This is a genomic window from Delftia sp. S65, assembly GCF_016516495.1.
Taxonomy (GTDB): Bacteria; Pseudomonadota; Gammaproteobacteria; order Burkholderiales; family Burkholderiaceae_C; genus Comamonas; species Comamonas acidovorans.
Window position 1 is genome coordinate 1 of record NZ_JACVUR010000048.1, and the last position, 45,586, is coordinate 45,586.

Below are 45,586 nucleotides of genomic sequence, written 5' to 3' on the forward strand. Positions count from 1 at the left end.
CCGGCCTGTCACGCCGGGGGTCGCGGGTTCGAGTCCCGTCCACTCCGCCAGATTCCTTGTGCAAACCCAGCGTCTGCACAGACAAGAAGCCACCGCAAGGTGGCTTTTTTGTTTCTGCCGCGCACAGCTCGCCTGCATGGCTGCCTCGCTTGGTGGCAGGCAAGCATGTGCGAAAAGCGGGCTTTGCCACAGATTTTTTAAGGGCAAACCCGGAACTTTGCCTCAACATTCGTAACAATAGATGGTGTCCCGATCACGGGACATTCACTTTCACTGCTCCCGCCTTCGTCTCGCCCCATGCGCCTTGCGCCATCGTTCCTGTTTTCCTTGCTGATGCTGTTGTCCATCTTCTGTGGACAGGTGGCGGCGTCGGCATCGTCCGATGGACTGGAAAGCGATGGCTTGCTGGCGCACCACCCCATCGTGACCATCGATGAGGAATTCCTCGAAGAGCTCGCGGAAGTCGAGGAAGACGACGAGACGGAGTTTGCCGAGCTGACGGCACACGGCGGCAATACCCGCCAGCTGCTGGCCCTGCTGGCCTGCGGCGAGGACCGCTCCGCCGAGATGTATTGGCCGCCCGAGCCCATCGCCGTGCAGGTGGTGTCGCTGTGGGCCCCGCCTTCGACCTATTCCCAGGCGCACCTGTCGCCCGCTCCGGGCCAGCTGCTGCGCCCTCCAAGACCTTCCCTGCTCGGCTGACCGCATATTGCGGCGCAGGCATGCCCTGCGCCCCTTGTCGGCTGACGCATCCCACTGCCTGATCACTGCTCGTGCGCGCCTTGCTGGCGTGCATGCCATGCCGTCGTCCGCGCGCTGACTGCGCACGGCCCGGCCATGCCCGTTCCCGCGTTGTCCGCAGGGGAGGGCCCATCTCTTACTCAACCCCTCGACTGTCGTTTCGCGGCAGATGCATGCCATGGTGAATCCAACGGTATTGGCGGGAATGGCCCCCGCTCGTTTTCCATCCTTTTCGCGCAAGGCCTTGCAAGGCGCGATCTGCAGCCTGCTGGTGGGCTGGGGGGCCGGTGCCTCGGCACAGGCATCCCAGCCTCCCATGACCCAGGCGGCACCCGCCGCGGCTGCAGCTGCCGAGGCCGCAGCGGCCCGCGCACCGGTCACGCCTAAGGCCGCATCGACAGCTTCAACGGCTTCCGCGGCTTCGGCCGCCGCACAGCGCCTGCCCCAGCTGAGCCTGAACGAGGTCGTTCGCGCCGTGCTGGACCACAACCCCGATCTGCGCGCTGTCGAGCAGTCGCGGACCACGGCGCGCGCAGGCGTGGTCAGCGCCTCGGCGCTGCCCAATCCCAAGCTTGAATGGAACCAGGGCCGCAACAGCGCCCGCGTGCCCGGCGCGGCGGCCGGCACGGTGCAGGGCTGGGCCGTGGCGTTGCCCATCGAGAACCCCGCCGTGCGCGGTGCGCGCGTGGAGGCCGCCAGGGCAGGCGAGCAGGGGTCGGTGCACTTCGTGGCGACCACGCGCAATGCGCTGGTGGCCCAGGTGCGGCTGCGCGCCTACGAAATGGTGCTGCGCGAGGCGGAGGTCGAGGCTGCCAAGGAGGCGGTGCGCCTTCTGGAGCAGGCCCATGAGCGCGTCCGCGTCCGCGTGGACAGCGGCGAGGCGGCCCGCTACGAAATCATCAAGGCCGATGCCGAAATCATCCAGGCGCGCCAGCAGGAGCAGACCGCAAGGCTGCGCGCCGAGCAGGCGCAGCTGTCGCTGGGCCGCCTGGCCGCAGGCCAGCTGCCCGTGCGCTTCCGCCTGGATGTGTCGCTGGAGGACCCGCTGCGCATCGAGGACATGGGCGAGATCGATCCCATGGAGCATCCCGAACTGCGCCAGCTCAAGGCGGAGGTCGAGCGTGCCCAGGCGCGGCTTGACGGTGCCAAGGCCTCGCGCTGGCCGGGCGTGGAGCTGCGCTACGGCCAGACGCGCGAGCCCGACGTGCGCCTGAACACGGTGGGCGTGAGCATCCAGATCCCCTTGCTCGACCAGCACCGCGGCCCCATCGACGAGGCGGCCTCCGAGCTGGAGCGCGCGCGTCTGCAGCTGGAAGGCCGGCAGATCGAGCTGCGCCAGCAGACGCTGCAGGCCTGGAAGGAGCTGGAGATGGCGCGACTGCGCACCCAGGCACTGAGCCAGGGTTCGGTGCGCGAGGCCGAGTCGGCCCTGCGCGTGGCCGAGGCCGCCTACCGCTTCGGCGAGCGCGGCATTCTCGATGTGCTCGATGCGCAGCGCGTGCTGCGCTCCATCCGTGCAGACCTGCTCGATGCGCGCTACCAGCTGCAGGCGGCGCGCATACAGCTCGAATACCTCGCGGGCCGCTACGACGATCCGTCTGCGCTGTGAAGCGCGCCGTCCCTGCCTCACACCCGAAATCAGAAACGAACATGTCCTTGAATATGCATCCGAAACCCATCGCCGCCCGCGCAGGCAGCAGCACCTTGGTGAACTCCCTGGCCCTGGCCGGCCTGCTGGCCGCAACGCTGGCGCTGAGCGCCTGCGGCAAGAACGAAGAGGCCGAAGCCAAGGCGGCGCCCGCAGCGGCCGCTGCCCAGGAGCAGGACCCGATGGAGGTCCGTGTGACCGCCGAGATGGCACCCAACTTCGCCGTCAAGCCCGTGGCGCAGGCGCAGATCGCGCTGCTGCAGGAGGTGTCCGGCCGCATCGAGGCCAATGAGCGCCAGGTCACCCGCATTGGCGCGGCCGCCACGGGGCGCGTGACCGAGGTGCTGGTCGAAGTGGGCGACCGCGTGCGCGCGGGCCAGGTGCTGGCCCGCGTGGCCAGCCCCGAGCTGACCACCGCCCAACTGGCCTATCTGCGTGCGCACTCCGCCGCCACGCTGGCCGAGCGCGGCGTGGAGCGCGCACGCCAGCTGATCGCCGCTGACGTCATCGGCTCGGCCGAGCTGCAGCGCCGCGAGTCCGAGCTGTCGATTGCCCGCGCCGAGCAGCGCGCTGCCGGCGACCAGTTGCGCCTGATCGGCATTCCCGACAGCGCCATCGCCCAGCTGCGCGACAAGGGCACGCTGCAGTCGCATGCGGCCGTGCTGTCCACAGGGGCCGGCGTGGTGATCGAGCGCAAGGTCAGCTCCGGCCAGGTGACCCAGCCCGGCGATCCGCTGTTCACCGTGGCCGACCTGAGCAGTGTCTGGGTGGTGGGCGCGATTCCCGAGCAGATGGCCAGCGGCGTGCGTGCCGGCCAGGCCGTGGAGATCGCCGTGCCCGCCCTGGGCGAGCGCGTGCTGTCCGGCCAGATCGTGCATGTGGGCGACACCGTGACGCCCGAGACCCGCACCGTCACCATCCGCACCCAGGTGGACAACACCGAGCGCGACCTCAAGCCCCAGATGCTGGCCACCATGCGCATCCAGGGCGAGGTGCGCCAGCTGCTGGCCGTGCCGGCCGAGGCCGTGGTGCGCGAGAACGACCGCGACCATGTCTTCGTCAAGAAGGGCGAGAACCACTACCGCCTCACGCCCGTCGAGCTGGGCACCGCCAGCGGCGGCATGCGCCCCGTGAACAAGGGCGTGGCCGATGGCACGGTCATCGTGACCACGGGCGCCTTCCACCTGAACAACGAGCGCAAGCGCGCAGAGCTGGAGTAAGCCCATGATCGCTTCCATGATCCGGGCCGCACTGAGCCAGCGACTCATCGTGATCGTGCTCTCGCTGGTGCTGTGCGGCTTTGGCCTGCGCGCCGCCATGAATCTGTCGGTGGATGCCTTTCCTGACGTGACCAACGTCCAGGTCCAGGTCGCTACCGAGGCGCCAGGCCGCTCGCCCGAGGAAATCGAGCGCTTCGTGACCGTGCCGCTGGAAATCGCCATGACCGGCATGCCGGGCCTGGTGGAGATGCGCTCGCTCAACAAGAGCGGCCTGTCCATCATCACCCTGGTCTTCACCGATACCACCGACGTGTACTTTGCGCGCCAGCTCGTCACCGAGCGGCTGATGGAGGTCACGCCGCGCATGCCCGAAGGCATCATCCCCGTGCTGGGGCCGGTGTCCACGGGCCTGGGCGAGGTCTACCAGTACACGCTGGACCATCCCGACGACGGCAAGCGGGCCCTCACGCCCGAGGAGCTGACCGAGCGCCGCACCATCCAGGACTGGGTGGCGCGCCCGCTGCTGCGCTCCATTCCCGGCGTGGCCGAAATCAATTCGCAGGGCGGCTACGTCAAGCAGTATCAGGTGGAGGTCGACCCCGGCCGGCTGCGCCACTACGGCCTGTCCGTGCGCCATGTGGTCCAGGCCATCGCGGACAACAACGCCAACGCCAGCGGCGGCATCCTGCCCCAGGTGACCGAGCAGTACCTGATCCGCGCCGTGGGCCTGATCCAGTCGCTGGAGGACATCGGCAACATCGTCCTCAAGCAGGATGGCGGCGTGCCGGTCTTCGTGCGCGATGTGGCCGAGGTCCAGCTGGGCCAGGAAGTGCGCCAGGGCGCCATCATCAAGGGCGGCTATACCGAAGGCGTCTCCGGCATCGTGCTGATGATGCGCGGCGGCAATGCCAAGGAAGTCGTCACCCGCGTGAAGGAGCGCGTGCAGGAGATCAACTCCAAGGGCATGCTGCCCGGCGGCCTGCAGATCGTTCCCTACTACGACCGAACCGACCTGGTCGACTCGGCGCTGTGGACCGTGGGCAAGGTGCTGATCGAGGGCATCCTGCTCGTGGTCGTGGTGCTCTTCGTCTTCCTGGGTGACGTGCGCTCCAGCCTGATCGTGGTGGCCACGCTGATCATCACGCCGCTGACCACCTTCATCATGATGAACCGCTGGGGCATCTCGGCCAACCTCATGTCGCTGGGAGGGCTGGCGATCGCCATCGGCCTCATGGTCGATGCCACCGTGGTGGTGGTGGAGAACGTGTTCCACAAGCTCGGCCAGGCCGGCGACAGCATGGGCGCCCGCGTGCGCACCGTGCTCTCGGCCACCACCGAGGTGGCCACGCCCACCATCTTCGGCATCGCCATCATCATCCTGGTGTTCCTGCCGCTGATGACGCTGCAGGGCATCGAAGGCAAGATGTTCGGCCCCCTGGCGCTGACCATCGCGATCTCGCTGGCGGTCTCGCTGGCCGTGTCGCTGTTTCTGTCGCCCGTGCTGTGCTCGTACTTCCTCAAGGGCGGCGCGGACCATGACACGCGCCTGATCGCCTTCCTCAAGCGCCACTACCTGCGCCTGCTGGACCTGGCCACCGCACGCAACCGCGCCACGCTGGCCGTGGCCGTGGCGCTGCTGCTGGGCTCGCTGGGACTGTTCCCGCTGCTGGGCAAGTCCTTCATGCCCACCATGAAGGAGGGCGCGCTGACGCCGCAGATCAACCGCGTGCCCAGCATCTCGCTGGACGAGTCCATCCGCATGGAAATGGCGGCGATGAAGGCCGTGGCCGAGGTGCCCGGCGTGCTCAGCGTGGTCTCCAAGCTCGGACGCGGTGAATCGCCGGCCGATCCCGCAGGCCCCAACGAGTCCGACCCCATCGTGCTGCTGGACCCCGAGTCCGACCGCACCCAGGACGAGATCGACGAAGACATCCGCCAGCGCCTGTCCTCGATCCCGGGCGTGCAGATCGTGCTGTCCCAGCCGATCTCCGAGCGCGTGGATGAAATGGTCACGGGCGTGCGCTCGCAACTGGCCATCAAGGTCTTCGGCGACGAGCTGGACGATCTGCGCGATGTCTCCGAACAGGTGGCCCGCATCCTCAAGAGCGTGCCGGGCAGCACCGACATCCGTGTCGAGCGGCTGTCAGGCCAGCAGGCGCTGACGGTGGATATCGACCGCAAGGCCATTGCCCGCCACGGCCTGAACGTCACCGACGTGCAGGGCGTGATCGAGTCGGCCATCGGCGGCAAGGACGTGACCACGGTCTACGAGGGCGAGCGCCGCTACAACGTGGTCGTGCGCTTCCCCGAGCCCTTCCGTGGCTCGCCCCAGGCTGTCGGCGCCACCTTGCTGACCACCAGCACCGGCGCGCAGGTTCCGCTCAACAGCGTGGCCCGCATCGAACTGGTGGACGGACCCGCGCAGATCAGCCGCGAAGGCGGCAAGCGGCGCGTGGTGGTGGGCGCCAACGTGGAAGGGCGCGACCTGGGCGGCTTCGTGACCGAAGTGCAGCAGCGCATCGACAAGGAAGTGCAACTGCCCGACGGCTACTACTTCAAGTACGGCGGCCAGTTCGAGAACATGGAGCGCGCCATGGGCACGCTGCAGGTGATCGTGCCGCTGACCATCGTGGCCATCTTCTTCCTGCTGTTCGTTCTGTTCAATTCGGTCAAGCTGGCCGGGCTGATCATCCTGGTGCTGCCTTTCGCCTCCATCGGGGGACTAATAGGCCTGTTCGTCACGGGCGAATACGTGAGCGTGCCGGCATCGGTGGGCTTCATTGCGCTGTGGGGCATTGCGGTGCTCAACGGCGTGGTGCTGGTCAGCTGCATCCGCAAGCTGCGCGAGGATGGAATGGACGTGGCCGAGGCCGTGCGCGAAGGCTGCGTGCAGCGCTTCCGCCCCGTGATGATGACGGCCACCGTCGCGCTGCTGGGCCTGGTGCCCTTCCTGTTCGCCACCGGCCCCGGCTCGGAGGTGCAACGCCCGCTGGCCATCGTCGTGATCGGTGGCCTGATCTCGTCCACCCTGCTTACGCTGGTGGTGTTGCCGACCCTGTACCGCTGGTTTGACGAAAAACCGCTGGAAGCCTGATGAAGGAGACACTGCAATGACCATGAAGGAAATCCGGGCCATCGTGCGCCCCAGCCGCCTGGAGCGCCTGCGCGACGCGCTGCGTGCCATTCCCAACTTCCCCGGCGTGACGCTGTTCCGTGCCGAGGGCTTCACGGCCCCGGCCGCCATCGACAAGCGCAGCGTGAAGGAGGAGTTGACCGACTTCTCCGACAAGATCATGGTCTGCGTGCTGGCCGAGGCCTCCATGGTCGAGCCCATCCGTGCGGCCATCACCACGGCCTGCCATTCGGGCCAGGTCGGCGACGGCCTGGTCTGGGTGGTGGACATCGCCGAGATCCACCGCATACGCGATGGGCAAAGCCTGGCCTGACCCGGGCTTGAGCAGGGCGCCGGAATGCAGGGCGACATAAAAAAGTCATGCATTCCGGAATTGCCCCAAAAACGCTGTGCTACAATTTTTGAATCGCAGCAACGAAGCAGTGCAACGTTGCAGCAAGGGGGTATAGCTCAGCTGGGAGAGCGCTTGCATGGCATGCAAGAGGTCATCGGTTCGATCCCGTTTACCTCCACCAAAATTGAGACTTGGGTATTTACGCAAGTTCTAGGATTGACCCTATCGTCTAGAGGCCTAGGACATCACCCTTTCACGGTGAGTACCGGGGTTCGAATCCCCGTAGGGTCGCCAAGTTTGCAGCACTTGGCTCGAAAGAGCGCAAAAGCTGTCTGCCAGGAGTGGTAGTTCAGTTGGTTAGAATACCGGCCTGTCACGCCGGGGGTCGCGGGTTCGAGTCCCGTCCACTCCGCCAGATTCCTTGTGCAAACCTAGCGTCTGCACAGACAAGAAGCCACCGCAAGGTGGCTTTTTTTCGTCTGCAGGTTGCAGCAGCAGGCCGCGCTCCGTTCGCTTTTCCTGCCTGCGCACCCAGCCCTTCTGCGCCCCCGCGCTGCGCTTGGGGCATCACCAGTCCGTCATGATCCAGGCCCATCATCCATGGCGAGGGAAAGCCATGGGGACGGGAATCCATAGGCACCGGCTGCCGATTTTTCAATGCCGATAGCCGTGTCTTCGTTTGCCTTGGCGGGACGTCTTCCAGACAGGTACGAGATGCCGATCCAGACCCGGTTTTGTCGCCGGAGCTGTTAATGCTTCTCATTTCATGTTCTGGAAAACGTTAAAGGAGCACCACTGCATGCCTTGGTCCCGGTTCAAGTTTCAGCACGTCTGCAAGGCCGCACAGCCCTTGCCGATCCTGTTCCAGGACGCATGGGCCCGGCGAGGTCGGCCGCCGCCATGAAGCCGCCATGAAGCCGGTATGAGGCCGATCTAAGGCCCGACTCCCCAAGTCACGCCGATGCGCATCGGCGTTCACTGATGCCCTGCGGTCAGCGGTTGTGCCGCCGCTTTCCGCCTGTGCCGAGCCCCGTTCCCGTCTTTTTGCACGGGCGGCGCGCCGGCAGTCCATCGACCTGCGGTCGACATTTCCCCTTGACGTTCTTGCCTAGCTTGCGAGAGGAACTGCATCGTGTCCTTGAATCACACACATTCTTCGCTGGAAGAGGTTTTCATTGCTTCGCGTGGACAGTTGGTGAGGGTCGCGCGAAGAATTCTCAGGAATCCTGAACTGGCCGACGACGCCGTGCAGGACACCTATCTGCGCGTTGCCGAAATGCGCAGCGATGCCGAGATCGCCAAGCCCGCCGCCTACTGGACGCGCGCCGTCTGCAACATGGCTCTGGACTACCTGCGCCGCCAGGAGCGCGAGAACAGCTACCGCACCCACGGCGTGGATGTGGAGACGCTGGAGATACCGGACAGCCGCTCGCCCGAGCGCCTTTTGTTCGAGTCCCAGGCCATACGCCTGATCGACCAGGCCCTGGACGAGGTGCCGCCCAAGACCCGCGAGACCTTCGAGCTGTACCGCATCAAGGGCCTCACCCAGCGCCAGATCGCCGAGCACATGGAGTGCGCGCTGGGCCTGGTGAACGCCAGGATTGCCGACGCCTGCAAGGCCATCCATGTCCACCGCTCGCTGCTGGACCACCATTGAACGGTGCAGCCCGGCGCACGACCCGGAACCGGCGCGCACGCGGCGTGAACAGTTTCGGGTTCGGAACGTCATGTTCAACAGAGGCGCAGTGCCGGGTCGCCGCGATCCGGTACTGGCCTCACCGATGTTCAACCGCATAAAGGACGCCTGCATGTCTACAAGCTGCTTCGACCGCGAAGACGAAACCTTCATCGTTCTGGTCAACCACGAGGAACAGTATTCCATCTGGCCGCACTGGAAGGCCGTGCCCGGCGGCTGGACCGCCGTGGAGGGCGTGAAGGGCGACAAGAAAACCGTGCTTGAGTACGTGGACGCCACCTGGACCGACATGCGGCCCAAGTCGCTGCGCGTGTGGATGCAGCAGCAGGAGCAGGCGGGTGCCGGCGCCGCGCTGCAAAGCGATACCGATACCGTGATCGAAACCGCAGCGGGCTGACGCGCATGCACGCGCCGCTGACCCTGCTGTGCCTGCCGTGCGCAGGCGCCAGCGCCACCATGTACCTGCGCTGGCGCAGGCTGCTGCCCCACTGGATCCGCATTGCGCCGGTGGAGCTGCCGGGGCGGGGCAGCCGGCTGGGCGAGCCTGCGGTCGAGGACTTCGGGCAACTGGTCTCGCTGCTGTGCGCCGAGCAGCGCCAGGCCATGCGCGGCCGCTTTGCGCTGCTGGGCCACAGCATGGGCGCGCTGCTGGCCTTCGGCATGGCGCGGCAATTGCGCGAGCAGGGCAGGGAGCTGCCGCTGGCCCTGGTTGCCTCGGGCAGCCCGGCACCGGCCTGCCGCGATCCCGAGCGCTTTGCGGGCAAGGGCGACGATGCGGCGCTGATTGCCGATCTGCGCAGGCAGGGCGGCACGCCCGAAGAGGTGTTTGGCAGCCCCGAGCTCATGCGCATCACGCTGGATGTGCTGGGGTCCGACTACCGCGTCTGCGAGAGCTTCGGCCATGTGCCCGCTGCGGGCCTGCCGCTGCCGGTGCACGTCTTTGCGGGGCGGCAGGACGACATCGAGGCGCCCCGCGTCCAGGCCTGGTCGCAGGAGGCCGCCGGGGCCTTCACGCTGGACTGGTTCGAGGGCGGGCATTTCTTCATCAAGCAGCGCGAAGGCGATGTGCTGGCCGTGCTGGCGCAGCGCCTGGCCGGGTCCCAGTCACTCCAGGGAGGCATCCATGCAGCTCGTGTCCGTGCGTGAGGCCATGAGCCAGGGCATCGAGGTCTTCAGGCTGGACCTGGACCTGTCGGCCGAACTGAGCGACAGCCTGCCGCACCTGACCCCCGAGGAGCGCGGTCGCGCCGCGCGCTTCGTGCGGGCCGCCGACCGGCTGCGCTTCGCACAGACGCGCGCTGCCACGCGGCGGCTGCTGGGGCGCAGGCTGGGCTGCTGCCCGGCCGATGTGCCGCTGGTGGTCGGCGTCCACGGCAAGCCCTTTGTCGACGAGGACCCGCTGCGGGCACCGCTCTTCAATGTCTCGCATTCGGGCGGCCATGCGCTGATCGCGCTGGCCGATCCCGGTGGCGTGCTGCACCTGGGCGTGGACATCGAGCAGCACAAGCCCGACCTCGATGCCGAGGTCATGCTCGACGCCGTCTGCACCGACCAGGAACGCGCCAGCGTGCGCCGTGCGCCTGATCGGCTGGCGGCCTTCTACCAGCGCTGGGTGGGCAAGGAAGCCGTGCTCAAGGCCATCGGCATCGGCGTGGCCGACCACCTGCGCTCCATAGGCATCAGCCCGGGAGGGGACGGACGGCTGGCCATCGCCTGCGCGGTCCCCGACTGGAATGGTTTTCAAGCGATGGCGCTGCCAGCGCCGCCGGGCTACGCGGCAGCTCTTGCGTGGCGCACCAAGGAATCGACATGAACGAAACCCTCCAGCGCTTCGAGCGCAAGGCCCCCGCGGGCTCGCTGCTTCCCCAGCTCATCACGCCCGCCCAGCCGGGCCAGGACCTGCTGGCCGCGCTGCCGCCGCTGCGCCGCGACATCGACGAAGCCCTGCTGACCACGGGCGGCGTGCTGCTGCGCGGCTTTGGCGTGCCCGATGTGGAGACCTTCCAGCGCTTCGCCTCGGCCTTCGGCCATCCGCTGCTCAAGTACGAATTCGCCTCCACGCCGCGCAGCGCGGTCGAGGCCTCCAGCGGCGCGGGCGTCTACACCTCCACCGAATACCCGGCCCACCAGAGCATTCCGCTGCACAACGAGCAGGCCTACACGCGCGAGTGGCCCATGAAGATCTGGTTCCACTGCGTCACCGCCTCGCCCGAGGGCGGCGAGACGCCGATTGCCGACAGCCGTGCGGTCTACCGCCGCATTCCGGCGCGCATTCGCGAGCTGTTCGAGCCCGGCATCCTCTACGTGCGCAACTTCGGCGAGATGGACGTGCCCTGGCAGAAGGTCTTCAACACCGAAAGCCGCGCCGAGGTCGAGGCGTTCTGCCGCCATGCGCGCATGGACTGGGAGTGGAAGGAAGACGACGGCCTGCGCACGCGCCAGCTGTGCCAGGCCATGGAGAGCCACCCCGTCACGGGCGAGATGGTCTGGTTCAACCAGGCCCACCTGTTCCACATCTCGGCGCGCGAGCCCGAGGAGCGCGAGGTGCTGGAGGAGGTCTACGGCATCGAGAACCTGCCGCGCAACACCTTCTTCGCCGACGGCTCCACCATCGGCGACGACATCTTCGCCGAGGTGCGCGCCGCGCTGGATGCCGAGACCGTCAGCTTCCCCTGGGAGCAGGGCGACGTGCTGATGCTGGACAACATGCTCGTGGCCCATGCGCGCTCGCCCTTCAAGGGGCCGCGCAAGGTCATCGTCGCCATGGCCGAGCCGCGCAGCAATCTGGACCGTTTCTGAGAACCCGGGAGGCAGCTGACATGCTGAGTGGACAAAGTGCAATCGCGGCAGCAGGCCAGGCGCCGGCCAGCCTGGTCGAGCATCTGAGGGGGCTGGCGCAGCAGCGGCCCGACGACATCTGGCTCACCGTGGCCGCCGTGCAGGACGGCCGCGTGGTCGAGCGCAGCCACAGCTATGGCGAGTTCGACCGCCACGTGCGCGCGCTGGCCGCCCGGCTGCAGCAGCTGTGCCCCGTGGGCGCGCGCGCCCTGGTGATGATGGACAACGACGAGCACTACGCCGCCAGCATGCTGGCCTGCTTCTACGCGGGCGTGATCGCCGTGCCGGTGCCGCCGCTGGAATCGCTGCGCGTGCAGCACCTGGAGCGGCTGCTGGGCATCGTGGGCGACGCGGACGCGGCCTGCGTGATCAGCACGGCCGAAGTGATGCAGGCCCTGCCCGGTGCCGATGCGCGCTTTGCAGGCATTGCCGCCGTGGCCGCCGACCAGGTGGACCTGGCCGATGCCGAGGCCTGGCGGCCCCATGCGCCGGCTGCCGACGACATCGCCTTCCTGCAATACACCTCGGGCTCCACCTCGGCGCCCAAGGGCGTGATGGTCAGCCACGGCAACCTCATCGCCAACGAGGCCGCCATCCAGCAGCGCATGGACATCGGCGCGGGCGACCGCTTCATGTCCTGGGCGCCGCTCTACCACGACATGGGCCTGATCGGCGGCCTGCTGCAGCCGCTGTACAGCGGCCTGCCGCTGGTGCTGACCTCGCCGCGCCTCTTTCTGGAAAGCCCCGTGCGCTGGCTGGAGCTGATCTCGCGCCACCGCGCCACCATCAGCGGCGGCCCCGACTTCGCCTACCGCATGTGCCTGGAGCGCATCAAGCCGTCGCAACTGGCGCAGCTGGACCTGTCGAGCTGGCGGCTGGCCTACACGGGTGCCGAACCCGTGCGTGCCGACACCGTCACGGCCTTCGCGCAGCGCTTTGCCGCCTGCGGCCTGCGGCCCGACGCGGCCTATGCCTGCTACGGCCTGGCCGAAGCCACCCTGTTCATCACCGGCGGCAGTTGCGGCGCAGGCGCCACGATCACGTCCTTCGATACCGAGGCCCTGGGCCAGGGCCGGGCCGAGGAAAGCTCCGGCGCCTCGCAGACCACCCCGCTCGTGGGCTGCGGCCCCGCCGTTCCCGGCCATGCCGTGGCCATCGTCGATCCGCACAGCCTGCAGGTGCTGGAGCCCGGGCGCGTGGGCGAGATCTGGGCGCACGGCCCCAGCATCAGCCAGGGCTACTGGGGCAAGCCGCAGCAAACGCAGCAGGCCTTTGTCGAGCATGCAGGCCGGCGCTGGCTGCGCACGGGCGACCTGGGCTTCGTGCATGCTGGGCAGGTCCATGTGGCGGGCCGCATCAAGGACCTGATCATCGTGCGCGGGCACAACCTCTACCCGCAGGACATCGAGCGCGTGGTCGAGGCCGAAGTCGAAGCCGTGCGCAAGGGACGCGTGGCCGCGTTTGCGGTGGAAGGGCCGTCGGGCGAGGGCATAGGCGTGGCCGCCGAGATTTCGCGCGGTTTGCAAAAGCTGGTGCGGAGGGAGACGCTGGTCGACGCACTGGCTGCCGCCGTGGCCACGGCCTTTGGCGAGGCGCCTGCCGTCGTGGTCCTGCTGGAGCCCGGCGCGCTGCCGCGCACATCGAGCGGCAAGCTCCAGCGCCAGGCCTGCAAGAAGGGCTGGGCGCAGCGCAGCCTGGAGGCCTATGCGGTCTGGGAGAACGGCGCCTTTGTGGACGCAACGGCGGACTCTGTGGCAAATGACGGTGCAGACCCAGCCGTCCCACTGCGCGATGCGACCGAGACTGCGCTGGCCATGCTCTGGTGCGAAGTGCTGCGCCGTGCCGAGCTGCCTGCGGGCGATCCGCAGTTCTTCCTGCTGGGCGGCAACTCCCTCTCGGCCGTGCAACTGGCTGCACGCGTGTCGCAGCAGTGGGGCGTGGACTTTGCGCCAGGCCTGCTCTTTGACCGGCCCCGGCTTTCGGCGTGCGCGGCTGCATTGCGCGAACTGCAGGCGGCAGGACCCGGAACTGGCATCCCTCGTCCTGGCCCTGTGGCGCGCGGCCCCGGTGCAAGCCAGCCCCTGTCCCACGCCCAGCAGCGGCAGTGGTTTCTCTGGCACCTGGATCCTGCGGGCACGGCCTACCACGTGGCGGTGGAGCTGCGGCTGGGCGGCACGCTGGATGCGCAACGGCTGCACACGGCCCTGGAGCGCCTGGTGGCACGCCACGATGCGCTGCGCACCGTGTTCCTGCCTGCCGCCGACGGGTCGGCCCGGCAGCATGTGCTGGATAGCGGCGGCCTGGAGTTCCAATGGCTGGACCTGGACCAAGAGCCGCAGCGTGCCCATGAAGAGGCACGCCGCCTGCACGCCAGGCCCTTCGACCTGGGCAAGGGCCCGCTGCTGCGTGCGCTGCTGATGCGGCTTGGGCCGGATGACCACCGTCTGGTGCTGGTCATGCACCACATCGTGTGCGACGGCGTATCCCTGCAGAACCTGCTGGACGAGCTTGCGCAGCAATACCTCCATCTGGGTGATGCGGCGGCGGCCGCCGAGCCCGCTGCCCCCGCATTGCAATACGCCGACTACGCAGCCTGGCATGCGGCCTGGCTGGATGGCGGCGTGCGCGAGCGGCAACTGGCCTACTGGCGCGGGCAACTGGGCAGCGAGCATCCCGTGCTGGCCTTGCCCAGCGACCGGCCGCGCGCAGCCGTGGCCCGCTACTCGGCTGCCCGGCATGGCTTCGCGCTGCCTGCGCCGCTGGTGGACGCGTTGCGCGCGCGTGCCGCCGAAGCCGGCGCCAGCCTGTTCATGGTGCTGCTGGCAGGCTGGCAGGCCGTGCTGCACCGCCATACGGGCCAGCAGGTGCAGCGCCTGGGCGTGCCCGTGGCGGGCCGCCAGCATGCGGGCACGCAGGGCCTGATCGGGTTCTTCGTCAACACCCTGGTGCTGCAGGCCGAGGTCGATGGCCGCACCCCGCTAGCCCAGGTGCTCAATGCGGCCAGGCGCGCCACGCTGCAGGCCCAGGAGCACCAGGACCTGCCTTTCGAGCAACTGGTGGAAGACCTGCAGCCCCAGCGCAGCCTGGCGCATCCACCGCTGTTCCAGCTGATGTTCAACCATGTGCATGAGGACTTGCGCGGCTTCGAGCGCATGACGGGCTGCATGGCCGAAGCGGCTTCCGTGCCCGGAGGCACGGCGCAGTTCGAGCTGTCGCTGGAAGTGCGTGAACGCGCAGGCGGCGCCGTGCGCGTGGGCATGGACTATGCGGCCGAGCTTTTCCTGCCCGCCACCATGGAGCGCCTGGGCCAGCACTATCTGCGCATGCTCGAGGCCCTGGCCCATCACCCCGAGGCGACTGTGGGCGAGGTGGATCTGCTGTCGGAGGAAGAACGTGCCGAGCTGGTGGCCTGGCAGTCTGGGCAGAGCGGCCATGCCGTCCCCGAGCTGGTCCATGCCGCATTCGAGCAGCAGGCGCGCCGCAACCCGCAGGCCACGGCCCTGGTCTTTGGAGAAGACTCCTGGAGCTATGGCGAACTCAATGCGCGTGCCAACCGCCTGGCCCACCATCTGATCGCGCACGGTGTGCGGCCCGAGGTCCAGGTCGGCATTGCCATGGAGCGTTCGCTGGAAATGGTGGTCTGCCTGCTGGCCATCCTGAAGGCCGGCGGCGCCTATGTGCCCATGGACCCCGAGCACCCGGCCGAACGCCTGCGCTATATGGCCGACGACAGCGGCATCGGCGTGCTGCTGACGCTGTCGGGCCTGGTCGCAAGGCTGCCGCTCGCGCTGCAGCCGCTGTGCCTGGCGGTGGACGCCATCGATCCGGCCTCCCTGCCGGCCCATGACCCGGGCGTCGCGCTGCACGGCGAGAACCTGGTCTACGTCATCTACACCTCGGGCTCCACCGGCCGGCCCAAGGGCGCGGGCAATCGCCACCGCGCGCTGTGCAACCGCCTGGCCTGGGGCCAGCAGCACCAGCCGCTGGCCGCGCAGGACACCGTGCTGCAGAAGACACCGTTCAGCTTCGATATCTCGTTCTGGGAGTTCTTCTGGCCGCTGTCCACAGGCGCCCGGCTGGCGCTGGCTGGGCCCGGGGAGCACCGCGATCCTGCGCGCATCGCGGCCCTGGTCGAACGCCACGCCGTCAGCTGCATCCACTTCGTGCCGTCCATGCTGCAGGCCTTTCTGTCCAGCGGCCATGCTCCGTCCTGCACCGGGCTGAAGCACATCGTCTGCAGCGGCGAGGCCCTGCCGGCCGAGCTGCGCGACCGCGCATTGGCCCTGTTGCCGGGCGCGCGCCTGCTCAACCTCTACGGGCCGACCGAAGCCGCCATCGAGGTCACCTACCACGACTGCCGCGAGCCCGGACCGCAGGCCGTGCCCATCGGGCGGCCGCTGGGCAACGTGCAGGTGCATATCGTCGACGCTGGCCTGCAGCCCGTGCCGCGCGGCGTGGCCGGCGAGCTGCTGCTGGGCGGCCTGGCGCTGGCGCGCGGCTACTGGGGCCGGCCCGCGCTCACGGCCGAGCGCTTTGTGGCCAGCCCTTCGGCGCTGGCCGGCGAGCGTGCCTACCGCACGGGCGACCTGGTGCGCTGGAACGAGCACGGCGAGATCGAGTACCTGGGCCGGCTGGACCACCAGGTCAAGATCCGTGGCTTCCGCGTGGAACTGGGCGAGATCGAGGCCGCCCTGCTGGCCATGCCAGGCCTGCGCGAGGCGGTGGTGGTCGCAGACTCTGCCGAAGGCGGCAGCCGGCTGGTGGCCTACCTGGCCGGTGAAGGTGCCGCGCTGCAGGACCTGGCTGCACTCAAGGCGCAGCTGGGCCGCAGCCTGCCCGACTACATGGTGCCCTCCCTCTTTGTGCGCCTGGACGCGCTGCCGCTCAACAGCAACGGCAAGGTGGACCGCAAGGCGCTGCCGGCGCCCGCGCCCCTGCCTGCATCGGGCGAGAGCGCGCAGCCGTTCGAGGCGCCCGAAGGCGGTGTGGCCGAGACCATTGCCGCCATCTGGCGCGAGCTGCTGCAGCTCGAACGCATAGGCGCCAACGAAAGCTTCTTCGACCTGGGCGGGCATTCGCTGCTGCTGATACGCGCGCACCGGCGGATCGAGGATGCGCTGGGCAGCGGGCTTTCTGTGATCGACATGTTCCAGCACCCGACCGTGTCCACGCTGGCCCGCCGCATCGAGGCGCAGCGCGGCGCGGGGGCGGCCCAGGAAGGGCTGAAGGACCAGCAGGAGTTGCAGGACCAGCAGGCCGACGCACGCGCCCAGCGCCGCCGCGCCGCGCTGCTGGGCCGCCGTGGTCTGACCGAGGAGGTGAACTGATGCGTGCTCAGGATGCGGGCTACAGCGGCGTGGAGATCGCCATCATCGGCATGGGCGGGCGCTTCCCGGGCGCGGACAGCGTGGACGCGCTGTGGCGCAACATCCGCGAAGGCCGTGAATCCGTGACGGTCTTCAGCGACGAGGCCCTGCGAGCCCGGGGCACGGAACAGGCCCTGCTGGACGATGCCGTCTGCGTGAAGTCCGGCGTGGTGCTGGAAGGCCTGGACTGGTTCGATGCCGGCTTTTTCGGCTACACGCCGCGCGAGGCCGGCCAGATCGATCCCCAGCAGCGCGTCTTCCTCGAATGCGCCTGGCAGGCGCTGGAGCATGCGGGCTATGACGCCGAGCGGCTGGACGCGGCGGCCGGCGTGTTCGCGGGTGCGGGCGCCAATCTCTACCTCATGCGCCATCTGCTGGGACGGGCCCAGTGGAGCGGCGGCATCGCCGAGCTGATCGCCCTGCTCAACGGCAACGCGGCCGACGCCCTGTGCACGCGCGTGGCCTACAAGCTCAACCTGCGCGGCCCGGCCGTGACCGTGCAGACGGCCTGCTCCACCTCGCTGGTGGCCGTGCACATGGCCTGCCAGTCCTTGCTGGGCATGGAGTGCGACATGGCCCTGGCCGGCGGGGTGTGGCTCAACCTGCTGCAGGGCGCGGGCTATCTGCACCAGCCGGGCGCCATTCTGTCCTCGGACGGCCATTGCCGCGCCTTCGATGCGCGCGCCGACGGCACCATGCTGGGCAGCGGCGCGGGCGTGGTCGTGCTCAAGCGCCTGGACGAGGCGCTGCGCGATGGCGACACCGTCCATGCCGTGATCCGGGGCAGCGCCGTGAACAACGATGGCGCGCGCAAGATCGGCTACAACGCGCCCAGCGTGGACGGCCAGGCCGAGGCCATACGCGCCGCCCAGGCCATGGCCGGCGTCGATCCCGCCTCAGTGGGGTATGTCGAGGCCCATGGCACGGGCACCACGCTGGGCGATCCCATCGAGATCGCGGCGCTGACCCAGGCCTTTGGCGGGGCTGGGGGACTGACGGGGCGTGCGCCCGGTCACTGCGCCCTGGGATCGGTCAAGACCAACGTGGGCCACCTGGACGCCGCTGCCGGAGTGACCGGCCTGATCAAGGCCGTGATGGCGCTGCGCCACCGCACCCTGCCGCCCAGCCTGAACTTCTCCACGCCCAACCCGCGCGTGGACTTCGCTGCCAGCCCCTTCCGCGTCCAGACCGCGGCGCAGGACTGGCCTGCCGGCCCGCTGCCCCGGCGTGCCGGCGTGAGCTCCTTCGGCATGGGCGGCACCAATGCGCACATGGTGCTGGAGGAGGCTCCGGCCACGCTCCCTGCCGATCCATCGGAAAGCGCAGGGCGTACGCCCCAATTGCTGCTGCTGTCGGCGCGTACGCCGCAGGCGTTGCAGGCCTCGGCCAGCCAGCTGGCCAGACATCTGGAGCAGCACCCGGGCATGGCCCTGGCCGATGTGGCCCACACCCTGCGTGTGGGCCGCAAGCGCCATGCGCATCGGCTGGCCGTGCTGGCCCATGGAGTGACCCAGGCCATCGAGGCGCTGGACCATCCGGCGCCCCTGGTGCATTTCACGGGCAGCGTGCTCTCGCCCCAGCCCGGCCTGGCCTTTCTGTTCCCGGGGCAGGGCGCCCAGCACGCGGGCATGGCACGCAGCCTGCATGCGCAGGAGCCGGTGTTCCGCGACATCGTGGACCGCTGCTGCGAGAGGGTGAGGACGCAGACCGGCATGGACCTGCGGCCCTGGCTGCTGGCGCAGGCCGACGATGCCCAGGCCGCGCAGGCGCTGGCGCGCACCGAGGCCACGCAGCCTGCGCTGTTCATCGTCGAGTACGCCATGGCGCGGCTGTGGATGTCCTGGGGCCTGCAGCCCGAGGCCATGCTGGGCCACAGCATCGGCGAGTATGTGGCGGCCTGCATCGCCGGGGTCTTCTCGCTCGACGATGCGCTGGACCTGGTGGTCGCGCGCGGCCGCATCATGCAGGCCACCGAGCCCGGCGCCATGCTGGCCGTGGGCCTGCCTGAGGCCGCGCTGCAGGACTGGCTGTGCCGGGGCTGCGATCTGGCCGCCGTCAATGCGGCCGATCTGTGCGTGCTCTCGGGCCGGCCCGACGCCATTGCGGCCGCCGAGCAGGCCCTGGCCGGCACGGGCGTGCTGCTGCGCAGATTGCAGGTGTCGCACGCCTTTCATTCCGCGCTGCTCGATCCCGTGCTCGACGCCTTTGCGCACCAGCTGGCCAGCGTGCGGTTCAACCGACCTGCCATGGCCTTCATCTCCAACCTCAGCGGCTGCTGGATCCGCGACGAAGAGGCCCAGGACCCCCGCTACTGGCTGCAGCATCTGCGCGGCACGGTGCGCTTTGCGCAGGGCCTGGACACGCTGCTGGACCAAAGCGACCGCATCCTGCTGGAAGTGGGCCCGGGCCAAGGCCTCAGCGGCCTGGCCCGGCGCCATCCCAAGGCTGGCGCACGCACCGTGCTGGCCTCGCAGGCAGCCGCCAACCGCGAAGAACTTCAGGCCGACCAGCCCGCGCGCTGCCTGGCCCAGCTTTGGGCGGCGGGCGTTGACGCGGCCAAGGCACCGCTGCTGAACAGCGCACAGGGCGCGCGCCGCGTGCCCTTGCCCGGCTATCCGTTCGAGCGCGAATCGCACTGGGTTGCCGCCACGGTGCCGGCCTCTGAGGCCGCTCCTGCTGCTCCCGGTGGTCTGCACGGCACCGATCCCCGGGGCTGGCTGTATGCCCCTGTCTGGCAACGCTCAGCGCTCGTTGTACGGGCCGCCGCGGTACCCGCCGGCGGCTGCATGCTGCTGCTGGCCGAGGCCGGATCGACACTGGCCGAATCCCTGGCGCAGGCCTGGTCCGACACCCAGCCCGCGCCCGTGGTCCGCATCGAACCCGGTCCGCTCCATGAACGCCTGGGGCCTGCCCGCCATGCGCTGCGCATGACCGAGCGCAGCGACTGGACGCGCGCCCTGGGGCAGATAGCGGCCGAGATCGGCCCGGTGGCCTGCATCTGCGATCTGTGGAGCCTGGGCACGCTGGATGACGCACAGGCGGCTGAGCGCTGCCTGCTCGGCCCGCTGGCCCTGGCCCAGGCGCTGGAGGCCGTGCCTGCCGCATCCGCTGTGGGCGCTGCTGGCCGGCAGCAGATGCTGCTGGTCACGGATGGGCTGGAGGACGTGACAGGGACCGAATCCCTGCAGCCCGCCAAGGCCATGCTCCATGGCCCCTGCCTCGTGATTCCCCAGGAGCTGCCGGGCATGGCCTGCCGCATCGTCGATGTGCTGCCTGTGCAGAGCGGGCATGCCCAAGGGATGGCAGCGCTGGCGCAGCGCATCCTGGCCGAGTTCAGCGAGCCCGCACCGGCCTGCGTGGCCTTGCGCGGCCCGCACCGCTGGACCCGGCGCTACGAGCGCATTGCGGGGCAGACGGCACCCGCCGTCACGCCAGCTGCGCCAGCCACCGCGCCGCGCCTGCGCCGTGGCGGCTGCTATCTGATCACGGGCGGCCTGGGCGGCATGGGGCTGGCGCTGGCCCGGCACCTGGCCGAGCACTGGCAGGCCCGGCTGGTGCTGCTGGGCCGCTCGGCGCTGCCTGAACGGGGTCAGTGGCAGGCACTGGCGCAGGATGCGCAGACGGAACCTGCGCTGCGTGCCCGGCTGCAGCAGTTGCTGGAGCTGGAACGGCTGGGCGCCCAGCTGTGCCTGGTGCAGGCCGATGTGGGCAGCGAAGCCCAGCTGCGCACCGCGTTGGAACAGGCGCAGCGCGCGTTCGGCGGAATGCATGGCGGCATCCACGGCGTCATCCACGCCGCCGGCCTGGCCGGCGACGGCATGCTCGCGGACAAGCGGGCACACGAGGTGATGCAGGTGCTCGCGCCCAAGCTCCAGGGCACGCGGGCCTTGCTGGCCGCACTGGCCGGGCAGCCGCTGGACTTCATGCTGCTGTGCTCTTCCCTGGCCGCCGTGGCGGGCGGCCTGGGCCGCATCGACTATGCGGCCGCCAATGCCTGCCTGGATGCGCTGGCCGTGGCCCATGGCCGCACGGCCGGCTGGCCGCTGATTTCCGTGGGCTGGGACGGGTGGCGCGGCGTGGGCATGGCGGCAGGCACGTCCATGCCCGAAGGTGTGGGCATCGCACCGGAGCAGGGCGTGCATCTGTTCGAGCGCATCCTGGCCGGCCCTGTGCAGCCCCATGTCTGCGTGTCCACCACCGATCTGGAAACGCGTCGCCATGCGGACCTCGCCGAGTTGCTGGACCAGGCCCTGCCTGCAGCAGCGACAACGGCAGCGACGGCGGGGCCTGCGCCCACCCAGGCGCGGCCCGGTGGCATGGCCGGCTTCGTGGCGCCCGAGGGCGACCTGGAGACCGGTCTGGCCGCGCTCTGGAGCGGCTTCCTGGGCGTGGCTCCCGTGGGCGCCGAGGACAACCTTTTCGAACTCGGCGGCGACTCGCTCATGGCCATACAGCTGCTGGCGCGCGTGCGCCAGGCCTATGGCGTCGAAATCCATCCTGCGGCCTTGCTGCGCACGCCCACGGTGCGGCGCCTGGCCGAACTCGTTGAAACCCGGTTGATCGAGGAAATCCAGGCGCTGGACGCCGAAGCCGAGCCCGCCCCGACCACCGCATCGCCGATTTATTCGTGAAGATCGCCATGACAGCACCGCAAGATATTCAGTCCCTGCGCGCCCGGCTCAGCCCCGAGCAGCGTGCCCAGCTCGATGCCCGCCTGCGCGGCGGCGGCAGCCCGGCCGTGCGCGCTGGCCAGGACATTCCACGCCGCGATCCGGCCAGCCCGGCCCTGCTGTCCCATGCCCAGCGCAGCCTCTGGCTGACCTGGCAGCTGGCGCCCGACAGCCCGGCCTACAACCTGGCCGGCAGCCTGGACATGGAAGGCCCGCTGGACGCGGGGGCGATGGCTGCGGCGCTGGACGATCTGGTGGTGCGGCACGACATCCTGCGCACGCGGATCACGGCCGGCGACGATGGCCAGGCGGTGCAGGCGGTGCAACCGGACGGGGCCACGTCGCTGCAAATGCCTGTGGTCGATATGCCAACGCAGGCTGCGCTGGAAGACGCATTGGCCGGCTTCGCGCAGACGCCTTTCGCCCTTGACCGCCAGGCGCCGCTGCGCGCCTGCCTGTACCGCCTGGACGCGCAGCGCCATGTGCTGGCGCTGTCGCTGCACCATATCGCGGCGGACGGCTGGTCGCTGCGCATCCTGGTCGACGAGCTGCTGCACTGCTACGAGGCCCGCTTGCGCGCGCAGCCCCCCGCACTGGCACCCATGCCCATCCAGTTCGCCGACTACGCGGCCTGGGAGCGCCAGCGCCTGGACGGCGGCGAGCGCGAGCGCCAGCTGCGCTACTGGCGCGAACGCCTGGGGCAGGAACACGCGCCGCTGGAGCTGCCCCTGAGCCATGCGCGCGGCGCCGTGACCGGCGCGGCCGAGGGCCGGCACCGCTTTGTCTGGCCCGCCGAGCTGTCCGATGCGGTGCGCGCGCTGGCGCGGGCGCGCGGCGCCTCGCTGTTCATGGCCATGACGGCCTTGCTGGACCTGTTGCTGTACCGCCTGAGCGGCCAGCGCCGCATCCGCGTGGGCACGCCCATTGCCAACCGGGGCAAGACCGAGACGCATGGGCTGATCGGCTATCTGCTCAACCTGCAGGTGCTGCAGGTCGATGCCGCACCGCAGATGGGCTTTGGCGAACTGCTTGAACAGGTGCGCCAGGCCGTGCTGGATGCGCAGCAGCATGCCGACCTGCCGTTCGACATGCTGGTCGAGGCGCTGGCGCCCGAGCGCCTGCCGGGCGTGCATCCGCTGTTCCAGGTCAAGTGCACGCAGCAGGACGCCATGGAGCGCGAGCGCAGCGCTGCCGGCCTGCGCGTGCGCATGCAGACACTGACGGCAGGCCAGGCGCATTTCGACCTGAGCCTGGACTTCACCGACCGGGCCGAGGGCATCGAATGCGTGTTCATCCACGACACGGGCCTGTTCGATGCGCAGCGCATCGCCGTCTTCGCGGACAGCCTGACCCGCTGCGCGCAGCAGGTGGTGGCTGCGCCCGATGCAGCGCTGGCGGCCATTGCGCTGGCCGACCCGGTTGACGTGGCTGACGGCGGCGAGGCTCCCCAGGCCGCAACCGTGCTTGCGCTGTGGAATGCCGCTGTTGAACGCCAGGGCCTGGGCATGGCGCTGCGCGCCGAAGCGCGCACCGCATCCTTCGTGCAGCTGGACCGCGCGGCCAACCGCCTGGCCGCGCAGCTGCGCGCGCAGGGCCTGGGACAGGAAACCCGCATCGGCGTGCTGGCGCCACGTTCGCCCGAGCTGGTGCTGGGCATGCTGGCCGTGCTCAAGGCCGGCTGCGTTCATGTGCCGCTGGACCCCGAGCTGCCGGCCGAGCGCCTGGCCTACCAGCTGCACGACTGCGGTGCACGCCTGCTGCTGGCGGCGCAGCCCGTGGCGTGGCAGCCGGCGATTCCTGTCTGGCCGCTGGCACTTTCCGACGACATGGAGCCTGAAGCCACCACGCTGGAGCCCGTCACGCTCCACCGCGATCAGGCCGCCTACCTCATCTACACCTCGGGCTCCACGGGCCAGCCCAAGGGCGTGGTGATCAGCCACGGCGCGCTGGCCAACTATGTGCAGGGCGTGCTGGCCCGGCTGGACCTGCCGGCCAGCGCCTCCAGCATGGCCATGGTGTCCACCGTGGCCGCCGACCTGGGGCATACGGTGCTGTTCGGCGCGCTGTGCTCTGGGCGCCTGCTGCACCTGATGGCCCCCGAGCGCGCCTTCGATCCCGATGCCTTTGCGGACTACATGCACACGCACCAGGTCGATGTGCTCAAGATCGTGCCCAGCCATCTGCAGGCCCTGCTGAACGCTGCCGGGCCCGCGCAGGTTCTGCCACGCCATTGCCTGGTGCTGGGGGGCGAGGCGACGGGCTGGGCGCTGCTGGAGCGCATCACCGCGCTGCAGCCCGCTTGCCGCGTGCTCAACCACTACGGCCCCACCGAGACCACGGTGGGCACGCTGACCCAGTCCGCAGACCAGGCCGACCGTGCAGCCGCCAGCCTGCCCATGGGCGTGCCGCTGGGCGGCACCGTGGCCCATGTGCTGGATGCGGCGCTGCAGGCCGTGCCCGCGGGCCTGCCGGGCGAGTTGTTCATTGGCGGAGCGGGTCTGGCGCGCGGCTACCAGGGCCGGCCTGCGCTCAGCGCGGAACGCTTTGTGGCCAGCCCCTTCGAGCCCGGCCTGCGCCTGTACCGCACGGGCGACCAGGTGCGTCAGCGTGCCGACGGCAGCCTCGAATTCCTGGGCCGTCTCGACGGCCAGGTCAAGATCCGTGGCTTCCGTGTGGAGCCCGGCGAAGTTGCCCAGGCGCTGCGCGAGCAGCCTTCCGTGCGCGAGGCCGAGGTGCTGGCTCTGGCCAGCGAAGACGGCCAGCTGCGGCTGTGCGCCTATCTGGTGCGCGAACCGGACCAGCCGGGCGACCATGACGGCCTGCGTGCAGCGCTGGGCGCCCGGCTGGCCGACTACATGCTGCCAGCGCACTTTGTCGATCTGCCTGCCATGCCGTTGACGGCCAACGGCAAGCTTGACCGCCGCGCGCTGCCAGCTCCTGTGCCGCAGGCGGCAACGGCTGCCACCGACGGGGGCCAGGCGCCCCAGGGAGCCACCGAGCAGCTGCTGGCCGAGATCTGGGCGCAGGTGCTGCGCACCGAGGCGCCCGGCCGCCATGACAACTTCTTCAGCCTGGGGGGCGACTCCATCCTGGCGCTGCAGATCGTGGCGCGCGCACGCAAGCGCGGCCTCAAGCTCACGCCCAGGCAGCTCATGGAGCAGCAGACCATTGCCGCGCTGGCCGCAGCCACGGGCGGTGCCGTGGCGGCCGCACCAGCTGCGCCCACCGCCCCGGCAGCCCCGGCCGCTGAAGCCGGTGCAGCATTTGGCCTGACGCCTGTGCAGCACTGGTTCTTCGAACAGGCCTTTGCGCAGCCCCACCACTGGAACCAGTCTGTGCTGCTGACTTTGGGCGAGGTGCCGGACCTGGCGCGCCTGCGCACGGCGGTCGATGCCGTGGTCACCCAGCATGAGGCGCTGCGCCTGCGCTTCGCCTGCAAGAACGGGCGCTGGACGCAGTGCGTGGGTGCCGCCCCCGCGCAGGCGCCGTTCGAAACCCAGGACCTGTCGGCCGAGCGTGACGCGGGCGCGGCCATTGCGCGCGCCGCCGCAGCGCTGCAGACGACGCTGAGCCTGGAGCGGCCATTCAAGGCCGTGTGGCTGGATCTGGGCGGCACGCGCTCGGGCCGGCTGCTGCTGATCGCCCACCATCTGGTGGTGGATGCCGTCTCCTGGCGCATCCTGGTCGAGGACCTGCAGACCGCCTATGCGCAGCTGGGCAAGGCCCAGGCTGTCGATCTCGGCCCGCGCACCAGCGCCTTGCGGGAATGGACGCAAGCGCTGCAGTCGCGCGCCGCACAGTCCGCAATGCAGGCCGAACTCGCCCATTGGACCGAGACGCTGGCGCAGGCCGGCGCGCCGCTGCCCGGCCACGCCGCAGGCAGCAACACCGTCGCGGACACGGTCACGGTGGAGTGCAGGCTGGGCGAGGACCTGACCGAACAATTGCTCAGCGAAGTGCCGCCGGCCTACCGCACCCAGATCAACGACGTGCTGCTGACGGCTCTGGCACGCACGCTGTGCGCCTGGGGCGGGCGCGACAGCGTGCTGGTCGAACTCGAAGGCCATGGGCGCGAGCCCTGGAGCGAGGACATGGACCTGGCCCGCAGCGTGGGCTGGTTCACCACGCTGTACCCGGTCTGCCTGCGACCGGGTGCCGACGCCGAGCCGGGCGCGAGCCTCAAGGCCATCAAGGAGCAGCTGCGCGCCGTTCCCGGCAAGGGCCTGGGCTACGGGCTGCTGCGCCATCTGGCCCCCCAAGGAACGCAGCTGCCGAAGCTGCAGCCGCAGCTCACCTTCAACTACCTGGGCCAGCTGGACCAGGCGCTGGACGGTGGCCTGGGCTGGCGGCTGGCGCGTGAGCCGGTGACCGGCCAGCGCGCACCGCAGTCGTCGCGGCGCGCCTGGCTGGAAGTGGTGGCCTGCATACAGCGCGGCGAGCTGGTGCTGCAGTGGCACTACAGCGCAGCCGTGCACGATGGGGCGACGGTGCAGGGTCTGGCCGATAGCTTCCTGGGCGAGCTGCAGGCGCTGATCGCGCACTGCGTGGACGGCGGGCGCGGCGTGACGCCCAGCGATTTCCCGCTGGCCGGGGTCTCGCAGCAGCGGCTGGATGCGCTGGCTTTGCCGCTGGACAGCCTGGAGGATCTTTATCCGCTGACACCCACCCAGGCCGGCCTGATGTTCCACAGCCTGTCCGATACGCAGGAGACGGTCTATGTAAACCAGCTGCAGATGGACATGGACCGGGTAGACCCTGCGCGCCTGCGCGAGGCCTGGCAGTCGGCCAGCGACCGGCACGAAATACTGCGCACCGGCTTTCTCGACGGGCAAGGCCTGCTGCAGTGGGTGGCACGCCGAGCAGACCTGCCCTGGACCGAACATGACTGCAGCGGCCAATCCGATGCCGCGCAGGCCGCCGCGGCGCTTGCTTCGAGCGAGCGCGAGCGCGGCTTCGACCTCGCGCAGCCGCCGCTGATGCGTCTCGCGCTCGTGCGACTGTCCGCTCAGAGGCACAGGCTGATCTGGACCCGCCACCATCTTCTGCTCGACGGTTGGAGCAGCTCGCAACTGCTGTCCGAAGTTCTGCAGCATTACGCGGGCGACCGGCCCGCAGCTCCTGCGCGGCGCTACCGCGACTTCATTGCCTGGCTGGGTAGATGCGATCCGCAGGCGGGTCAGGCCTGGTGGCGTGAACAGCTTGCGGCGCTGCCGGCTCCCACGCGCCTGGCGCCGGCCATGGGAGCTCACGACAGGCGGGGAGCATCGATCGCAACGGGCCATGCCACGCTGGACGTGGCGCTGGACCGGCCGGCCACGCAGGCGCTGATGCGCTTTGCGCGCGAAGAGCGCGTGACGCTGTCCACGCTGGTGCAGGCGGCATGGAGCCTGCTGCTGTCGGCCTGCACGGGCCAGCCAGCCGTGGTTTTCGGCTCGACGGTGGCGGGCCGGCCTGCCGAACTCGATGGCGCCGAGCGGACGCTGGGGCTGTTCATCAACACCTTGCCAACGGTGGTCTGTGTCGATGCGGGCCGCGAGGTGGGCGACTGGCTGCGTGCCCTGCAGGCCAACGGTGTGGCCGCGCGCGAGCATGAGCACACGCCGCTGTACGAGATACAGCAATGGGCAGGCGCTGGTGCCGAAGGCTTGTTCGACAGCATCGTCGTCTTCGAAAACTATCCGCTGGGCGAGGCGCTGTCACAGGCTGGTGGCGCAGGCGTCGTGCTGGAAAGCGTGCGCAGCAGCGAGCAGACCCACTACGCCATGACCGTGGTCGTGCACCAAAGTGACAGCCTGCGCCTAGGGCTGGACTATGCGTGCGCGCAGTTCAGCGAAGCGCAGGTCCGGCAGTTGTCGGACCGCCTGCTGTATCTGCTGCTGCAACTGGCCGCGTCCTCTGGCCGTCGCGTGGGTCAAGTGGTGCCCGCCGAGCCGGCCGAAACCGCAACGCTGGCCCAACGCGGCAGGCCGCAGCCATGCCTGGCTCCGGCCCAACCGCTGCACCAGCGCTTCGCGGCCCAGGCCCATCTTCACCTCGCAAGGCCGGCACTGGCTTTTGGCCCGTACTCCCTGAGCTACGCCGAACTCAACGCCCGGGCCAACCGCCTGGCCCACCGCCTGATCGCCCTGGGCGTGCGCCCGGAGACGCGCGTGGGCATTGCCATGCAGCGCTCGGTGGAGATGGTGGTCGGCCTGCTGGCCATCCTCAAGGCCGGGGGCGCCTATGTGCCGCTGGACCCGGACTACCCTGCCGATCGTCTGGCGCACATGGTCGAGGACAGTGGCATTGCCCTGGTGCTGACGCAGGCTGCGGTGCGCGAGCGCATTCCCGGCGCTGTCGCCTTGCAGGTGCTGGAGATCGACACGCTGGACCTGTCGGGAGAACCCGGTACCGATCCGCAGGTTGAAGTGAACCCGGACAGCCTGGCCTATGTGATCTACACCTCGGGCTCCACGGGCCGCCCTAAGGGCGCGCAGCTGAGCCACCGCAACGTGGCGCGGCTGCTGGACGCCACCGATGCCTGGTTCGGCTTTGGGCCTGACGATGTCTGGACCCTGTTCCATTCCTACGCCTTCGACTTCTCGGTCTGGGAGATCTTTGGCGCGCTGTGCACGGGCGGCCGGTTGGTGGTGGTGCCGTACTGGGTTAGCCGCTCGCCCCAGGACTTCCTGGCTTTGCTGCGTGCGGAGCGCGTAACGGTTCTCAATCAAACACCTTCGGCCTTTGGGCAACTGATGTATGCGGTTGAACAGGAAGATGTGAACGAGCAGGGCGGCGCTGGCCTGGCGCTGCGCCATGTGGTCTTCGGCGGCGAGGCGCTGGAGCCCGAAAGCCTGAGGCCGTGGTTCGATCGCTTCGGGGACGAAAGCCCCCGACTCATCAACATGTACGGCATCACCGAGACCACGGTGCATGTGACGTACCGGGAGATCACCAAGACTGACCTTCAAGGAGGACGCAGCCCCGTCGGAGTGGCGATTCCCGACCTGGGCCTGTACGTGCTGGACGGCAGTCTGAACCTGCTGCCGCAAGGCGTGGCGGGCGAGCTGTTCGTTGCGGGCGCGGGCCTGGCGCGTGGCTACCTGAACCGGCAAGGCCTGAGCGCGGAGCGCTTCATCGCCAACCCCTTCACGGACGATGGCAGCAGGCTGTACCGCACGGGCGACCTGGTGCGCTGGAACGCGCAGGGCGAGCTCGAATACCTGGGCCGTGCCGACCAGCAGGTGAAGATCCGGGGCTTCCGCATCGAGCTGGGCGAAGTGCAGGCCCAGCTGCTGGCCCAGCCGGAGGTGCGTGAGGCCGTCGTGCTGGCCAGCCAGGGGTCGGGCGGGGCGCGGCTGGTGGCCTATGTCTCGCTGAACGAGGAAGTCGAAGACGGGCTGCTCAAGGAGCGGCTGGGTCAGGGGCTGCCAGACTACATGGTGCCTTCGGCCATCGTGGTGCTCGATGCGCTGCCGTTGACGGCCAATGGCAAGGTGGACCGCAAGGCGCTGCCCGAGTCGGAGACGGCGGGGGCACAGGAATACGAGGCGCCGCAGGGCGAACTGGAAGAGGCGCTGGCGCGCATCTGGGCCGAGGTGCTGGGCGTGGAGCGCGTGGGACGCCATGACAGCTTCTTCGAGCTGGGCGGGCATTCGCTGCTGCTGGTGCAGATGCTGGCGCGTGTGCGCACCGAGATGGGCACGGACCTGGGCCTGGCCTACGCGCTGCGCCATCCGGTGCTGTCCCAGATGGCCCAAGGCCTGAGGGAGCAGCAGGTCCGGTCCGAAAGCCTGCCGCTGGCAGCGCTGGAATCCTTCATAGACGGTTTGGAAATCGCACCATGACACAGAACCAGTTCGACAGCATTGCGCGCAAATTCGCCCTGCTGCCGCCCGAGCAGCAGCGCCTGGTCTATCGCAAGATGCGAGAAAGCGGCGTGGACATGCGGCAATTGCCGATTCCGCCGCGTACCCAGGCATCGGCGCAGGACGGCCTTCCCCTGTCCTATGCGCAACTGGGCCAGTGGCTGCTCTGGCGCATGGAGCCGGCCAGTTCGGCCTACCACATCGGCACGGCGCTGAAGCTGTGCGGTGCGCTCGACGCCGCTGCGCTGCGCGAGAGTTTCCAGGCACTGATCGGCGCGCACGAGTCGCTGCGCACGGTGTTCGACGTGGACGGGCAGGGCCTTCCCTACCAGCGCGTGCTGGCACAGGCCGAGCCGGACTTCGTGCAGGAGAACCTTGGCGAGGCGGCACCCGCCCGCCAGCAGGCCTTGCTGGAGGCGCGCTGCGCGCAGCTGGCCCGCCAGCCCTTCGATCTCGGCACCGGGCCGCTGCTGCGCGTGCGCCTGTTCAGGCTGGCCGACGATGTGCATGTGCTGGCCATCGTCATGCACCACATCGTCTCCGATGCCTGGTCGTTGCAATTGATCGTCAATGCCCTGGTGGACCAGTACCGGGCCCGTGCCACAGGCGCCGTGCAGGCGCTGGAGAGCGCCGCCCTTCAGTATGCGGACCATGCGCTGTGGCAGAAGTCCTGGCTGGACGCTGGAGAGTCGGAGCGCCAACTGGCCTATTGGCGTGACACGCTGGGGAACGATTCACCCCTGGTCGAACTGCCTGCGGACCATCCCCGGCAGGCCCGGCCATCCTATGAGGCGGCCCGCCATCTTGCTTGCGTGCCCGATAACCTGGTCCGGGGCCTGCGCGAAAGGGCCTGCGAGGAGGGGTGCACCGTCTTCACACTCCTGCTGGCCGCCTTCCAGGCGCTGCTGTACCGCCATACGGGGCTGCAACACATACGGGTGGGCGTGCCCATGGCCGGGCGCGACCATGCGCAGACCCAAGCAATGGTGGGCATGTTCGTCAACACCGTGGTCATCGGCACGCAGGTGGGCGGTGGCAGCAGCCTGCGCCATCTGGTGGAACAGGTGCGCTCGGCCGTGGCGGGCGCGCAGTCGCACCAGGACCTGCCTTACGAGCAACTTGTCCAGGCGCTGCGTCCCGGGCAGGGTACGTTGTTCCAGGTGATGTTCAACCATGTGCACCATGACGATGCGGCGCTGGCCCGGCTGCCCGGACTGAGCGTCACCCCCATGGAATGGGGCGGCCAGTCGGCCCAGGTCGAGCTGGCGCTGGACATTCTGGAAGGTGCCGATGGCCGGCTGCAAATGCGTTTCAGCTACGCCAGAGAGCTGTTCGAACCGGATTCGGTGGCGCGCTGGCAGGCGCACTATCTGTCCTTGCTCCAGGCCCTGCTGCATTCGCCCGACCAGGCGCTGGGCAATCTGTGTTTGGTCGACGCCGAGCCTCTGAGCCGCCTGCAGGGGTGGGCAAGGGGAGAGGGCTCCCGGTTGGCCGACGGCCTGGTCCACGAACTGATCGCCCGGCAGGCGCAGGCCCATCCCGATGCGCCTGCGGTGATTGATGGTGGCGCAACGCTCAGCCATGGTCAGCTGCAGCACCGTGTCGATCGCGCCGCGCGCCTGCTGGTGGCGCATGGCATCGGCCCCGATTGCCGGGTGGGACTGGCTCTGCCGCCCTCGGCCGACATGATCGTGGGCCTGCTGGCCATCATGAAGGCCGGCGCCGCCTTCGTGCCGCTGGACCTGCGGCATCCGCCGCAGCGCCTGGCCCATATGCTCATGGACAGCGGCGCGACCTGTCTTCTCACCCAGCCCGGACAGTCGCCGGAGCTGGATACCGTGCCCCTGGTGCTGACATTGGACGCACCGATGCCTGCAGGCGCCCGGCCTGCGCAGCCGCTGCCGGCCGTGCATGCGGACAGTCTGGCCTATGTGATCTATACCTCGGGCTCGTCGGGGCGTCCCAAGGGGGTGGCCGTGTCCCATGGAGCCCTGGCCATGCATATCCAGGCCATGCGCGAATTCCATGGCATGCAGCGCCAGGACTGCGGCCTGCTGTTCGCCTCCGTGGGCTTTGACGCCGCCTGCGAGCAATGGATGGTGCCGCTGGCCAGCGGGGCGGCCGTGCTGACGGGGGATGCGCGGGCGTGGACGGCGCGCGAATTCGTGGCAAGAACGGCCGAGGCTGGCGTCAGCGCGCTGGACCTTCCGCTGGGCTATCTGCGGCTGCTTGCCGACGAGCTGGGCTGTCCTCTGGAATTGCCCCGGCTTGAGCGTTGCATCATCGGCGGCGAGGCCCTGCCGACCCAAGGGCTGTCGCTGGCCCGGAGGATGTTCCCCGGCGCCCGTATCTTCAATGCCTATGGCCCGACCGAGGCCGTGGTCACGCCGTCCATCTCGGATGTCAGCGAGGTCACTGACGTGGGCGCCCATGCGCCCATAGGCCGGCCCGTGGGCGAACGCGAGGCCTGGGTGCTGGATGCCGACATGCAGCCCGTGGCGCCCGGTATGGCCGGAGAGCTGTACCTGGGCGGCCAGGGGCTTGCGCGCGGCTATCTCGGCATGCCCGCGCTCAGCGCGGAGCGCTTCGTCGCCCACCCGCTGGGCGAGCCGGGCTGCCGCCTCTACCGCAGCGGCGACCTGGCGCGCTGGCGCGCCGATGGCCAGCTCGAATTCCTGGGACGCGTGGACCAGCAGATCAAGCTGCGCGGCCTGCGCATCGAACCCGGCGAGATCGAGGCGGTGCTGCTGGCGCAGCCTGGCGTGCGCGAGGCCGTTGTCATGGCTGACGCCGTTGGCGCGCGGCTCGTGGCCTACGTGTCGGCGCTTGCAGGGCAGACCGTGCAGGCAGAATCTCTGCGCGCGCAGCTGGTGCATGTGCTGCCCGACTACATGGTGCCCGGCGCTGTGGTGGTGCTGGACAGGCTGCCCCTGACGGTCAATGGAAAGATCGACCAGAAGGCCCTGCCGGCCCCGGTCCAGGCATCGGTGACCTGGGAGGCTCCCCAAGGGGCGCAGGAGGAGATGCTCGCCGGCATCTGGGCTGGCCTGCTGGAGGCCGGGCGCATCGGCCGCCAGGACCATTTCTTCGAACTGGGCGGGCATTCGCTGCTGGCCATACAGGTGGTCGAGCGCCTGCAGCGCGCCGGCTGGCAGGCCGAGGCGCGCGACCTGTTCCGGCAGCCGAGACTGCAGGATTTCGCTCTGACGCTGCGGCCTGCGCAACAGGCACAGGAAGACGGCGCCGCGGCGGCTTCAGGGGTGCCCGAGGGGTGCGAGCGGCTGGAGTCCTCCATGCTGCCGCTGGTGACTCTGCAGCCCGGTCATCTGCGCGCCATGGAGGCCGCCATCCCGGGCGGCGCGGCCAATATCCAGGATGCCTATCCGCTGACGCCCTTGCAGGAAGGCATTCTGTTTCATCACCTGGTGCAGTCGCGTGGCGACAGCTATGTGACCCACTGCCTGCTGGGCTTTGATTCGAAGGCCCGGCTGCTGGCTTTCGTGGAGGGGCTGAACCAGTGCATCGCGCGCCACGACATCCTGCGCACGGCGGTGCTCTGGGAGGGGCTGCCGCAGCCGGTGCAGGTGGTCTGTCGGCAGGCTCCGCTGCGCCTGGAATGGCTGCCCGAAGGCGATGGACCCGTCACCGCTGAACAGCGGCTTGCCGCGCTTGTGGGCCCGGCTGAGTTCCGCCTCGATGTGCGGCAGGCTCCCATGGTCCGGGCCATTGCCGCCTTCGATCCCGCGCATCAGCGCTGGCTGCTGCAACTGCCCAGCCACCACCTGGTAATGGACCATACGGCGCTGGAGTTGCTGGTGGGCGAGGTGGGGCTGATCCATCAGGGCCGGCCCGATCTGCTGCCCGCGCCCGTTCCCTTTCGCCGGTTCGTGCAGCTGGCGCGCGACGAGGCCGCGCTCCAGGGCCATCAGGCCTTCTTCTCGGAACTGCTGGGCGATGTGGACCAGCCCACGGCGCCCTTCGGCCTGCTGACGCTGCAGGAGCCGGTGGCCGAGCACCGGCTGGCACTGGATGCCGGGCTGGCGCGCGCGCTGCACGGCTGCGCCCGAGGCCGGCAGGTCAATCCGGCCACGCTGTTCCATCTGGCGTGGGCCCTGGTGTTGGCCCGGGTCAGCGGCACGCAGGACGTGGTGTTCGGCACCGTACTGTTCGGCCGCATGCAGGCCGCGCAGGACATGGGCCGCGCTGTCGGCATGTTCATCAACACGCTGCCGGTGCGCCTGCGGCTCGGTGGCGCAGACCTTGACGGATTGCTGCGCCAGACCCGCGACTGCCTGGCCGGACTGCTGGCGCATGAGCATGCCCCCCTGTCGCTGGCCCTCAAATGCAGCGGCCTGCCCGGCACCACGCCGCTGTTCAGCAGCCTGCTGAACTACCGGTACGGCCAGGGCGGGGATGGGGCGCCGGCCGGCTGGGAAGGCATCAGCGTGCTTTCGGCCCGCGAGCGCACGACCTATCCCGTGGCCATGTCGGTGAACGACCAGGGTGGAGGCTTCACGCTGGCCGCGCAGGCCGCCGACGCCGACCATGCGCGGCGGCTGTGCCTGTACCTGGAGCAGGCGCTGCAGGCCATGGTGCAGGCCCTGGCCGAAGGAGGGCGCACCCGCGCCTGCGGCCTGGACCTGCTGCCGCCGCAGGAGCTGCTGCAGCTGCAGCGGTGGAGCACCAACACACGGCGCTTCGACGAGGGACCGCCGGTCCACCGCATGTTCGAGGCCAGGGCCGCCCAGGCGCCCGAGGCCATCGCCCTGGTCTGCGCGGACCAGGTCCTGTGCTACGGCGAACTCAACCACCGGGCCAACCGGCTGGCCCACGCACTCATGGCCCGGGGTGTAGGGCCCGAGTCGCGCGTGGGCATTGCCATGGAGCGCTCCATCGGCATGGTGGTGGCACTGCTGGCCGTTCTCAAGGCCGGTGCTGCCTATGTGCCTCTGGACCCTGACTACCCCGCCGAGCGCCTGCGCTACATGGTGGACGACAGCGGCATCGCCTTGCTGCTCACCCACGGCCACCTGGGCGCGCGCATGCCGCAATGGCCTGAAGCCGTGCAGGTGATGGAGCTGGATGAGCCGGCGCCCGAAGAGGCTGGAAGTGCCAACCCCGATCCAGCGCTCAGCGCGGAGAACCTGGTCTATGTGATCTACACCTCCGGCTCCACTGGGCGGCCCAAGGGCGCGGCCATCCGCCATGGCTCGCTGCGCAACCGGCTGCTGTGGATGCAGCAGGCCTATGGGCTGCAGCCATCTGACGTGGTGCTGCAAAAGACACCCTTCGGCTTCGATGTCTCGGTGTGGGAGTTCTTCTGGCCCCTGATGCATGGCGCCAGGCTGGTGCTGGCCGGTCCCGGGGAGCACCGCGACCCCGAGCGGCTTGCCGAGCTGATCGAGCGACACGGGGTAACCACGCTGCACTTTGTGCCGTCCATGCTGCAGGCCTTTTTGCAGCATGCGGATCTGGCGCGCTGCGCCAGCCTGCAGCGCATTTTCTGCAGTGGAGAGGCCTTGCCCGCCGAAGCGCAGGCCGGGGTGTTCGCGGGCTTGCCGCAGGCGGGCCTGTTCAACCTCTACGGGCCCACCGAAGCGGCCATCGACGTGACGCACTGGAGCTGCCGCGACGACGGGCGCAGCCAGGTGCCCATAGGCCGTCCCATCAGCCAGACCGGCGCCCATGTGCTGGACGCAGATCTGGGCCCGGCGCCCGTGGGCGTGGCCGGCGAGCTGTACCTGTCGGGTGCGAACCTGGCGCGCGGCTATCTGCACAGGCCGGCTCTCAGCGCAGAGCGCTTCGTGGCCAGTCCGTTCGGCGACGGCGAGCGCCTGTACCGGACGGGCGATCTGGTTCGCTGGCGGGTCGACGGGGAACTGGAATACCTGGGCCGCATCGACCAGCAGGTGAAGATACGCGGCCTGCGCATCGAACTGGGCGAAGTCGAGGCGCAACTGCTGGCCCAGCCGCAGGTGCAGGAGGCTGTGGCGGTGGCGCGCCAGGGGCCCGGCGGCATGCGGCTGGTCGGCTACGTCAGTGCGCGGCCCGGGCAGGCCATCGATGTCCAGGCACTGCGCGCGGCGCTGGCGCGCACCCTGCCCGAGTACATGGTGCCTGCCTTGATCGTGCAACTGGACGCGATGCCGCTCAATGCCAACGGCAAGCTCGACCGCAAGGCGCTGCCCGAGCCGGACGCACAGGCCGATGCCGGCCACGAGGCGCCGCAGGGCCCCGTGGAGCAGACCCTGGCCCTGGTCTGGGCGCAGGTGCTGGGCATCGAGCGCGTGGGGCGCCAGGACAATTTCTTCGCGCTGGGCGGGGACTCCATCCTCAGTCTGCGCGTGGCCGCGCTGGCGCGTCAGCGCGGCTTGCAGGTGTCGCCCGCCCAGATCTTCGAGAACCAGAGCCTGGCGGCGGTTGCGCAGGCCCTGGGCGATGGGCGGCTGCCGTCGCTGGAAGGCATCGCACGCCATGCCCCGCAGCCGGTGCGGGCACCCTCATCGGCTGAAGCGCGGCAATGGTTCCTCTGGCGCCTGGAGCCCGACAGCTCGGCCTACCACATCGCGGCCACCTGGACGCTGCGCGGCGCGCTGGACCGGGAGGCCCTTCGCCGCAGCTTCGCGGCGCTTGCCCTGCGCCATGAGGCGCTGCGGACCGTGTTCCCGCAGGGACCGTCAGGACAGCCGCAGGCCGTGGTGCTGGAGGGAGCCCAACCGGACTTGCGCGTGATCGACCTGACCGTCGTCCCGCAACCGCAGCGCCGGGCCGATGCGGCCGCTGAACTACAGCGGCTGGCCGGGACGACATTTGACCTGGCCGCAGATCCGCCCTGGCGCGTGAGCCTGCTGGCCCTGGGGCCGGATGAGCACCGGCTTGCCGTGGTCATGCACCACATCATTTCCGATGGGCAGTCCATGCAGATTCTGGTCCAGGAGCTGCTTGCGCTGTACCTGGCGGGCGTGCAGGCGGCCCCGCCTGCCGAGGGCGCTGGAGCCCCGCCCCTGGCCCCCTCTCTTTGCTACGCAGACTATGCCGCGTGGCAGCGCGGGTGGATGGGCAGTGCCGAGCATGCGCGGCAGCTGCGCTACTGGCAGGACCAGCTGGGCGGCGAACACCCCCTGCTGCAACTGCCCGTGGACCATCCGCGGCGCGCCGACGGCCGCTACGAGGCCGGGGAGTGGCAATTCGAGTTGCCCGACACCCTCGCGCGGCAGCTGCATGCCGTCGCGCGTGCCCAAGGCACGACCCTGTTCACGGTGCTGCTCACGGGCCTGCAGATCCTGCTGTATCGCTACAGCGGACAGCAGGACATCCGCGTGGGCGTGCCGATCGCCAACCGCCATCGGCACGGTGCGGAGGGCATCGTCGGCCTGCTGGTCAACACTCAGGTGCTGCGCGGCCAGGTGCATGACGGCCTGACGCTGGACGAGGCGCTGGCCCGGGCCGGCGAGACCGTCCGCGGGGCGCTGGCCAACCAGGACCTGCCTTTCGAGCAACTGGTGGAGGTGCTTCAGCCGCAGCGGCAATTGGGCACGCATGCGCTGTTCCAGGTCGTGCACAACCATCAGCGTGCGCAGGCGATGGAGAAGGCCCGCTCTCTGCCCGGCCTGGTGGTGGAGGACGCCGCAAGCGGTACGCGGGCGGCGCAGTTCGAACTGGCACTGGACAGCACGGAGCTGGTGGACGGCAGCATCCACCTGAGCCTGGTCCATGCGGTGGAGTTGTTCGACCGCGCCAGCATGGAGCGCATGGCGGGGCACTATGTGCGGGTGCTGCAAGCCCTGGCGGACGATGGCGCCCAAGAGGTGGGCAGCTTGCCCTTGCTGGGCGAGGACGAGCGCCAGGCGCTGCTGCGACAGGCTCCCGCAGCCATTGCGCTTCGCGCAGCCGGTTGCCTGCACGGGCGCGTGGAATCGCAGGCCCGATGCCAGCCCCAGGCGCCGGCCCTTCGCAGCGAAGGCCACACGCTGTCCTATGCACAGCTCAATGCTGAGGCCAACCGCCTGGCCCATCGCCTGATCGCCCTGGGCGTACGGCCCGAGTCGCGTGTGGGCATTGCCATGCAGCGCTCGGTGGAGATGGTCGTGGGCCTGCTGGCCATCCTAAAGGCCGGCGGCTCCTATGTGCCGCTGGACCCGGACTATCCTGTCGGCCGTCTGTCGCATATGGTCACCGACAGCGGCATCGGCCTGGTGCTGACGCAGGCGGCTGTCCGTGATCGCATCCCCGGCACCGAGTCCCTGCAACTGCTGGAGATCGACACGCTGGACCTGTCTGCCGAATCGGATGCCGATCCGCAGGTGCAGGTCTCGGCCGACAGCCTGGCCTATGTGATCTACACCTCGGGCTCCACGGGCCGCCCCAAGGGCGCGCAGCTGAGCCACCGCAACGTGGCGCGGCTGCTGGAGGCCACCGATGCCTGGTTCGGCTTTGGGCCTGACGATGTCTGGACGCTGTTCCATTCCTACGCCTTCGACTTCTCGGTCTGGGAGATCTTTGGTGCGCTGTGCACGGGTGGCCGGCTCGTGGTGGTGCCGTACTGGGTCAGCCGCTCGCCCCAGGACTTCCTGGCCTTGCTGCGTGCGGAACGCGTCACGGTTCTCAATCAAACGCCTTCGGCCTTTGGGCAGCTGGTGCATGCTGTGGAGCAGGACGAGGAGTGTGGCGCTGGCCTGTCGCTGCGCCATGTGGTCTTTGGCGGCGAGGCGCTGGAGCCCGAAAGCCTGAGGCCGTGGTTCGATCGCTTCGGGGACGAAAGCCCCCGACTCATCAACATGTACGGCATCACCGAAACCACGGTGCATGTGACGTACCGGGAGATCACCAAGACAGATTTGGACGGTGGCCGCAGTCCCGTGGGAACTGCCATTCCGGACCTGGGCCTGTACGTGCTGGACGGCAGTCTGAACCTGTTGCCGCAAGGCGTGGCGGGCGAGCTGTTCGTTGCGGGCGCGGGCCTGGCGCGTGGCTACCTGAACCGGCAAGGCCTGAGCGCGGAGCGCTTCATCGCCAACCCCTTCACGGACGATGGCAGCAGGCTGTACCGCACAGGCGACCTGGTGCGCTGGAACGCGCAGGGCGAGCTGGAATACCTGGGCCGGGTCGATCAGCAGGTCAAGATCCGGGGCTTCCGCATCGAGCTGGGCGAGGTGCAGGCCCAGCTGCTGGCGCAGCCGGAGGTGCGTGAGGCCGTCGTGCTGGCCAGCCAGGGGCCGGGCGGGGCGCGGCTGGTGGCCTATGTCTCATTGAACGAGGAAGTCGAAGACGGGCTGCTCAAGGAGCGGCTGGGTCAGGGGCTGCCTGATTACATGGTGCCTTCGGCCATCGTGGTGCTCGATGCGCTGCCGTTGACGGCCAATGGCAAGGTGGACCGCAAGGCGCTGCCCGAGCCGGAGACGGCGGGGGCACAGGAATACGAGGCGCCGCAGGGCGAACTGGAAGAGGCGCTGGCGCGCATCTGGGCCGAGGTGCTGGGCGTGCAGCGCGTGGGCAGGCACGACGGCTTCTTCGAGCTGGGCGGGCATTCGCTGCTGGCGCTGGGGTTGCTGGAGCGGGTGCGCGCCCTGGGCCTGGGCGTGCAGGTGCGCACGCTGTTCCAGCACCCGAGGCTGGCGGACTTCGCCCAGGCGCTGGGCCGTGAGCAGGGCCAGTTGCAGGGCCAGGTGCAGATCGAGGTGCCCGCCAACCTGATCCCCGAGGATTGCACGGCCATCACGCCGCAGATGCTGACGCTGGTGGACATCGACGCCGCGGAGATCGCCGGCATCGAGGCCGCGGTGCCGGGCGGCGCCGCGAACATCCAGGACATCTATCCGCTCGCGCCGCTGCAGGAAGGCATCCTGTTCCACCACATGCTGAATGCGGACAGCGATGCCTATGTCACCTCGCATGTGCTGGCCTTCGACAGCCGGCAGCGCCTGGAGCGCTTTGTGGCGAGCTTCAACGAGGTGATTGCACGCCACGACATCCTGCGCACGGCTGTGCTGTGGGAGGGCCTGGGCGAGCCCGTGCAGGTGGTGTACCGCCACGCGCAGCTACAGCCCGAATGGTCGGCGGCCGATGCGCAGCAGCCCCATCCGCGCATCGATGTGCGGCAGGCACCCATGGCGCGCGCGCTGGCCGGGTCGCGCGCGCAGGACGGGCGCTGGCTGCTGCGCCTGCTGTGCCATCACCTGGTGATAGACCACCAGACGCTGGAGCTGCTGGTCCGCGAGATCGCGCTGATCCAGCAGGGGCGCCGGGAGCTTCTGTCCGCGCCCCTGCCATTCCGGCGCTTTGTGGCACATGCGCGCAGGGGCGTGGGCGAGGCCGAGCACAGGGCGTTCTTCACGGCGCTGCTGGGCGATGTCACCGAACCCACGGCACCCTACGGCCTGCTCGATGTGCAAGGCGACGGCGGTGCCGTTCAGGAGGCGCGCCTGCGCCTGGATGACGGCCTGGCCGGGCGCATACGGCAACAGGCCCGCCGCAGCGGCGTGAGTTCCGCGGCGCTGTTCCACCTGGCCTGGGCGCTGGTGCTGGGCCGGGCCACGGGGCGTGACGACGTGGTGTTCGGCACCGTGCTGTTCGGGCGCATGCAGGGCGGGCGCGGCGCGGAACGCGCGGTCGGCCTGTTCATCAACACGCTGCCCGTACGGCTGCAGCTGGGCGCGCGCAGCGTGCGCCAATGCCTGGATGACACGCATGCGCTACTGGCCCAGCTGCTGCACCACGAACATGCCAGCCTTTCGCTGATCCAGCGCTGCAGCGGCCTGGCGGGCGGACTGCCCCTGTTCAGCGCCCTGTTCAACTACCGCTACGGCGCTCAGGGCAGCCAGGACACGGCGCCGGCCTGGGAAGGCATGGACATGCTGGAGAGCCGGGAGCGCAGCAACTATCCGTTCGGCATGTCGGTGGACGAACAGGGAAGCGCATTTACGCTGGCCGCGCAGGTGGCGCAGCCCGCCGACGCCCTGCGCGTCTGCGAGGACCTGCGCGATGCGCTGGAACAACTGGTGCAGGCGCTGCAGCAGGCGCCGCAGACGCCGATCTGCGAACTGGCGCTGGGTCGCGAGGCCGAGCATCGCCGACTGCTGGACTGGGGCGACAACCGGGCAGGCGAGGTCCATGACGCGACGGTCCATGGTCTGTTCGAGGCGCAGGCGCGCCGCCAGCCCGATGCACTGGCGCTGGCTGGCGACGGGCGGCCATGGACCTACGGCGAACTCAACCGGCATGCCAACCGCCTGGCCCATCGGCTGATGGCTTTGGGGGTCGGCCCCGAGGTCCGTGTGGGCATCCTGTTCGAGCGCTGCGCCGACATGGTCGTGGCCCTGCTGGCCGTGCTCAAGGCCGGTGGTGCCTATGTGCCGCTGGACCCCCAATGGCCGGATGGGCGCACCGGTGCCATGTGCGAGGACGCGCGGCTGCGGCTGGTGCTGACCCACGAATGCTGGCTGGAGCGGCCCGTGGGAGATGCCGGATTGCGATGGCTTGCGCTGGATGCACCGGACCCCTGCGTATGGCCCGATCACGACCCGGCCCGGGCGCTGCACGGGCAGGGCCTGGCCTACCTGATGTACACCTCGGGCTCCACGGGGCGTCCCAAGGGCACGGAGATAGCCCACCAGAGCATCTGCCGCCTGGTGCGTGACGCGGACTGCGCGCGGCTGGGGACCGGGCTGCGCATGCTGCAGTTCGCGCCGCTGGCCTTCGATGCCTCGACCTTCGAGATCTGGGGGGCGCTGTGCAATGGCGGCACCCTGGTGCAGGCGCCGCCGGGCAGGGTGTCCTTCCAGGACCTGGCGGCATTCATGGAGCGCCATGACGTGCGCTGTGCCTGGCTTACGGCGGCGCTCTTCAACCGGATGCTGGAGTCACACCCCGAAGCCCTGGCGCGACTGGACCAGCTGCTCAGCGGGGGCGAGGCCATGTCGGTGCACCATGCGCGCCAGGCGCTGGAGATCATGGGCACAACGGCTCTGATCAATGGCTACGGCCCCACCGAGTGCACGACCTTCGCGGTCTGCGGCCGCGTGGAGGTCGGCGATGTGCAGGGCGCTTGCGTCCCGCTGGGCCGGCCGGTGCGGCAAACCCTGGTCCGGGTGCTGGATGCCGCCATGCAGCCCGTGCCGGCCAGCGTGGTCGGTGAACTCTATCTGGGGGGCGCGGGACTGGCGCGCGGATACCTGGGCTGTGCGGGCCTGACGGCCGAGCGCTTCGTGGCAGATCCGCTGTCGCAGGAGGGCCGCAGGCTGTACCGCACCGGCGACCTGGCGCGCTGGCGTAGCGACGGCCGCATCGAGTACCTGGGCCGCGCGGACCTCCAGATGAAGGTGCGGGGCTACCGCATCGAGGCCGGCGAGATCGAGGCCGGCCTGCTGGCTCAGCCCGGCGTGCGAGAGGCCGCCGTGGTGTCCCGGCCCGGGGCCGGCGGCACACGGCTGCTGGCCTACGTGGTTGCCCAGGCCGGCCACGTGGCCGATCCCGAGGGACTGCGACTGCAGCTGTCCGCGCTGCTGCCCGACTACATGGTGCCCAACGCCATCGTCGGGCTGGACGCCTTGCCTCTCAACGCCAACGGCAAGCTGGACCGCCGGGCCCTGCCCGAGCCGGACCTGGGCGGCGGACCCAGCCATGACGTGCCCCGCGGCGAGACCGAGCGGCGCCTGGCAGCGATCTGGTCGGCCGTGCTGGGCGTGGCGCAGGTGGGGCGTGGCGACAACTTCTTCGAGCTTGGCGGCCACTCCATGGCCGTGCTCGATGTGCAGGCCCGGGTGGGCAGGCAGTTCTCGGTGCAACTGCCCCTGAGGGCCTGCTTCGAGAGCCGCTGCCTGGCCGACATGGCCCTGCTGGTGGAACAGACCTTGGGCGCCGCCGATGCCGGCAAGGCCGCCGATCTTCAAAAAATGGCATCCCTTCTGGAAGAGTTGGACCTGGAATGAAAAACACGGAATTCGACATCGCACAGCGCTTCAATCGCCTCGCTCCGGGCAAGCGGCGCCTGTTTCTCGAAGCACTGGCGGCCCAGGGCATCAACTTTTCCAGTCTGCCCATCGTCGCGGGGCAGGATGACGGGACGGCCGTGCCTGCGTCCTATGCGCAGGCACGGATGTGGTTTCTCTGGAAGCTGGAGCCCGACAGCGCGGCCTACCATATCAGCGCAGTCTGGCGCCTGCAGGGTGCGCTGGACACACAGGCCCTGAGGGCGGGTTTTGCGGATCTGGTCGCCCGGCATGCCGCGCTGCGCACCGTGTTCAGGGCCGGCCCCGACGGCCAGCCCCTGCAGCAGGTGTGCGATTCCCAGCAGGTCGAGATTCCCCTATGGGATGGTGAAGCGGCCGGCGATGCGCAGGCCCGGGCATGGGTGCGGCAGGTCTGCGAGCAGCCGTTCGACCTGGAGGCGGGGCCGCTGGTGCGCGTGGCCCTGGTGCGCGAGGGGCAGGACCGGCATCTGCTGGTGGTCGCCATGCACCACATCGTGTCCGACGGGCGCTCCATGCAGATCCTGATCGAGGAATTCGCCGCCCTGTACGGTGCCCATCTGCAGTCCCGGGCCCCCGGACTGCGCCTCCTGCCCGTGCAGTACAGCGACTATGCGGCCTGGCAGCGCAATTGGATGGAGGCGGGCGAGCGCGAGCGCCAACTGCGCTACTGGATGCAGCAACTGGGCGGTGAGCAGCCCGTGCTGCAACTGCAGGCCGACCATGCACGGCGCGCCGACGCCGTCCACCGCGCGGCCGAGCACAGGCTGCAGCTGCCTGCGGCGCTGGCGCATTCACTGCAGGCCCGTGCCCGTGCCGAGGGCGCGACCCTTTTCATGGCGCTGCTGGCGGGATGGCAGGCGTTGCTGGCCCGCTACAGCGGGCAACAGGACATCCGTGTGGGCGTGCCCATCGCCAACCGGCACCGCGCCGAGACCGAAGGGCTGGTCGGCCTCTTCGTCAATACCCAGGTGCTGCGCAACCGCATGGACGCTCGCCGCCCCGTCGTCGAGGTGCTGCGCCAGGCCCGCGAGGCTGCGCTGGCCGCGCAGGCGCATCAGGACCTGCCCTTCGACCAGCTCGTCGAGGCCTTGCAGCCAGAGCGCAATCTCGGCGTCCATGCCCTGTTCCAGGTGATGCACAACCACCAGCGATCAACCCTCGGCGGGGGAGGTCGGCTGGGCGGCCTCACGCTGGAGCCCTGTGCCCAGGAGGGGCGCAGCGCGCAATTCGAACTCACGCTCAACAGCACGGAAGATGCCGACGGCGGCGTGCTGCTGGAGATCAGCTACGCTGCGGGCCTGTTCGAGGCGGCGACCATTGCGCGCATGGCCGGGCATTTGCAGGCCATTTTGCAGGCCCTGGCTGATCATCCCGACCAGGCGTTGGGCGATATCGTCCTGCCGGGCGAGCCGGAGCGCCGGGAACTTGAAGCCTGGGGGCGCGATGCCGAGGTGGCCGGCGACGGCCAGCCCGTGCACCGCCGTTTCGAGGCCTGCGCTCGGCGCCTGCCTGAGGCGCCGGCCCTGGCTTTCGGCGATGAGGTTTTGGGCTATGCCGAACTCAACCGGCGTGCCAACCGTCTCGCCCACCGCCTGATCGCGCTGGGCGTGCACCCCGAGACCCGTGTCGCCATCGCGGCCGAACGCTCGGTGGCCATGATCGTGGCCCTGCTGGCCGTGCTCAAGGCCGGCGGCACCTATGTGCCCCTGGATACCGACTATCCGCGAGACCGGCTGGCCTACATGCTGGCCGACAGCGGCGCACGCCTGGTGCTCTGCCAGGGGCCGGGGCGCGGGCTGCTGCCCGAGGATGCGGGCCTGCAACTGCTGGACATCGAGCCCGAGACGGCCGCAGCCGGGCCCGAGCACGATCCCCAGGTGCCGGTCGATGGCGAAAACCTGGCTTACGTGATCTACACCTCGGGCTCGACGGGGCGGCCCAAGGGTGCCGCGAACCGGCATGCCGCACTGAGCAATTGCATGGCCTGGATGCAGCAGCGCTATGCGATAGGCGCCGGGGATGCCGTGCTGCACAAGGCGCCGTTCGGCTTCGATGTCTCGGTCTGGGAAATCTTCTGGCCCCTGACCGTAGGCGTGAAGCTGGTGCTGGCAGGACCCGGCGACCAGCGCGAGCCTGCACGCATCATCGCGCTGATCCGCCGTCACCAGATCACGACGCTGAACTTCGTGCCCTCGATGCTGCAGGCCTTTCTGGCATACGAGGGCATAGAGGAGCAGACACGGCTGCGCTACGTCATCTGCGGTGGCGAGGCCATGCCCGCGGCCACCCAGAGCGAGGCCTTGCGGCGCCTGCGCGGCGTGAGCCTGCAAAACCTCTATGGGCCCACGGAGGCCGCCATCCACGTGACGCAGTGGACCTGCCGTGACGACGGCCTCAGCCTGGTGCCCATTGGCCGGCCCATCAGCGCCACCGAAGCCTGGGTGCTGGATGCCGACATGGCGCCCGTGCCCCAGGGCGTGGCGGGCGAACTGTACCTGGGTGGCATGGCGCTCGCGCGCGGCTACCTGAACCGGCCGGGGCTGACGGCCGAGCGCTTCGTGGCCCATCCCTTCGATGGCAGCGGCAAGGGTCGGCTGTACCGCACGGGGGATCTGGTGCGCTGGAATGCGCAGGGCCAGATCGAATACCTGGGCCGGCTGGACCACCAGATCAAGGTGCGCGGCCTGCGCATCGAGCTGGGCGAAGTCGAGGCCCAACTGCTGGCCCGGCCCGGAGTGCGCGAGGCCGTCGTGGTCGCCGCCCAGGGCGCGGGCGGCACGCGGCTGCTGGCCTACGTGGCCGCGCCGCAGGCTGGGGAAGGCCTGGCGGCCGAGCTGCGCCAGGCTCTGGCCGCCGTGCTGCCCGACTACATGCTGCCTTCCGCCATCGTGGTGCTGGATGCGTTTCCGCTGACACCCAACGGCAAGGTGGACCGCAAGGCCTTGCCTGAACCGGAAATGGCAAGTACCCAGCAATACGAGGCGCCGCAAGGTGAGCTGGAAGAGACGCTGGCGCGCATCTGGGCCGAGGTGCTGGGCGTGGAGCGCGTGGGACGCCATGACAGCTTCTTCGAACTGGGTGGTCATTCGTTGCTGGCCCTGAAGCTGCTCGAACGCATGCGCGCC

At 69.5% G+C, this 45,586-nt stretch carries 15 protein-coding genes and 3 tRNA genes; all 18 read left to right on the forward strand.

The features are described from left to right. Positions 1-333 precede the first annotated feature (333 nt). Positions 334-702, forward strand: coding sequence for a hypothetical protein (locus IAE24_RS25795; protein WP_224986538.1), 369 nt, complete (start codon positions 334-336; stop codon positions 700-702). Positions 703-919: 217 nt separating this feature from the next. Beyond that, positions 920-2,350 carry a TolC family protein gene (locus tag IAE24_RS25800; RefSeq protein WP_199961937.1) on the forward strand — a complete coding sequence of 477 codons (1,431 nt, stop codon included), beginning with the start codon at positions 920-922 and terminating at the stop codon, positions 2,348-2,350. A 41-nt stretch (positions 2,351-2,391) separates the two neighbouring features. Beyond that, a complete protein-coding gene (locus IAE24_RS25805) occupies positions 2,392-3,609 on the forward strand; it encodes an efflux RND transporter periplasmic adaptor subunit (protein ID WP_034395847.1) in 1,218 nt (405 codons plus the stop codon). A 4-nt stretch (positions 3,610-3,613) separates the two neighbouring features. Continuing rightward, the gene (locus IAE24_RS25810; RefSeq protein WP_013801592.1) at positions 3,614-6,703 is read left to right on the forward strand and encodes an efflux RND transporter permease subunit; all 3,090 of its coding nucleotides are present in this window, start codon (positions 3,614-3,616) and stop codon (positions 6,701-6,703) included. A gap of 16 nt (positions 6,704-6,719) precedes the next feature. After that, a complete protein-coding gene (locus tag IAE24_RS25815) occupies positions 6,720-7,055 on the forward strand; it encodes a P-II family nitrogen regulator (RefSeq protein WP_013801593.1) in 336 nt (111 codons plus the stop codon). Between the two features lie 126 nt (positions 7,056-7,181). Beyond that, a tRNA-Ala gene (locus IAE24_RS25820) sits at positions 7,182-7,257 on the forward strand. 37 nt (positions 7,258-7,294) lie between these two features. After that, positions 7,295-7,370 (forward strand) — tRNA-Glu (locus IAE24_RS25825). 44 nt (positions 7,371-7,414) lie between these two features. Next, a tRNA-Asp gene (locus IAE24_RS25830) sits at positions 7,415-7,491 on the forward strand. 717 nt (positions 7,492-8,208) lie between these two features. After that, positions 8,209-8,733 (forward strand): sigma-70 family RNA polymerase sigma factor, encoded by a 525-nt coding sequence (locus IAE24_RS25835; RefSeq protein WP_043824402.1) that lies wholly within the window; start codon positions 8,209-8,211, stop codon positions 8,731-8,733. A gap of 151 nt (positions 8,734-8,884) precedes the next feature. After that, complete coding sequence (locus IAE24_RS25840; RefSeq protein WP_065347997.1) at positions 8,885-9,169, forward strand: MbtH family protein; 285 nt, start codon at positions 8,885-8,887, stop codon at positions 9,167-9,169. A 5-nt stretch (positions 9,170-9,174) separates the two neighbouring features. Next, positions 9,175-9,918, forward strand: a complete 744-nt coding sequence (locus IAE24_RS25845; RefSeq protein WP_199961938.1) for a thioesterase II family protein — start codon at positions 9,175-9,177, stop codon at positions 9,916-9,918. Continuing rightward, on the forward strand, positions 9,896-10,585 hold the full coding sequence (locus tag IAE24_RS25850) for a 4'-phosphopantetheinyl transferase family protein (RefSeq protein ID WP_199961939.1): 690 nt from the start codon (positions 9,896-9,898) through the stop codon (positions 10,583-10,585). Before IAE24_RS25845 ends, IAE24_RS25850 begins: the two co-directional genes overlap by 23 nt. Beyond that, positions 10,582-11,571 (forward strand): TauD/TfdA family dioxygenase, encoded by a 990-nt coding sequence (locus IAE24_RS25855; protein WP_016450666.1) that lies wholly within the window; start codon positions 10,582-10,584, stop codon positions 11,569-11,571. Before IAE24_RS25850 ends, IAE24_RS25855 begins: the two co-directional genes overlap by 4 nt. 20 nt (positions 11,572-11,591) lie before the next feature. After that, the gene (locus IAE24_RS25860; RefSeq protein ID WP_199961940.1) at positions 11,592-16,937 is read left to right on the forward strand and encodes a non-ribosomal peptide synthetase; all 5,346 of its coding nucleotides are present in this window, start codon (positions 11,592-11,594) and stop codon (positions 16,935-16,937) included. Continuing rightward, positions 16,937-21,607, forward strand: a complete 4,671-nt coding sequence (locus IAE24_RS25865) for a type I polyketide synthase (protein ID WP_199961941.1) — start codon at positions 16,937-16,939, stop codon at positions 21,605-21,607. The genes IAE24_RS25860 and IAE24_RS25865 overlap by 1 nt, the downstream gene beginning before the upstream one ends. A gap of 8 nt (positions 21,608-21,615) precedes the next feature. Beyond that, positions 21,616-29,472 (forward strand): non-ribosomal peptide synthetase, encoded by a 7,857-nt coding sequence (locus IAE24_RS25870; RefSeq protein ID WP_199961942.1) that lies wholly within the window; start codon positions 21,616-21,618, stop codon positions 29,470-29,472. After that, positions 29,469-42,419 (forward strand): non-ribosomal peptide synthetase, encoded by a 12,951-nt coding sequence (locus IAE24_RS25875; RefSeq protein ID WP_199961943.1) that lies wholly within the window; start codon positions 29,469-29,471, stop codon positions 42,417-42,419. Before IAE24_RS25870 ends, IAE24_RS25875 begins: the two co-directional genes overlap by 4 nt. Further along, the coding region (locus tag IAE24_RS25880) for a non-ribosomal peptide synthetase (RefSeq protein WP_200016400.1) at positions 42,416-45,586 on the forward strand (3,171 nt) is incomplete at its 3' end. The genes IAE24_RS25875 and IAE24_RS25880, both read left to right, overlap by 4 nt.

Excerpts from the sequence above, each read along its gene's own strand:
- IAE24_RS25860 (WP_199961940.1), top strand. The coding sequence starts at position 11,592 with ATGCTGAGTGGACAAAGTGCAATCGCGGCAGCAGGCCAGGCGCCGGCC.
- IAE24_RS25840 (WP_065347997.1), top strand. The coding sequence starts at position 8,885 with ATGTCTACAAGCTGCTTCGACCGCGAAGACGAAACCTTCATCGTTCTG.
- IAE24_RS25810 (WP_013801592.1), top strand. The coding sequence starts at position 3,614 with ATGATCGCTTCCATGATCCGGGCCGCACTGAGCCAGCGACTCATCGTG.
- IAE24_RS25865 (WP_199961941.1), top strand. The coding sequence starts at position 16,937 with ATGCGTGCTCAGGATGCGGGCTACAGCGGCGTGGAGATCGCCATCATC.
- IAE24_RS25875 (WP_199961943.1), top strand. The coding sequence starts at position 29,469 with ATGACACAGAACCAGTTCGACAGCATTGCGCGCAAATTCGCCCTGCTG.
- IAE24_RS25870 (WP_199961942.1), top strand. The coding sequence starts at position 21,616 with ATGACAGCACCGCAAGATATTCAGTCCCTGCGCGCCCGGCTCAGCCCC.
- IAE24_RS25795 (WP_224986538.1), top strand. The coding sequence starts at position 334 with ATGCTGTTGTCCATCTTCTGTGGACAGGTGGCGGCGTCGGCATCGTCC.
- IAE24_RS25850 (WP_199961939.1), top strand. The coding sequence starts at position 9,896 with ATGCAGCTCGTGTCCGTGCGTGAGGCCATGAGCCAGGGCATCGAGGTC.
- IAE24_RS25815 (WP_013801593.1), top strand. The coding sequence starts at position 6,720 with ATGACCATGAAGGAAATCCGGGCCATCGTGCGCCCCAGCCGCCTGGAG.
- IAE24_RS25855 (WP_016450666.1), top strand. The coding sequence starts at position 10,582 with ATGAACGAAACCCTCCAGCGCTTCGAGCGCAAGGCCCCCGCGGGCTCG.
- IAE24_RS25845 (WP_199961938.1), top strand. The coding sequence starts at position 9,175 with ATGCACGCGCCGCTGACCCTGCTGTGCCTGCCGTGCGCAGGCGCCAGC.
- IAE24_RS25805 (WP_034395847.1), top strand. The coding sequence starts at position 2,392 with ATGTCCTTGAATATGCATCCGAAACCCATCGCCGCCCGCGCAGGCAGC.
- IAE24_RS25800 (WP_199961937.1), top strand. The coding sequence starts at position 920 with ATGGTGAATCCAACGGTATTGGCGGGAATGGCCCCCGCTCGTTTTCCA.